General features: G+C 49.8%; 44 protein-coding genes and 1 pseudogene (2 of these 45 only partly in view). 8 read left to right on the plus strand and 37 right to left on the minus strand.

Annotation, left to right across the window (positions count from 1 at the left end; translation table 11 throughout):
* From KJW29_RS14390 to KJW29_RS14445, 12 genes are all read right to left on the minus strand, one after another.
* On the minus strand, positions 1-162 hold the start of the coding sequence (locus KJW29_RS14390; protein ID WP_214630294.1) for an extracellular solute-binding protein. It extends 1446 nt beyond the left edge of the window; 162 of the gene's 1608 nt are visible here — the first part of the coding sequence; its start codon is at positions 160-162; its stop codon lies off the left edge, out of view.
* A 40-nt stretch (positions 163-202) separates the two neighbouring features.
* Positions 203-1093, minus strand: a complete 891-nt coding sequence (locus tag KJW29_RS14395; RefSeq protein WP_214630295.1) for a carbohydrate ABC transporter permease — start codon at positions 1091-1093, stop codon at positions 203-205.
* Positions 1094-1105: 12 nt separating this feature from the next.
* On the minus strand, positions 1106-2047 hold the full coding sequence (locus tag KJW29_RS14400; protein ID WP_087567970.1) for an ABC transporter permease: 942 nt from the start codon (positions 2045-2047) through the stop codon (positions 1106-1108).
* A 238-nt stretch (positions 2048-2285) separates the two neighbouring features.
* Positions 2286-4520 carry an AraC family transcriptional regulator gene (locus KJW29_RS14405; protein WP_214630296.1) on the minus strand — a complete coding sequence of 745 codons (2235 nt, stop codon included), beginning with the start codon at positions 4518-4520 and terminating at the stop codon, positions 2286-2288.
* A 127-nt stretch (positions 4521-4647) separates the two neighbouring features.
* Positions 4648-6267, minus strand: a complete 1620-nt coding sequence (locus tag KJW29_RS14410; protein WP_214630297.1) for a response regulator transcription factor — start codon at positions 6265-6267, stop codon at positions 4648-4650.
* A gap of 28 nt (positions 6268-6295) precedes the next feature.
* The gene (locus KJW29_RS14415; protein ID WP_214630298.1) at positions 6296-7582 is read right to left on the minus strand and encodes an ABC transporter substrate-binding protein; all 1287 of its coding nucleotides are present in this window, start codon (positions 7580-7582) and stop codon (positions 6296-6298) included.
* Between the two features lie 117 nt (positions 7583-7699).
* Entirely contained in the window at positions 7700-9430 is a 1731-nt protein-coding gene (locus KJW29_RS14420; RefSeq protein ID WP_246608723.1) for a sensor histidine kinase, read from the minus strand.
* A gap of 67 nt (positions 9431-9497) precedes the next feature.
* Positions 9498-10337, minus strand: a complete 840-nt coding sequence (locus KJW29_RS14425) for a carbohydrate ABC transporter permease (protein ID WP_214630299.1) — start codon at positions 10335-10337, stop codon at positions 9498-9500.
* A complete protein-coding gene (locus tag KJW29_RS14430) occupies positions 10334-11302 on the minus strand; it encodes a carbohydrate ABC transporter permease (protein WP_214630300.1) in 969 nt (322 codons plus the stop codon). The genes KJW29_RS14425 and KJW29_RS14430 overlap by 4 nt, the downstream gene beginning before the upstream one ends.
* A 171-nt stretch (positions 11303-11473) precedes the next feature.
* Entirely contained in the window at positions 11474-14761 is a 3288-nt protein-coding gene (locus KJW29_RS14435) for an endo-1,4-beta-xylanase (RefSeq protein ID WP_214630301.1), read from the minus strand.
* 245 nt (positions 14762-15006) lie between these two features.
* Positions 15007-16035, minus strand: coding sequence for an S-layer homology domain-containing protein (locus KJW29_RS14440; protein WP_214630302.1), 1029 nt, complete (start codon positions 16033-16035; stop codon positions 15007-15009).
* A gap of 526 nt (positions 16036-16561) precedes the next feature.
* Positions 16562-16861, minus strand: coding sequence for a YciI family protein (locus tag KJW29_RS14445; protein WP_214630303.1), 300 nt, complete (start codon positions 16859-16861; stop codon positions 16562-16564).
* Between the two features lie 80 nt (positions 16862-16941).
* Here KJW29_RS14445 and KJW29_RS14450 point away from each other — a divergent pair, with 80 nt between their 5' ends.
* Positions 16942-17403, plus strand: coding sequence for a winged helix-turn-helix transcriptional regulator (locus KJW29_RS14450; protein ID WP_214630304.1), 462 nt, complete (start codon positions 16942-16944; stop codon positions 17401-17403).
* Between the two features lie 115 nt (positions 17404-17518).
* On the opposite strand, the gene KJW29_RS14455 is transcribed toward KJW29_RS14450, so the two are convergent.
* The 9 genes and pseudogenes from KJW29_RS14455 to KJW29_RS36775 all read right to left on the minus strand — a co-directional run.
* A complete protein-coding gene (locus tag KJW29_RS14455; RefSeq protein WP_214630305.1) occupies positions 17519-18844 on the minus strand; it encodes a glycoside hydrolase family 55 protein in 1326 nt (441 codons plus the stop codon).
* Positions 18845-21448, minus strand: coding sequence for a glycoside hydrolase family 2 protein (locus tag KJW29_RS14460; RefSeq protein ID WP_214630306.1), 2604 nt, complete (start codon positions 21446-21448; stop codon positions 18845-18847).
* Positions 21445-24201 (minus strand): alpha-mannosidase, encoded by a 2757-nt coding sequence (locus KJW29_RS14465; RefSeq protein ID WP_214630307.1) that lies wholly within the window; start codon positions 24199-24201, stop codon positions 21445-21447. Before KJW29_RS14465 ends, KJW29_RS14460 begins: the two co-directional genes overlap by 4 nt.
* A gap of 133 nt (positions 24202-24334) precedes the next feature.
* Complete coding sequence (locus KJW29_RS14470; protein ID WP_214630308.1) at positions 24335-25462, minus strand: GntR family transcriptional regulator; 1128 nt, start codon at positions 25460-25462, stop codon at positions 24335-24337.
* Positions 25463-25548: 86 nt separating this feature from the next.
* The gene (locus tag KJW29_RS14475; protein ID WP_179215526.1) at positions 25549-26379 is read right to left on the minus strand and encodes a carbohydrate ABC transporter permease; all 831 of its coding nucleotides are present in this window, start codon (positions 26377-26379) and stop codon (positions 25549-25551) included.
* Between the two features lie 42 nt (positions 26380-26421).
* On the minus strand, positions 26422-27315 hold the full coding sequence (locus tag KJW29_RS14480; RefSeq protein ID WP_179215525.1) for a carbohydrate ABC transporter permease: 894 nt from the start codon (positions 27313-27315) through the stop codon (positions 26422-26424).
* An 88-nt stretch (positions 27316-27403) separates the two neighbouring features.
* A complete protein-coding gene (locus tag KJW29_RS14485) occupies positions 27404-28957 on the minus strand; it encodes an ABC transporter substrate-binding protein (protein ID WP_214630309.1) in 1554 nt (517 codons plus the stop codon).
* A gap of 57 nt (positions 28958-29014) precedes the next feature.
* Positions 29015-29587 (minus strand): right-handed parallel beta-helix repeat-containing protein, encoded by a 573-nt coding sequence (locus tag KJW29_RS36770; protein ID WP_397374747.1) that lies wholly within the window; start codon positions 29585-29587, stop codon positions 29015-29017.
* Between the two features lie 201 nt (positions 29588-29788).
* Positions 29789-30328: pseudogene (locus KJW29_RS36775) on the minus strand (glycosyl hydrolase family 28-related protein); the annotation flags it as partial.
* Positions 30329-30674: 346 nt separating this feature from the next.
* Between KJW29_RS36775 and KJW29_RS14495 the strand changes: the two are divergent.
* Positions 30675-34790, plus strand: a complete 4116-nt coding sequence (locus tag KJW29_RS14495; protein WP_214630311.1) for a glycoside hydrolase family 2 protein — start codon at positions 30675-30677, stop codon at positions 34788-34790.
* 94 nt (positions 34791-34884) lie between these two features.
* On the opposite strand, the gene KJW29_RS14500 is transcribed toward KJW29_RS14495, so the two are convergent.
* The 3 genes from KJW29_RS14500 to KJW29_RS14510 are packed head-to-tail and all read right to left on the minus strand — an operon-like array spanning position 34885 to position 38409.
* The gene (locus tag KJW29_RS14500) at positions 34885-35721 is read right to left on the minus strand and encodes a sugar ABC transporter permease (RefSeq protein WP_108992791.1); all 837 of its coding nucleotides are present in this window, start codon (positions 35719-35721) and stop codon (positions 34885-34887) included.
* Entirely contained in the window at positions 35718-37025 is a 1308-nt protein-coding gene (locus KJW29_RS14505) for a carbohydrate ABC transporter permease (protein ID WP_214630312.1), read from the minus strand. Before KJW29_RS14505 ends, KJW29_RS14500 begins: the two co-directional genes overlap by 4 nt.
* Positions 37026-37044: 19 nt before the next feature.
* On the minus strand, positions 37045-38409 hold the full coding sequence (locus KJW29_RS14510) for a sugar ABC transporter substrate-binding protein (RefSeq protein WP_343222807.1): 1365 nt from the start codon (positions 38407-38409) through the stop codon (positions 37045-37047).
* Between the two features lie 406 nt (positions 38410-38815).
* Between KJW29_RS14510 and KJW29_RS14515 the strand changes: the two genes are divergently transcribed.
* Complete coding sequence (locus KJW29_RS14515; RefSeq protein ID WP_214630313.1) at positions 38816-39832, plus strand: LacI family DNA-binding transcriptional regulator; 1017 nt, start codon at positions 38816-38818, stop codon at positions 39830-39832.
* Between the two features lie 136 nt (positions 39833-39968).
* Complete coding sequence (locus tag KJW29_RS14520; protein WP_214631142.1) at positions 39969-41741, plus strand: alpha-glycosidase; 1773 nt, start codon at positions 39969-39971, stop codon at positions 41739-41741.
* A gap of 358 nt (positions 41742-42099) precedes the next feature.
* On the opposite strand, the gene KJW29_RS36780 is transcribed toward KJW29_RS14520, so the two are convergent.
* The 11 genes from KJW29_RS36780 to KJW29_RS14570 all read right to left on the minus strand — a co-directional run bounded on the left by KJW29_RS36780 (position 42100) and on the right by KJW29_RS14570 (position 49375).
* Positions 42100-42648, minus strand: coding sequence for an RNA-guided endonuclease TnpB family protein (locus tag KJW29_RS36780; RefSeq protein ID WP_425517536.1), 549 nt, complete (start codon positions 42646-42648; stop codon positions 42100-42102).
* Positions 42623-42934 carry a helix-turn-helix domain-containing protein gene (locus KJW29_RS36785; protein ID WP_425517537.1) on the minus strand — a complete coding sequence of 104 codons (312 nt, stop codon included), beginning with the start codon at positions 42932-42934 and terminating at the stop codon, positions 42623-42625. The genes KJW29_RS36780 and KJW29_RS36785 overlap by 26 nt, the downstream gene beginning before the upstream one ends.
* A 227-nt stretch (positions 42935-43161) precedes the next feature.
* On the minus strand, positions 43162-43980 hold the full coding sequence (locus KJW29_RS14530) for a sensor histidine kinase (RefSeq protein WP_246608724.1): 819 nt from the start codon (positions 43978-43980) through the stop codon (positions 43162-43164).
* 105 nt (positions 43981-44085) lie between these two features.
* On the minus strand, positions 44086-44847 hold the full coding sequence (locus tag KJW29_RS14535) for an ABC transporter permease (protein WP_214630315.1): 762 nt from the start codon (positions 44845-44847) through the stop codon (positions 44086-44088).
* Entirely contained in the window at positions 44840-45763 is a 924-nt protein-coding gene (locus KJW29_RS14540; protein ID WP_214630316.1) for an ATP-binding cassette domain-containing protein, read from the minus strand. Before KJW29_RS14540 ends, KJW29_RS14535 begins: the two co-directional genes overlap by 8 nt.
* Positions 45764-45843: 80 nt before the next feature.
* Positions 45844-46536: a response regulator transcription factor gene (locus KJW29_RS14545; protein ID WP_214630317.1), complete on the minus strand. Its 693-nt coding sequence runs from the start codon at positions 46534-46536 to the stop codon at positions 45844-45846.
* Between the two features lie 253 nt (positions 46537-46789).
* Positions 46790-47560, minus strand: coding sequence for an ABC transporter permease (locus KJW29_RS14550; protein WP_214630318.1), 771 nt, complete (start codon positions 47558-47560; stop codon positions 46790-46792).
* The gene (locus tag KJW29_RS14555) at positions 47561-48319 is read right to left on the minus strand and encodes an ABC transporter ATP-binding protein (protein WP_214630319.1); all 759 of its coding nucleotides are present in this window, start codon (positions 48317-48319) and stop codon (positions 47561-47563) included.
* Between the two features lie 13 nt (positions 48320-48332).
* Complete coding sequence (locus KJW29_RS14560) at positions 48333-48683, minus strand: DUF1048 domain-containing protein (protein WP_214630320.1); 351 nt, start codon at positions 48681-48683, stop codon at positions 48333-48335.
* A gap of 12 nt (positions 48684-48695) precedes the next feature.
* Positions 48696-49043, minus strand: a complete 348-nt coding sequence (locus tag KJW29_RS14565; protein ID WP_087567945.1) for a DUF1048 domain-containing protein — start codon at positions 49041-49043, stop codon at positions 48696-48698.
* Positions 49040-49375 carry a PadR family transcriptional regulator gene (locus KJW29_RS14570; RefSeq protein WP_108992778.1) on the minus strand — a complete coding sequence of 112 codons (336 nt, stop codon included), beginning with the start codon at positions 49373-49375 and terminating at the stop codon, positions 49040-49042. Before KJW29_RS14570 ends, KJW29_RS14565 begins: the two co-directional genes overlap by 4 nt.
* Before the next feature lie 246 nt (positions 49376-49621).
* On the opposite strand from KJW29_RS14570, the gene KJW29_RS14575 reads away from it, so the two are divergent.
* From KJW29_RS14575 to KJW29_RS14590, 4 genes are all read left to right on the plus strand, one after another.
* On the plus strand, positions 49622-51724 hold the full coding sequence (locus KJW29_RS14575; RefSeq protein WP_214630322.1) for a transglycosylase domain-containing protein: 2103 nt from the start codon (positions 49622-49624) through the stop codon (positions 51722-51724).
* A 174-nt stretch (positions 51725-51898) separates the two neighbouring features.
* Positions 51899-53494, plus strand: coding sequence for a spore germination protein (locus KJW29_RS14580; RefSeq protein ID WP_425517538.1), 1596 nt, complete (start codon positions 51899-51901; stop codon positions 53492-53494).
* 46 nt (positions 53495-53540) lie between these two features.
* Complete coding sequence (locus KJW29_RS14585) at positions 53541-54632, plus strand: GerAB/ArcD/ProY family transporter (protein WP_214630323.1); 1092 nt, start codon at positions 53541-53543, stop codon at positions 54630-54632.
* A gap of 7 nt (positions 54633-54639) precedes the next feature.
* Positions 54640-55827, plus strand: coding sequence for a Ger(x)C family spore germination protein (locus tag KJW29_RS14590; protein WP_214630324.1), 1188 nt, complete (start codon positions 54640-54642; stop codon positions 55825-55827).
* Positions 55828-55901: 74 nt separating this feature from the next.
* Here KJW29_RS14590 and KJW29_RS14595 read toward each other — a convergent pair whose 3' ends face one another.
* Together KJW29_RS14595 and KJW29_RS14600 are read right to left on the minus strand one after the other, a co-directional pair.
* Positions 55902-57653: a M56 family metallopeptidase gene (locus KJW29_RS14595; protein WP_214630325.1), complete on the minus strand. Its 1752-nt coding sequence runs from the start codon at positions 57651-57653 to the stop codon at positions 55902-55904.
* Positions 57650-57671: the 3' end of a BlaI/MecI/CopY family transcriptional regulator gene (locus KJW29_RS14600; RefSeq protein ID WP_214630326.1), read on the minus strand. It continues 338 nt past the right edge of the window; 22 of the gene's 360 nt are visible here — the last part of the coding sequence; its start codon lies off the right edge, out of view — the gene reads right to left on this strand; it ends in the stop codon at positions 57650-57652. The genes KJW29_RS14595 and KJW29_RS14600 overlap by 4 nt, the downstream gene beginning before the upstream one ends.

Consider the following 57671-nt stretch of genomic DNA (forward strand, 5'->3'; position numbering starts at 1 on the left):
GCTCTTAGGCGCTTCCGTTGCAGGATTGGAGGTTGGATTGGTTGTCGGCTTGCCGGAAGGCTCATTCCCTCCCGTATTGTTGCCGGAGCATCCGGCAAGTATGGATGTCGATACAGCCACCGCCATTAGCCCGGCTGACCACTTTTTGGACTTTGCATTCATTTGACCCGCTCCTTTGAATGATTGTAATCCTGCTTCAACACTATCCTTTGACTGCGCCGATCATCATCCCGGATACAAAGTATCGCTGCAGCCATGGATATACTAACAAAATCGGAATCGTGGCAAACATAATGGATGCCGCCTTAAGACTTTCGGGGACTGGCGCGATCGTGCCAATGCCCTCGAGCATGCTGTTTACCTGGCTATTCATGACCATTTCGTAAAGTCGGAGCTGCAAGGGGTACAAATTAGAGTTTGTAATGTAAAGCAAGGCATCCATAAAGCCGTTCCACCGTCCGACTGCATAAAACAAGCTGATGGTCGCCAATACGGGAAGTGATAATGGCAAAATAATGCTTAGCAACACTCGGAACTGGCTGGCGCCATCCATTCTGGCGGATTCCTCCAGCTCCGACGGGATGGAGCTGAAGAAGGTCTTGACGATGAGCAAATAAAAAGCGTTGATGGCGCCCGGAAGAACCAGAGCCCATACGGAATCGAGCAGGTCTAAATTTTTTACGTTCAGATACTCCGGAATCATGCCGCCGCTGAAAAACATCGTAACTACGATTACAAAGAGAAAGAAGTCCCGCCCTCTGAGATTCTTTTTGGTTAACGGATAGGCAGCCATAACGGTCATGGTCATGGCAATTACAGTGAATAACGACACCATGCCTATCGTAAATCCAAGCGATCGAATCATCTGAGCATTGCCGAATACGGCTTTATAAGCCGTCAAATCGATATCGAGCGGGATAAGCGTCACTTTGCCTGCCATAATGGCGCTGTTACCGCTCAGCGACAAGGCCAGAATATGAACCATGGGCGCCAAACAAAGCAAGCTTGCAATGGAGACGACGAAAATAAGCACGATATCCAGCCATTTGTCGCTCCGGTTCACTCGAACGCCGGAATAATTAGAGCTTGTCACGATTATCTCCTCCTACCATATGCCCTGATCGTTGACCTTGCGGGAAATCAAATCGGCAGACAGGAGGAAGATCAAACCGATGACCGCCTGAAATAGTCCAATAGCCGTAGCTATTGTATAACGGGCCGATTGGATTCCGGTCTTGTACACGTACGTACTGATGACCTCCGAAACATCGGTGACGAGCGGATTGCTTAATACGAACGGCCGGTCGAAGCCGATGCTGGCCATATGCCCGATATTGATGATGAGCAAAATAATAATGGTCGGCTTTATGCCCGGCAACGTGATATGCCATATCTTCCTCAATCGGCTGGCGCCGTCTACATCGGCCGCTTCATAAAGATCCTTGTTGATTCCCGTTAAAGCCGCAAGGTAGATAATGGTCCCCCATCCTGCATTTTGCCAAATTCCGATACCTAGATACGTAAATACCCAATACACCGGATCTGTCAAAAACGGGATGGTGCTCAGGTTAAAGGACTTTAATACATTGTTGACGATACCGGTATTGGTCGCGAGCAATTGGATCGCGATGCCTCCAATAATGACCCATGAGATGAAATGCGGCAGATACAGCACCATCTGCGCACCCCTCTTAAACCAATGGACCCGAAGCTCGTTAAGGATGATGGCCAGCAGGATGGGAAGAGGAAAGCTAACCAGCAGATCGAGCAAATTCAGCATGAACGTATTTCGCAACGCCAGGTAAAATCCTTGCATCTGGAAAATTTCCCTAAACGTCTCGAAGCCGATCCATGGACTATCCCAAATGCCTTTAAAAATGTTGTAATCCTTAAACGCGATGACGGCGCCTAACATCGGTACGTACTTGAATGTTACGAAAAACACCAAGGGTACCAGAATCAAGATGTATAGCTGCCAGTCTCGGAGCAAGGAGCGTAACGGCAGTCGTGGTGCCGTCCTGCGCACCGGCTTGGTTGTTATGGCCATCTACCTCCTTCTTAAGTTAGTCGTTGCCAACGGCCCATGCATGGTTAGGCGCTGCTTACAGGCACTAATGTATCATCGAGCCCGCTTGTTTGAACATTGACAATAATTAAGCTCCTAACCAGCTGCTTTCATGAAAAAATCGACTTGATTTTGAGCTGATTTGAATCGTCTTTACCTTTATTGCAAAGCTAACAGGCCCCTGTTTCGAACGCAAAACCCGCTATGCATCAGCCCTCTCCTAACCTTTTCGTTGCGTACGATAGATAGCTCTGTACTCGCCTGGCGGAAACCCGAATATTTTCTTGAACGCCCGGTGGAAGGAGAGCACATGCGCGTAACCTACCCGCTCGGCAATGATTTGTATGGCATCATCCGAATCCACGAGCAGCTTCCGCGCATGCTCGAGCCGAACCTTTAAGACGTAATCGATAAACTTCTCTCCGGTCTCCTTTTTAAACAAAATGCTTGCATTGGTTGAAGGCAAATCGAAGGTATCGCTCACGGCAACGAGAGACAAATCCGAATCCGCAAAATGATGATCGATATACGCCTTCATTCGCATCGCGATCGATTTGTTGCTGTTGCTTTCGCGCTGCTGCTTTAATTGCACGGCCAGTTCTCCTAAAACGTCTTCAGCTCCTTGGCAGAAATCCGACAACGTCTCCGCTAAATTGGCAAGCTTCTCGAAGCGGTTACGATAATTGCTCTCCCATACATTCACCATGTCCCGCGGCATGGATAATATTTCTTTGTCCAGATGCAGCATCAGACTCGTTATAAAGGCGACTAGCTCCGACCTTCCGAGTCTCTTGCCCCGCAGATCGCCGACCATCTGCTCGAACTTGTCACGCCAGCCGTCATCCCCCTTTCTAAGCAGGTGAATCATTTCCGGCATCATGCCCATTACAACGTAAGAATCCATGTCCGACTTCTGCTGGGCCATTAGTCGATCAATCACGCTATTGGTTCCAAATACAGCTTTCAGGCAAACATGGGAAACGGCAATGCGATAGGATGTCGCGACTTGAGTTACGCTTTCCACGCATGCGCCTATTCCGACGGATATGGTAAATTCCAGATTGTCTTGTATCCAATTCTTGTATACGTTGCATATTTCATAGATCTTGTCTTCATAGGGAAGATCGCATTCTTTAAGAAACAATACCACCGCCGCCTGATGCTGATCCGTCCAAGCGAAGTGCAGCATTATGTTCCTTTCGCTTGCCGATTCCTTGAGGGCGCTTTCCAGAATATACTTGAGCAAGTGTTGATCGCCGGGTTTGTAGTTTTCGGAAAACATATGGTATCGGTCTATCTCTACAGAAAGGGCGCATATTCGGTCGTAGTCGATTGGAAGTCCCAGCACGGAAGCCTCGTTGTCCCACTCCGAGGCGCTAATAACGCGTTGACCGGCAATAAGCTCCTGGATAAAAATTCTTTTGCGATGAATGGCCTCCGCCTGCTGCAAGGAGTTATAATCCATCGATTTTTGCAGCAAATTTTCGAATGCCGATTCAATGATGTTAAATTCGTTTGACCTTCTTTTCATGCCGTTGCCTGCGCCCTTTTTAATCCCGATCGACGAATTGATCTTCTCGACGAGATTATGGATCGGCTTGTAGTGGATATGCGTGATGATTGTAAACCAGATAAGGGCTAACACGATGATAACGAGGACAAGGATGAACCAGATGTTTGACAGCTGAGAGATTGCGGAGAAGCTTGCGGCATTGACGCTCTCGACCGAATAGGCCCACCCGGTATAATCCGATTTGGTTTGAAAGCTGGACACCGGAGTTTGACCGTCGGATACGTTGTGGAACTCTTTATTTTCGGAGTCGAGAATATGGATTTTCGACTGCTCTAGTTCGCCGAATTGATTAAGGTATTCCATCATGGGATTGACGTAGATATTAATGACAATAATTCCCGTTTGCTGCGATGGGTACTTATATTTTTTCATGAGAGAAACTACTTTTTGCCCATTGTTGTTGGTAAACAGCGTATACTCGCGGGGCTCCGTCCATTTGTTTGGTTCGGCTTGACTTATGTTATCGCGGAGAAATTTGCTATCGGCGAAAGAATCGAGCGAGTACGTATTGGAATCGGACAAAATCATTTGATTCGATTCCCGGTACATATAGATGGAGCTTTCGAAAGGAAATGAGGATTTGAGCTCGATTAATCTCTTTTGAATGACGTAATAATCATAAATATTTTTCGTTCGCTGAGAAAAATAATCCATAATATGCTGGTCGGTTATCAACGCGCTAACCGAATTTCGTTCAATCAGCTTCAGATTGACCTCGGTATTCTTCATCATCTGCGTGACGATCGATCGATTGGTCTCCATATATCTGCTCTCGGACTGATGGTTTAAGGTCGTAAAAAAGATGATGATTACCGAAGAAATCACCACAAAAAAAATAGGCGTGTAGGACAACATCAAACGATAATACCAGTTTAAGTTCATTGCAATCCGCCTCCGCTCTCGATAAATGGAATTGATAGCGCTTACAATTGATGACTGTCTCCCGCCGCTTATTCAGCACGGGAGTTTAGCGATTCTCGCGTAAGGTATAAATCGTTATAACGTTGCGTTATTTCGTTAATTCCGTTGGATTATTGCCGATATATTTTTTGAATAGCGTGCTGAAATACGGCACGTTCTTATACCCGACCTGGCTCGCCACTTCATAGACCAGCATTTTTCTCTCCAGCAGCAGCTCCTTTGCCTTCTCCATTCTTACGCGGGTCAAATAATTATTAAACGTGTCGCCTACACTGTTTTTAAAGATATCGGATAAGTAATTTCGGGACATATTGACTTTGTCCGCTAGATCTGCAAGAGTTACGTCTTCCGCATAGCTGTCGTGAATATACTGCAGCATGAAGTCCACCGCCTGCCGATGTTTACCATTGCCCTTCCATTCTCTGCTGGAGCATATCGCGCTTACCGTTTTCGTGATCCACTGCTCCAGCATATCGATTCTTGTCAGCATCACGATCTCTTGTTGAGGAAGCTTCAGCGGAGATCTCTCGTCCAACACGATTCCCGCCTCGTATAAGCTATAATTAAGAATGCCCCACATTTCGCCGGCGAGAAGCTGCACTTCAGATGGCGTATATCGGCCCCTGGACGATAGGAGCAGGAATTGATCGGCTATAATGCGGAGAGCGAGTCCCTCCTGATTTGCTTTTATCGCGCTTGTAAGCTCCTGATAAAATTTCACTGGACGAGTCAAGGGCCCAATGTCCCCAGACCATTCGGTTCTACCCGATTGATAGAGCTCGTATCCTTTCATGGACGGGGATTCTCTCAGCTCGATGGACCGGAAGGCTTCTTCCGTCGAATCCGAAATTTGCAGCCAACTGCCCTTAAGGCTGCCCAATCCGATTCTAAGATTAATATTCAAGTATCGACTTACGCTTTCGATGGCTTCGGTACCGAGTTGTCTTAGCTTCATGTGGAGGTCTTCTTGCGAAGGAGAGCGGGGGAGATGAATGACAATACCCGATCGTGTGCCGTGCAGCTCGGTATGCGAATACGAGTCGAATATGGGATTCGCGATTTCATTGATAATATTGCCGACAGCAAACCGAAACAGGTTTAAATCCGCGATAGGTACGGCGTTCAAGCGCGCATCCCGAACAATTTCGATGCCGATGACGAGATGACTGATTTTTCTCCAAAAGCTGTACGATTCCGGTAATTTCTCGTCTTTGCGATACGAAGGCTCCAATGTGCCCGAAATAACCGATTTGACCCATTCTTTCTCAATAAAGGGCTGGAATTTGTTCAGCCATTCGGACTGTTCCGCATGCTCCTTGTCCTTCATTCGTTCTTCCTGCAGCTGCGTTACGATTTTGTGCAGGATGGATTTTAAAGTAGATACGCTAACCGGCTTGCTCAAATAGTCGGCGACACTCAGCCTCATCGCTTGACGAGCATACTCAAAGTCCGAATATCCGCTTAAAATGACGATTTTTCCGTTGAAATCGTCGTTGCGCAATAATTCGATCATGTCCAAGCCGCCCATGACCGGCATATAAATATCCGTAATGACAAGATCGGGGTTCACCTTGCGGATCAGTTGCAGCCCTTCTTCTCCATCGGTTGCTTCGCCCGCCCATTCGGCTCCCAGATCGTTCCACGGAATGACCTGCTTCATTCCTTGCAGAACATTACGGTCATCGTCGATGATCACGATTTTCCACATGGCTCCGTCCCCTTCGTTCATCTCTTGATTATTCGTACTCCTTGGCCGTCTTCCGCAAGGCCTCGTAAGCTTGCTCCGGCGTCTTTTTGCCGAAGCTGAGTTCGTCTCGGACAAGCGCCCAGTCCTTATCCACCCAATTCGTCCAGCCGCTGGGGCCAGGCGACCATTGTTGACCGTTCTGTTGCGTGGCGTGATACAATTCCATCCCCGCCCTATCCGCATCGCTGAACGAGGCTTCTATCGCGGTAGCCACCTTGGTGTTGACCGGAACCCCCCGGGTGGTTCCGAGAATTTCGCCAGCCTCTTCGCTGTTAATGAACCAGTTGACAAACTTCTTGGCCTCTTCGACGTTATCGGAGAAAGGCGATATGCCAAAGAACAAGGAAGGTTTCAACCAGCCGCCCGCTTCTGCGGATTTGGGCATCGTCACCAAAGCATAGGCGCCTGGATTCATGCTGTCCCAGCCACCGTAGCTGGCGTTGAATGCAAGCCGGAGCAAAATGGCCCCCTTGACCAGAAGATCCGCGGAAGGATCAAATTCCTTATCCGACGCATTGACGTCAGCCGGCGGTACGGCCCCTGATTCGCGCAGCAGCTGCCATCGATTGGCCCACTCCAAAAACAGGTCCTTATCTATATTAAATTTACCATCGTCCGTTATCAGCTGACCTTTGCCGTTCGCGTACTGATAGGCGCTGTAGGCAAAATAATCTCCCGCGTAATCCTTTGATACGTATTGGTTGCCGGCCAGCTTAGCCTTCGCCTCTATCGCGAATTGAAAAAAATCGTCCCAGGTCCATCCCATGGAGGGAAGAGCGATGCCGAGCTTCTCCATGGCAGCCTTGTTATAAATCATCCCATGGGCTACCGACCCTAACGGAACGCCGTACAACTTGTTATCGATCAAGCTGATGCTTGTCAACTTGGAATCAATATCTGTAAGATCGATAGCTTCCGTCAGGTCGGCAAGCTGATTCCGGGAAGCCCAATCCGCTACCCAGCTGGGGTCAATCTGGAATATATCCGGAGCATTATGGGCGGCGGCTTGGGTAGACAGCTTGTCCAAATATCCATCCATGCCCGAATACTCCGGCTCGAATGTCACATGCGGATTGGCTTTCGAATAAGCCTCCAATGCCTTAAGCGTCACTTCATGCCTGGATTGAGCTCCCCACCACATCATGCGCAGCTTTACTTTCTCTCCGATTTGGGGTTTTGCCGGATTCGCGCCATCGTTGCCGGATACGCAAGCCGTTAACGTCATGGCCAATACAATTGCCGCAGCAATCCCGGCTATTTTTTTCCGAGCTGCCATTTTGCCCCCCCTTTGTTTCTGCGGTCCTGATCTATCCCCATCTTAACAAGCACAATTTTCTATTTATACAAGAAAGATGCACAATTTGATTTGATATTTTCCGATTACCGCTCAAGATTACGGGATCGTATACAGAACGGGGAGCATCACGCCGACATGGGTTCCCCCTTCTTCGCGCGACTTCAGCTCGACAACATAATCGCCGCCAAAATGAGCGAAAATACGTTCCCTCACATTGCGAATGCCATAACCGCCTGTTTTACGTTTCGGGGTCCTGGCGGGCTGATAACCTTGTCCGTCATCCTCGATCTCGATAACGAGCTTGCCTTCTGTTTGCTTGATGCGAATCCGGACCGTTCCGTTGCTGCGATTGTGGAAGCCATGAACGACCGCATTTTCTACGAAGGGCTGCAATATCATTTTTGGAATGTACAGCAACTGGATGGATTCCGGACTATCTATATAAAATTGCAAAGCGCCTTTGTAGCGAATCTGCTGAATCTCCAGGTAACAGCTTAAATGCTCAATCTCCTCTTTAACGGTAATAAACGTATTGCCATTGGACAACCCGATCCGAAACATTCGTCCCATAAGCTCCAGAATGCGGCTAATCTCTTCCTGATGATTGGTTATGGCTATCCAATTCAGCTGATCTAATGTGTTATATAAAAAATGCGGATTAATATTGGCCTGCAAAGCTTCCATTTCGGCCTTTTTTTGAAGCTCGTGCCTCTCGCGAAGCGACTGTACCAGCTGCTCGATACGTTCATTCTGCTTGCGATATCCCGAGAAAAGATACCCGAACTCATTCCTGTAGTCATCCGGCAGCTTCAAATTTTCGCCGTCGACGGAATAACGATTCATCGCGCCGACCAGCTTCTTGATCGGCTTCGTGAACTGCATGCTGAGCAGCATCGTTATGATTAACGTTAATAGAACGGATAAGGCCCCAATGGCGGCAATGACCTTCGCCAGCTTCACGCTTCCTTTGGTAATTTCGGACCAAGGGGTTATTTCCACCAAAGTCCAATTGGAGTTAATGTTCCGAGCGTATACGAACAGCGATGCCGAGGTCCCGTTGCCTGCCTCGATCCGGAATACCCCCGAGGGACCGTCCATTTTGGCCTTAAGGTCAGCCCATGTTTCCGCATCCGGGACATTGCCGATTTGGAGTATCGGTTGCCCCGACATATCCAGCATGATCCTGCTCACTTCTCTTGTGGAGTGGCCTATTAATACATGACCAAGCAGTTCCGACTTTAGATGGATAACCAGATACCCGATCCTTTTATTATTATAGAGGATGGTGCGTACAAAACTGATGACGGAGATTTCTCCTTTAAAAGAAGCGCGTTTATATTCGTCGCTCCATGCAAAATCGTTGCGTTTAATGCTTTCCGCCCAATATTGTCGCGAAGCCTCCTTTAAATCCAAAAACTGAATATAGCTTACCGAGTCCCCGTAACCGGGGTCATTCATAAACACATCGATTCCTTCGATTAGCGGCATCGAATTCGTCAAGCTCGCCAGAGATTGTTTAACTTCCTTAAACTGTTGGTACCTGATGAATTCATCCTCGTCATTGTCGCCCGCCAATAAAGAAAGCAACGAATCGTCCCGGGATTTGGACAATGAAATTTGTTCGATGGTGACCATTCGCGATGTAATTTCATTGTTCAGTTCATTAAGAAGTTTTTGTTGATTGGTAGATGCGGTAGTCGCCAGCTCCCTTGAAGTCAGACTATAACTTATCCATATAATCGTTATAATGACTAGGGTTACGAGCAAAGCAAAGCTGCCAAAAAATAATCGGTCGATTCTGTACCTCTTAAATGGATTTCCTATCATGCAGGCACTCCTCTACCCTGTTGATTATATCGAATAAGCAGCGGTTCTCGTCGTGGCCGGGGTCCTATTACTTAATGCCTGTTGTGGCGACCCCTTCAACTAATTGCTTCTGCGCAACGGCGAACACCAAAGTTGCCGGAACGACCGAAACAAGCGACATCGCAAGCAATTGTCCCCATCGATGATGGCCCTCCGAATCATTGAGCATCTTTAGGGCGAGCGCTACCGTATACTTGTCAACGGAATTAATATACAAGAGATGACCCAAAAAATCGTCCCAATTCCAAAGAAAACAAAAAATCAGCACCGTTGCGATCGCGGATTTCGTCAGCGGTATCACCATGCGCCAATATAAACCGAACCAGGTACAACCATCGATCTTCGCCGATTCGTCAAGCTCCTTGGGGATTCCCCTTATAAATTGCACGAGCAGAAAAACAAAAAAGGTACCGCCTGTCCCTCCAGCCAACATTTGCGGAACGATAAACGGCCAATACGTATTAATCCAGCCAAACTGATAAAACATCGCGTATTGCGGGACGATCAGCACTTGCGCCGGCAACATGAAGGTCAGCATAAGTATCGCGAACCAAAATTTTCTCAAAGGAAAATCAAGTCTTGCGAAGCCGAACGCGACCAAGGTGCAGGAAAATATAGCAGCTGCAAGAACGGCGATCTCAAGCAAAAACGTATTCAGGTAAAAGCGGGTGAAAGAATATCCGGGGATCGCCGTCCAGCCCTCGCGGAAATTGCTCCAAACGGGAACCGACGGAAATGCGTTAAGAAAGCTTATTTCCGCTGTCGATTCTAACGATGCGCCGATCCACCACGCAATGGGGTATAGCATGACGAAACTAAACAAAACAAGCATAATATGGCGAATCGCGTCGGATGTTTGCCGCCTCATGGCCTCCCTCCTCCGGATTCCGTTTCGTAGAACACCCAATACTTGGAGGTCAGGGCGATGATGCCCGCTACAACGGCAATCATCATCAACATCATCCAGGCAAGCGATGAGGCATATCCCATTTGATAACGGTTGAAAGCGCGTTCATAGAGATAAACGGCGTATACCATTGTAGCATTCATAGGCCCTCCTCTTGTAATGACATAGGCAGCCGTAAACATCTGGAAGGCTCCGATTATCGCCATGATCAGGTTAAAGTACAGGGTCGGCGTTAGCATGGGCAATGTAATGCACCAAGTCTGCTTCAGCCGGCTGGCGCCGTCCGCCGATGAAGCTTCGTATAGATCCCTCGGAATTTGCTTCAGGCCAGCCAAAAAGATGACCATGGCCGAGCCAAGCTGCCATGCCGTCAGCAACACTAGCGTCCATAACGCCGTATCGGGATCGCTAATCCATCCCCTCCCTTTAAATCCAAATAGCTCGAGAACTCGATTGACGAATCCGTCTATTCCGAATATATTCCCCCATAACATCGATACGGCGATACTCCCCCCGATCAAGGAAGGAAAGTAAATAGCAACGCGGTAAGCGGATAACCCTTTAACCGCTTGGTTTAACGCCAGAGCGACAAGCAATGCCGCCAACAAACGAACAGGGACAGAAACGATGACGAATTTGAACGTTACGGCCAAAGACTGAACAAATTTATCGTCCTCCAGCAATATCCGTTTGTAATTGCCGAGTCCAACCCAGTTCATGCCTTGCATTAATGTATAATCCGTAAACGAATAATAGAGCGAAAGCATCATGGGGTATAACGTCAGCCCCAAAAATCCGAGCAACCATGGCGAAATAAATAAATATCCCGCCAGCGGAGACTCCCACCTTCTGAAGGATGTTTTCTTGCGAAGCTTGTTCATGGCATGATGGCTGGGGCCTATGGATATGTTCTCGTTGCGGCTCATATTATCCTCCTAACTTGGATGTCTCTATCTTCCAAGTATAAGAGCAAGGACAGTCCAAACCTATAAGGGAATCTCACGATTCCTTTCAATATAATCAGAAAAAAAAGGAGAGAGGCAGCAATCTGCCTCTCTCCTATTCCCTAAATCAGTACTTGTTTAACGGTTAGCGCTTTACCATTCTAGAATCATGCGAGCCAAGATAGTCAGATCGAGAATGTCGATTCGTTTATCGTCGTTCAAGTCCAGGGCTTGCACTTGATCCCATCCTGCATCTTCATAGGTCATGCCATAAGCCTTAGCCATAATCGCCAAGTCGCCAACGCTGATCTTGCCGTCTTCATTGTGGTCGCTCGGGATCTTCACGATCACGGAAGACTGGAAGTGCAGTAATGCGGCGTTCAACAGAGCGGCAGCTTCATCGATCCGATCTTGAGTGGCGTTCGAGTTATCCGCTACGGTCTCCGCTGCATCGATGGCAGCCTGCAGCGTTGCCTTGGAGCCTGCCGGATATTGTCCGATCAGCTTGCCTTCCACTGCTTGATCATGCGCGCTTTGCGCCTCGGCAATCAGCGCGTTCAGCGCCGCTTTGTCGATGACGTCGATTCGAACGGTGTGTACCGTGCCGTCACGATCCGTTTCCGCGCCTGCGCCGTCTGCCGTCACCAATCGGGCGACCTCGACGTTCGTCAAGCCGGCTGGCGCATGTTCTTTGGCCCGGAACGACAATTGGATCAGATCCGCATTCGGATTGGTTTGACCGGCGCCAAGATGAACGCCCAGAATGCGGAGTGTTCCGGCAGGTTCTGTCTTGTAATCGGCGACGACGAATTTCGCTTCGTCTGCCGAGACTGGCGGTGCGGTCAGTTCCAGCTTTTCGGCATCGTAAGTAATCGTGACGTCTTGAGCCAGTACGTTGCCCTGCACATGGCTCAAACCGTAGACAAGGTCGAAGGAACCGCCGGCCGGTACACGATCGGCGCCGGTTAATGTTGCAGGCGCTTTAGAGCCGCCGACGGAATAGATGCCGAGATCGCCAAGGTCAATGGCATAGTCGTCCTGGATTTTCTCGTATTCGCCTGCAAAGAAATCATCCAGGTAGGAATGCCCCAGCATGAAGCGGTTCGGATTCATGGCGCCATAGTATCCGGCATTGGCATTGCTCTGACCGTCGAACAGCACATAACTTCCCTGCCATCCGGAACCGGTTACGCCCCAACTAATGATGTGATCGATGTACGGGGCGAACTTGGTGAACAGTTTATACATCAGCGCATACTGATAACCAAGGGCGTCAGATTGTCTGACATTGAGCGCCGCTGGAGCGATCGCGCCGCCGCCGGGAGCGTTTGTCGGCAACTTAAGGTCGAATTCCGAGAAAGTAATACCGGCAAGCAGGCCCTGGTCCACGAGAGATGCGTAGAGGGCCATGGCATATTGGTTATCGCTTGCAAGGGTCTTTTTAACCGAATCGTGTCCCTGGATCCCCATGTCCTCAATAAGGGGTCTTCCGTCATACAGCGGATCGGTAAGCCATGCAGTGTTCAATTCGCGGATCATGTTGTACGCGGTCCTCGCTTTGGTGCGGACGGAAATGTCGTAATCATTGTAGGTCAGCTTCGGAGGACTGTCCGTGATATAGGCGTCAATGCTGCCTTCGGCGTCGTGTCCATCGAGCTTCATGTATTCGGGAAGGTTGGCGTAGTTGGCTTTGTAAGCCGCCGCCATCTGAGCGTTCGGTGCCGCGATGTGCGCGTACTTGAAGAGCAGGTAAATGTAATGCTCTCTGATGTCGCCTTCAATTTGGTCATCCGACAAGGCAACCAGCCAGTTGGTGTGTTTGAGGCTTGTTCTCCAACTGTTCGGATCCGTCGGGATGTTCTCGCTATGACGGCTTTCGTGAACCTCTTCGTTGAGTACATCCCATGAATTGAAGGGGATGACTCCGCGGGATTCGCTTGAGCCATACTTCGTATCCGTGGTCAGGAAGTGGCGCATCACATACATGGTGTGATTAAACTGCACTCTTCTGGCACTTTCTTTGTCTACCGGAACCGTGGACGTAACGCCGTTGCCCAATCCGTAGAAATTGGCTGTGCCTTTATACCCGGATTCAAGATTCGCGGGAATGATCTGTCTCATCCATGCGGGTGCCTGGTTGTACCATGCCAACACATGGCCGTGAGACTTGTACTGCCCGGGAGTTCCCGAATCCCTGATCGCTTGATAAGAGCCGGTCGGGAAGTTGTACTCAGCTGTGCCGGGAGTGGTGGTTGCGCCGTTCAGTGGCGCGCCAGTCACGCTTTTTAGCCAATTGGGACCGCGGGGATGCGTTGGTTCGGCCTTAAGATTGTTGCCGTCGACAAAGATTTCATAGTGCCGGGCTCTGGTTCCGGTTACGGATCCGGTTCCGATCGAGCCGACCATGAACAGGTCGTTCTCCTTGTTGTATACACTCTTAAGAGGAGCTACGGCACTCTGGTTTTCCTTGTTGACTACATTGGGAAGCGCAATGCCGTCTGGATCGGGCGCAGTTATTTGGATATTGGCGACAAGCAGCATGCCGGTTTCTGCGGGACGGCCGTTCTCGCCATGGAGCTCAAGAATGAAATTCGACGAATTGCCTGTCGAGGCGTTAATGCTGTGATGGGCCATTAACCAGGATTCGCCGTTGTAGCTGCCAACCCAGTCGGGGTTAAGGTTATTGTACTGGTATTCCCTGAGGTAGCTGTCAAGATCGGAGTTGGCATTTCTGGTTCTCCACCGCATGAATTTGCCCTGCGCGCTCTTGGGATAGTACACATCAAACTCAATCGTCACTCCTGCAGGGACATTGACAGCCGGAGACAACGGAGATGCGAGAGTTATTCCGCCGAACGTGCTTGTTCCGTTATGGACGTAATTGATCTGGAGCACATCGGCTTTGCCTGCGGAATCCGCAAAAGGATAAGGAATCATTTTGAATGTGCTGCCGGCAAAGTCGGCAGGGACGCGGTTGTCCAGCGGAGTTCTCGTGGCCCAGGCACCGGTGGGCTCGGTAATTAATACAGGCATTTTACCAGGACCCGGATCAAGACGGAAGTAGGGATCCGAACCGTCCGCTTTGATCCTTCCGGTGAAAATCGCTATTGCCTCTTCAAGGCTGGCAATGGCTTCGTCGGCGGGAGTGGGCTCATGGCGAGCGAACTCGAGCGCTTTATCAAGATCCTCGAGCTCGTTGGCGTACACCCAAGGGAAAGCTTGGTTTACATCGGAGCCTTCGTCAGTACGGCTAACCTGGAGCGGGAATTCCTCGTTGCCTGCTTTTAAGGCTTCGGCTTGCGCAATGAGGTCGTTCAGTTCAAGCGACAACTCGCCTTCGGACGCGGCGGCCGGGGCGGAGACAAACGCGAATGTGGAAATCAGCATGAGGACTGCGAGGATGCGGGAGACGTTAATTAAGAGTTTTTCAACTTTCATCATAAGTTTTGCTCCTTTTCGTAAGGCAACCACTAAAATCTCGTTTTAGTGCCGCCCGTTTTGGAATTTTGGGATTTCGGAATCCCACATACAAGAAGAGTCGCGCTTTATCGCAATCACGGACACGTAAGCGCTTACCATAACCCCTAATAATTTGCCGAATAGATTCACCTCCTTCATTCGAAACATAGCTGCCTCATTTCCGGACGTAACGCCATCATTGTAGCGAATGGAATAATATTCGTCGGTTAAAATAACGCGTTCACGCTGCTCTGCAACGTCAAAATCAGAGTCACCGCCTCGGCCCGGGTAGCGTTAGCTTTCGGAACAAACCGATTATTGCCCCTCCCTTGCACAATGCCTGCTTCTACCGCATGCGCGATGAACGGACTCGCCCATGACGGAATTTCACTATCATCCGCGAAGCTTGTCGTCTTACCGGAATCAATAGGGACGCCTAAGGTCCTCGTAGCCATTACGGCCATCTCCGCGCGGTTAATGTGTTTAGAAGCGCGGAAAGTATGGTCCTCGTAACCTGTTACGATTCCCGCCGAGATGGCTTGACTAACAGCTGGAACGGCCCATGAAGGAATGTGAGGGGAATCGGTAAATTCAAGGGCAATATCTGTAGCTTGAGGCAGCGATAAGGCGCGAATTAACATGGCCGTAAACTCTGCGCGAGTAACGAATTGCTGAGGTCGAAACGTTCCATCGGGGTAGCCGTCCACAATGCCTATCGAAGCTGCTTTGTCAATGTTCACCTCAGCCCAATGCCCCGAAATATCCGTAAATGCCTGTAGTTGCCTTGTAATGTCAAAGTCGATCCGCACATCGGCCTTTGGCTCTTGAGCCATAATATCGCTGCTTACAAGCTTAACTTTTTTGAGCTCGACGGACGTCTTGCCTGCAGCAATCATTCTGAAGGTGATTTCGGCCATTTCAACCTTGCCGCTTTCGCCATTCGTACGCCCGACCTTGGTGTGGGCAAATAGAAGTCGGCCCTCTTCTTCATGAACAGGGACGGAGAAGCCGGAAACGGCACTTTTGGCTCCCTTATATTCCAACCTGCTCTTATCATAGGTTAGCTGAATTTCAAAACCATACATATCCTGCAGATGCTCGCCCGTCACGATCACCCTGATGTCCCGACCTGCTACAGCTCGGTCTTCCGATGCGGTTAAAGTAAAAACGGGGCCGCTTTCCGCTGAAGCGGCTGGCGCGAAATAGGATAGAAGCAGTACGAAGGTTAAAATACCGGCTATAGCTCTATTGATCATGTCGATCCGCTCCTTCATTTTTAGTCACCGGGTTGACGATCCCGCCGTCACCGATAATTACACGAACAATTTCCAGGCCAATGCCCTTCTCGTCGTCAGACCGAGACATAAACATATTATTCGACTTAGCTTCCTTTAAACAAATCAACCGCTCCCCTGCCATGGATTCAATTCGCTATTAGCGTAGCAAATCGATAGGAAAGCGTATATTGACATTAATCAATGCCCTAACATATTTCAAAGGCCATCATTTCAATCCTTTGTCTATTGACAAACATAATTAAGGTGCGGACATATTTCCTATTCGCGCTGTTCGCGAACGGCTAATCCTATTGGCTCCTCTGACAAATAGCCGGTTCAGATAGGATCTCATGTTGTCCTCGCTCGGCGGCCAACCTCCATCTACGCCGCTTGTCATAAATGAAAGATAGTCTGCGAGAAGGGATTCCCCTTCCGCAGACTACCATTTTTTTCTTGAAATTAGGATGCTCTGATGTTGGATACGGTCATTGCGCTATCCGCCACCTTAATTTTCCAGTGCTCCAATGATTTCGATCCTGCCGCCATATTGCAATTCAGGCCAATCGGAGGTTAACCTGGCAGCCTCCTCCAATGATTCTGCTTCAATCACAGACACACCGAATATATCGCCGGTGTATTCTTCGACCATGTGCTGAGAAACAACTTTACGGCCAGTGCCGGCAAAACGAACCTTTTCATAACCCGTTTCCTTTAAATTCTCCAGCCAACTCCACAACTCATGAATATTCTGAGATGCCATCTCGTCCGGAACTTCACCGCTTCGATATACATACAAGAACTTCATTTCATAATCCTCCTTTTTCAGTTGCAATTTGAAACTAAAATTAATATAATAAATCGTAATGATAAAGTCAAGGAGGCAATATGCAAAATAATCCTCGCAGAAGATCAAACTGTCCCATCTCTTTTTCGCTTGATATCCTAGGTGACTCATGGTCGCTTTTAATTATCAGAGACATCATATTTGCAGGAAAAAAAACATTCGGAGAGTTTATCGCTTCCGATGAGGGGATTGCCAGAAACATTTTGACGAATCGCCTGTCTCGACTTGAGGCAATGGGTTTGATCACTAAAAACCCCCATCTCGGCGACAAAAGAAAAGATTTATACGAACTCACAGAGGCCGGATTGGATTTAATACCGGTGTTGTTGGAGTTATCGGCTTGGGGAGCGAAACATGAGCCTGAAACCGCAGAAGCCGCAGCATGGTTGGACGATGTCCAAATGGATAGAAGCAGCCTCATTCAACAAATACGGAATACGGTTAAACAGGGAGGATCGGTGTTTGCAGGCACAATGAATCGACGGCTTCCTCCTGTCCGTTAGAATCTCCAACTGTTCATGCGGCCTTATCGCCGCCAGTGGAGAGATAGGGTTTTATGTTCGGGTGAAAGCGAAAGGAAGCCTTATGGGACAAGGCTTCCTGATGCTTCTAAAACGGTTATAAATTATTGGCAACCACTTTGCTTGCCCCTGTCGCTGCGTCATGAATGCCGCTTCCCGATTCGGAAGTGTCGTTGCCTGTTACGATGTAATAGTTTAATTTGCGAGCTCCATCGTCAAATAGCCCGATGCCGTTCCGGTCAAAGTCGCTGAACACGCGATTGCCGTTTACAATCACATGTTTCCCGCCTTCGATCTGCATGCTGTCGCAGGATAAACAATTGTTGGGATTGAGCCGGTTACGTACTACATTGCGTTCCAGCAGGTTTCCTGTAATCGTCACATTATCCCCTTTGGAGAAAATGCCTTGCAGCTGCTGGTCGCCAATACGGTTGTCTGCAATCGTGACCTTTTTGGCGCCCGACTCGATCAGGATGCCCAGTCGCGTAGTCGTGCCTTCCTCGTCTCCGGCACCGATCCAGGAATTCGCCACGGTGACGCGCTCCGATTCTCCGCCAATGTAGATTTGCTGATGATGGGCGTTCTCAAGAATACTGTTGACGATATAACGGGCAAATCCGTTGCCGACGCTCATGATGCCATAATTAAAAGGAGCGCCGTTAATAACGGTAGTCGTATCGATATTAATGCCATTTGAGTTGCCTTCCATCAGCACGCCTATATTCGTCGGCTCCAAAAATGTTTTCGACAATTTATAATCGGCACCGGACCAGAACACGATATTGGCGCCTGGAAAAACCGAGGTCGGCTGCATGCTTCCAGTCGTCATTACATTGCTGTTAAGGATGGTTACGAACTGCGTATTCAATTGTGCGTTGCCTTTTACACCGACGGAAATGCCATATGCGGCATTGTAGACCGTAACCCCATCCAACGTCGTGAATCTTGCTCCCTCCACGCGAATGCCGTATGAAGGTGAATGGACGATATCGGCATTCGGGGCTACAGAACGATCAATCGCCAAATTTTTTACCTTGTTGTGTGTCGTCTGACCGCTCCCTGTTCCGATATGAATGACAGCATCCGTTCCCTTGTTGAGGAAGAGGGACGACCCCTTTCCCGTTCCTTCCAGTTGTACGTTATGTTCGGTTATGTGGAGTGTCGAGCTTAATTTATAACTCCCTTTTGGAATAAACACGACGCCTCCGCCTGCGCTTTGCGCATCATTGATCGCGCTCTGAATCGCGGCTGTATCATCCGCTATGCCGTCACCGACCGCGTTATAAGGGGCGGCTTTTACATTGTAATCCGTCACGCTCGCCGCTACGGATAGGTCAGGTGCAGTTATGGTACTTCCCCCTAGTACAACCGTCGCCAAAATAGCAACCAGTATTCGCATACGAAATTTAAATTGATTCATCATCTACGATTCCTCCTTTAAATTATGCTGCCACTCGTTACAATCGGCCTCGACATTCAGCCCTTCTATAATAGGAATGAATTCGCTGCCTTCCTTAAGGTTCCGTTGAGCAAAGTTCATCTGCAAACGCTCTCCTGGCAACAGCACAACCATATTGCGGTCGAAACATACAAACTGCCCGGGATCACGTTCCATCACCATCAGTCCGATGGCGCATACAGGTGAAACATTAACCAGAATAAAAGCTGTATGAAGTACTTCCGGCTCCCTTTCTATGACAATTTGCGCCCGCGGAAGCTGCAGCAGCGGCTCCAGGGGGGCGGAACTCTCCACGGCGAAAGCGTACTCGTTACGCTCTACAGTCCATTCCCCGGCGACAGCCTCCAGCCGCAGTACAAATACACCATGCGCCGGGCGTTCCACTATCCAGGAAAAATCCCCCGCCAGCTGCGCTCCAACGCCCAAAGAACAGTCGTAAACGCACCGCTTTAGCAGATTCCCGTCCGCTCCATACAGCGATACATTCACTGTGGCTTCTAGCCCCTCAATCTCGGAATGTTCATTGTGGATAAAGATGCCGCATGCGAAAGTATCGCCCTCTTTGTACGCCAATTGGCTGTAGCGCGCGGAGAGATGCAGGCCCGCGTAGGCTTTCTTCAACACGTAGTAAGCCGGTTTCGGCATGCCGTCATATTCGATGACGGATGTATTCGCATTGTTCGGAAATGGTTCGTTGCCCATCCAGACGATAAACCCGGAAGCTTCCGGTTCCCTCCGGCGAGTTGCTTCCACGGCGTACCGCAGCGACTCTGCCTGCATATACCTGCTGACCCGGCAATACAATTCCAGCTCATCCGCATCCGCAGCCCACAATCCGAACAACGCGCCCAATTGCTCCCACTGGATCCACCAGGCTCCGCGATGAACCCAGTACGGATTGTCCCGGGTAGGCGGCCAGACAGGCAGCCCATCCGCCCACTTGCGTATCGTTGCCGCCCGAGACGTGCCCGGCGTCCCTGTTTCCGAGCGAAACAAGGCATCGTCGCTATTAAAGAAAGCATAATGCTCGCGGTCGCCCAAATACTGCCACGGACCATGGACATCATGATGGAGTCCCTGTCCAAATCGGCTGGCATCGGCCACGAAAGTCGGACCCGATGCACTTGCAGGCAAAAACCGCCGTCCTGGATCGAGCTCCGCAACCAATCGCTTCAACATGGCGATATTGAGATGTCGCTCATCAACAGGCACACCCCCTTCCCACATGAGCTCATTGCCTCCGCACCACACCGCCAGCGAGGGATGCGAGCGCCTCTCCCGGATTGCTTGGGCGGCTGCCCGCTCCAATGCCGCTAGCACAGCCGGATCATCAGGCGGCAGGTTGCTGATGCCGCTCGACGATTGGGGAAATTCCTGCCACACAAGCAAACCCAGGCGGTCGCATTCCTGATAAAAGGCTTCTTGCTCAATGATAGCGCCGCCCCATACACGCAGCAGGTTAACGTTCATATCGCAAAATCGGCCGACATATTGCTGGTAGTCCTGCTCCGTCACGGAACCGTAGAGAGGCTTAATCGGCACCCAATTGACGCCCTTAATGAATATGCGCTTGCCATTGACTACGAGCGTATAGGGCAAAGCGCCGACAGGCGCGTTCTCATTCGCAACCCATTCCAGCTTGCGAAAGCCAATCGTTTTAACCACGGCCTGGAGCTCCTCCCCCTGTTCGCCAAGCAGCTTGATTTCAGCCGTGTAGAGGGAAGGTTTGCCATAACCGTTCGGCCACCATGACTGTACTTCGCCCACTTCCGCCATATGCTCGAAGGAGTTAACCCCGCCCTTAAGCAGAAGTGTCTCTGACCATTCGTACTGGACGGTGTCATCCTCGTCCTTAAGCCGATATTCGGCCCTGTATGGCCCGGCTGCGAGCGTCTCCACGGAGGCGGCAAAACGAACCTGCCCCGTATGCAGATCATCGTTTAGAGTCGCATGGGGCCAAAAATCAGTCAGCTTCGCAGCCCGGTACGTATACAGGCAGACGTCTTGCCAGATGCCAACCGGCACGATGCGCGGGCACCAGTCCCAGACATAATTGAATCGCGGCTTCAGGGTGGTGACAAGGTGGGTGTATCCGTACTGGCCGTCGATCTCCGGCGATTGCCTGAACATGACGCGCAGGTGGTTCGAGCCCTCGGATACTGTACGAATATAAGGTGAAACATCAAAGGCATGAGGCCAAAAGAAACCCTCGAATTCGCCAAGCTTCACGCCATTGAGAGAGATCTCCCCGGCGTAATCAAGCCCTTCGAACACAATCTCGCACCGGTCCAAAGGCCAGCCGTCCGGAATATCGAACTTCTTTTCGTAGCACCATTCCCGGTTATTCACCCACTCGCCGCTCAAGCTGCGCAATCCGCTGTTGGGATCGTCCAACAATCCGGCTTGGAGCAAATCGGATTGCACGGCCCCGGGCACTGTCGCGGCAATCGACCCGACCGGAGGAGGAAACGTCTCCCCTAGCTCCATCGATACCGTAAACCGCCACTGATTACGGTACCAGCCGGTCAGCTGCCAATCGTCACCGCTCAGGTTCAAGCGGCCGTTCATACAGGCACGATCTCGATCGTGACGATTTTTTTGCCGCCCGCTTCAATAGCGATTTCCTGCTCATCCGTTACAACTAACGGAGCGAGTCGGTTTTCCGCCAAATCTACGGCATACGCTTCGCCGATACGCTGCCACCAGCGGAGCATCGTCCGTCCTGTAACGTCGGATGCATTAAAAAGGCGGATCAGGATGCTGTCGCGCGAATCCGCTTTTTTCAGCGCGGACAGGACGAACGAATGCCGCTCCCCGCCCAGCTGGAGAAACGATTGCGTCAGGGGCAGCGCTCCCGTTCCATCCCCCCCGTTCTGATCGGCAACCTTCGCCGAATGCCGCATTTGAACCGTTTGGACCGCCAAATGATGCTCATGCGCTCTCCGCCCTACTTCTCCTTCCAGCGGACGGCCTTGATGCGGCACTAGCGCGAAGCGGAACGTATGCGTTCCCTGGCATTGTCCGTCCGGCGTCGGGAAATTCGGCCCTGCGCCGCTCACGATTGTCAGCGGATCCGGCGAACCAAGATACCCGACCGCACGCAGCAGCGTCAAATACAACGTTCCGTCTGCGGTCGCTTCGCATTCCGGTAAGCCAAAAGGCGCAACGGCAAACCCCCGCTCGCCGCCGGCATCGGTCATACCGGCAAAACCATGATTGTGGAAGACGCCCACAGCATCCTCAATCCACGCGGCCTCATCTGGCTGAACGACCTGTACAGACCTTTCTACAAGATCGAAGGCGGCAGAAGACCAAGACGTATCGGCTTTCAGTCCCGTAGGAAGCGCCACCCGCAGCCGATGATCGGCAGCCTGATTGTCGAAAATGACCTTTACGCCCAGCCATTCGTCCTCCGCTCCCAGGCTGACCTCAGTGACGAGTCGGCAGATCCGTCTCTCCAAAGCCCTGCGTTTGCGATCGGACGCCAGACCCGCAGGCAGCTCCCAGCTGCGCTCGATGCGCAGTACGCCGAGTGCCTCGCCATCGGCCGCGACCGTAACGGAAGCCTGAATCCCTCTCGTAGTGAATACCTCATCGATTAGCGGGGCGGAGTACGTATAACCGTCCCCTCCATCGCCGCCGTCTTCGAATACGAGCAGCCCTTGATAACAATGGCCGTTCTTCTTGTCATAAAGCGTCACACTGCCGTTGAAATGCACGTCTGCTTTCAACCGCTCGTTTTCAAGCGAATTCCCTTTTGCGATAACCCCTCGTTCCGGTACCCGCTTCCGGTTCGGAACTGCTGTAAAGGTGGCATAACCTAGTGCGGGCAGCGTCTGCGGAACGAATGCAACTGTCGCCTTCAGCGAATATTCCAGCCCTGGCAATATGCCTCGCTCCTCGGGAGGAGCAGCGTTATGCAGCATCGCCATATCGCGCACGGCAGTCTCGTGATGGTGAACGCAGCGGAATTCAGGCCGCACATCCATCACCTGGCTCGGAAGCCGGCTCCCTTCGGAGTCGTAAATATCGATCGTCCGGAAGGCAGGGGCATCGGCAGGCAGGTACAACTCCGCCATGACAGTATTGCGGCGCGTATGCTCCAACGGATTAATGGCATGAAAGATGATGCGGTCATTCGGAAGCACCGAAGTGTCGACTTGCGCCAGTAATGAATAGAGGGCCTCGTCCTTCAGTTGCCCGGCAATCTCCGTCGACCATTCGAAACGCGTCATCATCTGCCGGTGAACCTCGTCCCGACTGCAGCCGCAAATGGAGTCATGCGGGTGGTTTTGCAACAGATAGATCCAGCTCTGCTCAAGCAAGCGATCCGGGTAGCGATTACCCGCCAAACCGCAAGCTATGGTTGAGAACGGCTCCGCCCATCGTTCCAGCAAATATTGGGCCTGTGCATTGGCCTGCTTCAGGTACATTCGCGAGGAAAGCACGTTTGCCAAAAGAAAGTTAAACCCGCCGCTAGTGACACGGTTCGTATCGCGAAGCTCTCCATGCGCTTTGAACAGATCCTTCCCGTACGTTTTCTCCTCTGCTTCGTTTAGAAAACCATCGATCGTGCCGAACACCAGCTCATATTCCGGCAGCAGCGGAGCTGCTTCGCGGATGATGCGGGATAGATCGCGCTGCGGCTCCATATGGTCGACGCCGACCATTAATAGCAGCGTGTCAATGCCCGATGCAGGAATAAGATGGCGCTCTACTGCGCCACGTAATTGTTCAGCTGCTTTATCCGGGTCGGAATAAAGGCGGAACAATTCCGAGTAGCCCATCTGATTGGATAACCTGTAAGTAAACAGCTCGCTGCCATCGGCCCCTTCCCACAGCAGTTCGGATTGGCTGCGGGCAGCAACGTCGCCAAGACCTCTCCAGACGACCGCTTGCGACATGCCGAATCCCCGCAGTAGTTGGGGCAATTGCGAGATGTGTCCGAACATATCCGGCAAGTAGCCAAACTTGAGACTGCCGCCCATCTCCTCCGTCTTGCGGATTCCCAGGGAGAAGTTGCGAATTAACGATTCTCCGCTCACAAGCGATTCGTCCGGCTGCACATACCAAGGTCCAACCTTGATCCGCCCCTCGGCAATGAAGGTGCTCAGCCGCTCCCGATCTTCCGGATGAATTTCCAAGTAATCGTCCAGTACGCTGGCCTGCCCGTCGAGATGATAGCTGACGTAGTCAGGATCATTGTCGAGGATATCCAGGAGCCCCTTGATCAGCCGGGTTAGACGGATGCGAAAATGTTGATAGGACAAATACCATTCCCGATCCCAATGGGTATGAGGCACAATATAAATACGTTTCATTAGCTGTACACAACCTTCCATTTGACATGTTGACATGACTTTTGAAATTACAATATAGCGCTTACATTATAATGCCGCTAGCCGAATCGCCGGCTGCACCGCATTGCAATTCATGCAATGCGGCACCGCCTCTTTATTTCGCCTTGCCCGTCGACTTGCGGACGACCAGCTTTGTGTTAAGCATCACATGCTCCAGCGGCAGCTCGTTATCCTCGATATGCCGAATGAGCATTTCGCCGGCCTGTTCGCCTAACCGCTTGCGGAACTGCTTGACCGAGCTGAGCGGAATCGACACATGATCCAGCATGGGAGAATCATCGAAGCCGATCAGACTGACATCTTCCGGTATTGCCACACCGCGCTTAGGCAGTTCCTTCATTACGTCAATCGCAATTTCGTCATTGATGGCAAACACGGCCGTTACATGGTCCGCAGGAGATTGGATCTGCTCCATGAGCCGTTTAGTGATCGACGCCATATTTGCCGGAATGTAGTCTTCCATAACCAGCTCCCGGCGCAGCGGAATCCGGTGATCGCTCAACGCTTCGCAGTAACCTCTATACCGTTCGTGCACCGATGAGGCGTAGTCGATTTTGAGCGACAAAAACGCGATATTGCGATGCCCTTGCTCGATCAGATAGGAAACCGCTTGGTAAGCCCCGTCAAAGTTGTCGGAAGTGACCAGATTCGTTCGCAGCGTCCGGATCGTGCGGTCGATAACGACGAACGGAAAACGCCGTTCGTTCAGCCGCTTCAACTCCTCTTGCTCATGATTGCTGGATAATGGCAAAAGGAGAAAACCGGCGAATTGGCCGCTCGAAGCCGCAGCGATCAGACTTTGCTCCTGCTCCTCGCTCTCATCGCTGAAAAAGATAGACACGTCGTATCCGTGCTCGGCAAGCACCCGCTGTGCTCCCAGCAATATTTCCATACAGGTGGTATACCCGTACTGATGGTGCTGGACATCTGCAAAAATCACGGCAACCCTGCGTGCCGCATCGGGTACGGTGTGCTCGGCGCCCGCGCCAGCCAGACGATCGTTAGGAGACGCCACGAAGCTGCCTTTGCCCCGCGTCCGATAAATATACCCTTCCATCTCCAGCTCGCGGATGGCGCGGTTGGACGTAATCCGGCTGACACCGAACTTTTCCGACAACATAAACTCTGTCGGTATCTGATCATGCGGCCTAAATTCGCCCTGATTAATTTTCTGAACGATGTACTGCTTAATTTGTGAATACTTAGGTGATTCCGATTCCATGTTTACTCCTTTGAAAACACATTTCGTATTTGACATTACAAATCGTGAGTTCAGTTTAACCAGAACGAATACGTTTGTCAATGGAATCAGCCTTTGACGGAACCGGAGCTAAGCCCTTCGATAAAGTATTTCATCGTAAACAAGAAGACTGCCATGAGCGGCAGCGAAGCGACCGTGTATGCGGCATACATCTGCGTTCGTTTGACGTCGTATCCGCTGCTGATATTGGCAATGCCCAGCGGCAGCGTCCAGTAGGTTTGGTCGCTAATGGTTACAAGCGGCCAAATATAGGAATTCCATGAGCCGAGCAGCGTCAGAATAGAGATGGTCATGACCATCGGAATCGCCAACGGCAGCACGATTCGCAGCAAAATGCTTCCTTCGGTCGCTCCGTCAATTCTTGCCGCCTCTAGCAGCTCCTTCGATATTTGCTCGAAGAAGGCGCGCAGAAGAAAGATGGCCATGACCTGTCCGCCGGCGATTCCGGGGATAATCAGCGCTAGCGGAGAATTCAGCAGACCGAGCTTCTGCACGATAATGAATGAAGGAATGAAGGTCAGAATGCCCGGAATCATCATAAGAGAGATGACGCCGATATACAGCATTTCTTTCCCTGGAAAGCGGAACCGGGCGAAAATATAGGCAGAAATGACGCCGACAAGCAGCGTACCCGCCACGGTAAACAGGCCAATATAGATACTGTTCCAAATGTAGGGCGAGACAGCCTTCCACCCGAATTCGTAATTTTCCCAGGCAAGATTTTTCCACTCCGGCAGCCAGTAATTGATCGTCATCTGCGCTTCTGTCTTGAACGAATTCATGACCATGAAAAAGAGACCGTAAAGCGAGAAAGCCATCATCGCGCTCAACGCAATATAGCGGAGCGCTTCAAACACGAGCCATCTGCGGTTCTGCACCGCATTCCCTCCCCTGCATGTTCGGTTGTTGTCGTTCGGCATTTATGCGTCTACACGATTATAGCGATTATTAATGTAGGTAAAGCCAATAATGAGCAAGAACAGCACGATGCCGATTGCAGAAGCGTAGCCGACGCGCCCATAGCTAAAGGCATTGTTGTACAGCATAAGCCCCGGCACATTCGTAATGCCGTACGGACCGCCTTGCGTAATGATCAGGATGCTCTCATACGATTGGATGCTGCCGATGATGGTCAAAATGATCAGCAGCCTAAGCTGTGGCAGAATTAAGGGAATTTCGATATTCCACATTCGCCGCCAGGCTGATACGCCATCGACGCGCCCCGCGTCATATAATTCCTTGGAGATATTGATCAGGCCTGCTAACAAGATTAATGTACCGACGCCGTTTACCCACGGAAATCCGATAAAAATGAGAGCTCCAATGACCGTATCCTCATTTCCCAGCCAGCTTGTCGCAAATTGTCCCATTCCGATTACTTTTAACAGCTCGTTGATCATCCCCGTTTCGCTCAAAAAGCTTTTCCACAAAAGCAGCCCGACCATGCTCGGGACAACCGCCGGAACGACGAGCAGGACGCGAAAAATGTACTTCGCCCGCTCGCTGCGCAGGTGGTGGATCATGAGCGCCACAAACAAAGGGACGCTGACCGCCTTGACTACGTCAGCCACTGCAAAAACCGCCATCACCTTTAGCGCGGGGTAAAACTCGGCATCGTTTGTCAGCAGTTCAACGAAATTGGCGAGCCAGACGAACTTGCTGTGATTGACGCCGTTCGAATCGAGCAGCGAAGTGTAAAACGAATTAAAAAACGGATAATACGAGAATATGGCGAGCAGGCCGAATGATGGAAGCAAGCCGGCATAAAGCCATTTGTTCTTGAACAACGCGCGAAAATTGATTTTCGAAGCCAAAATTCCACCCATCTCCTCCGGCATTTGGAGTGAACAGCAGGACCAGCCCCGCAGACATGCAAGGGCTAGCCCGCTCTCCCCTTGTTCCTTATTTCAACTCGCTATCGATCAGAGCCTGGTCCACCTCGCTTTGGAGCAGCTTTAATTGACGCTCAATACCCGCTCCAAACGATTTGCTGCGCTGGGCCGCAAATTCGTCCAGCGTTATTTTGTCAGTCAAATATTTTTGCCATTGCCCCCAGAACTCATCCTGATCCTTCTGATCGGCGAAAAACGTCAGGTTGAGATCGGCATATTTGCGTTCAGGCGAAAGCATCTCCGCACCTTCCATTGGAGGGACGCCTGCAATCGCGGCTATATCTGCTACGAAGCGTTTGCCGCTGTCCGGATTTTTTAATTGGAACAGCTCGGACGCCATTTTCGGGCTCGTCAGAAAACGTAGGAAATCAATCGCAATGTTGGTCGTGTTTGCATCGTCCGACTTCTTGACCATGAATCCGTTACGTAGTCCCGACAGTTCATTTGACTCGCCTTTGTCAAAAAAAGCACCGTTCTCAGCTCCAACCTTAGGGAACGGAATGACGCCCCAGCGGAAAGTTTGATCCTCCTTGCCATCGGCCTTGAGCGATTCCATATGCATGTTGATATTGCCGACGAACCAGGTTCCGTTATAGAACTGGGCATTTTTGGCGGTCAGGAACCGCTGCGGCACTTCCGAGCCCCCGATGGCCATAAAGTCTTTGTTCATATAGGGGGTCATCTCTTTGAACAGCTGGAAGAGGGAACGCAGCTTCTCCGATTTGGCCGGGTCGAGAATGCCCTTCTTGTAGCCGATCCACAGCTCGTCGATTGTAATCGCTTCGCCGACCGTCGAAGCCGGGTCGTTCGGATCGTAGCTCCACCCTTCCTTATGCTTGAGATTAAGCACCTCGTAATCCGAGCGGAAAGCGGCGTTCATCCAGTTGCCGATGGCCCACAAGCTTTGAGCGTCGTCCGGTTTAATCGCCAAGCCCCAAGGCAAGAAATCCGCGTCCGCCAACTGCTGGTTCACCTGCTTCCATTCGTTCCATGTCGCTGGAGGCTGCGCAACTCCGGCCTTTTCATACATTTCCTGGTTATAGAACAGCCCCAGGCTAAATATGGACCATGGCACCATGTTCGATCGTCCCGCCCCATCTCGCGTCATATCGATGTAGGGGGCGACAAAATCGTCCTTCCACGGTTTCTCCGTATCCGAGTACGGATTCGGAGTATTTAGATAGTCGTCGAGCGAAATGATCGAGTCCTGCGCCCGGAACGTATTCGCCTCCTCCGTAAACATGACGTCCGGTGCGCTGCCTCCAACCAGAGTCGTTTTCAGAAACGTTTCGTAACCTTCCCAAGGCTTGATCTGATAATCGACCGTCACATCGGGCTGTACCTTCTTGTATTCTTCGATTGCCTTTTCCAGCAGCGCCGTTTGCTCAGCCATTTTGTTAGAAAGGACGATCCTGCCCTTAAGCTTGCCCGAAGCATCGGGATTGTCCGTAGGCGTGTTGATTGTCGGACTGTTGCCTTCGTTGCTGCAAGCAGATAAACCGACCATAGCCGCCAAAAGGCTGATCATAATCGTGCTTTTCGTTTTCGAAGCGATAAATTTCATTTACTCTTCCCCCTTAAACAAATATACCACTAAGTATTAAGCGCTTACATTATGCGTTTACAAATTATCTTTAACGATCGCATTTTTACCAGCGGCGGCCGCATGCACGCCAGCTTCCGGCGACACGTTGCCGGTAATGGTGTAATAATCGGTATTGCCGCTGACATGAATGCCATATCGATCGAGACTGCCAAACACCCGATTGTCCGAGACGATGACATAATCTCCTCCTGTAATCTCCACGCTATCGCAAGCACAGCCGGAATTGACGTTTTCTTCGATTGTATTGCCTTGAATAATGACGTTGAATCCAGCAGAGAGTATGGCCTGCTTGCGCTGATCGCCAATTCTGTTGTTGGCGATCGTCACTTTTTGCGTTGTGTCCTCGATGACAATCCCGGCGCGGTCGTTCTTGTCGTTGCGATTGCCCGCTCCGATCCACGAATCGGATACGGTGACCCGCTGCGAGCCTTCACCGATATAGATTTGTTCTTCGAGCGCATTTTCAATGATCGAATTGCTGATGTAACGGGCGAAGCCTTTGCCAATGCTGACAATGCCCTTCTTGTAAGGCGCGCCGTTAATGACGGTCGTTTCGTTGATGTTGATACCGTTCGCATTGCCCGTCATCAAGATACCGACATGGGTCGGCTCTACGAATGTCGTATTGACTTTATAGTCCGCGCCTGACCAAAAAACGATATTTGCCCCGGGAAACGTCGATACCGGCTGCATGCTTCCGGAATACATGACATACGAATTCACAATATTCGTAAATTGGTTCGGAAACCCGTCCCCGCCCTTCTCGCCCACTCCGATGCCGTAGGCTGCATTATAGACGATGACGCCATCCAAAGTAGTGAAACGCGCACGCTCAACATGAATACCGTACGAGATCCGTCCCTCGATATCCGGATCAGGCGGCACGGCTCGGTCAATCGTCAGATTCGTTACTTTGTTATGCGTCGTATGCATCATTTCATTATCGTTGCCGATTTTAATGACCGTACCCTCGCTCTTATCCATAAAAATGACCGAAGCCTTGCCAGCCCCCCGCAGCTCTACATTATTGCCTGATAGAAGCAGCGTTGACGAGACTTTGTATTTGCCGGCAGGGAAAAAGACGATTCCCCCTCCCGCGCTCTGCACATAGTCGATGACGCTGCGAATCGCCTCTGTGTCGTCCGTCGTTCCGTCGCCCTTGGCGCCATGCATCTGAACGTTGTAGACCCCCTCCTTCTCCATGAAGCCCGAAGAAACGTTCTGTCCGCCCCACTGACTCCACAGAACAAAAAAAGCGATTGCTGCAGCTGACAACAACAACAAGGGCAAAAAAATGAGCTTCGCTCTATTTGTCTTTACAAATGGCATATAACCCCCCTCTTGCCTGTATATTTCAGCCAGTAAGTTTAAAGTTTTGGCCAGAAATCAATAACTTCACTGTCCGATATGATTAAAATTAGCACGGTCTATTTGTAATGTCAACAATAATTTGTCATGATATTTATGATTGACTCCTCCTAATTTAACATGATATATTCCACACGTAACCAGTTGTATTTTTTAAAAACGGGAGGTGAGGGAGCACCGTTCTCGCATTCAGTCATAATGGGCCTGACATGATCTATCTATCCTAAAGGAGGAACACAGTGTGAGGAGTTTACGGCTTGTCCTGCCAATCCTTTGTTTTACGATCATAGTAATGGGAGCGCTTGCAATGAAAAAAGCTGAAGCTTTTACCGACAAGGTCAGTCTAAACGGGACCTGGCAGATCTACCCGGATATAGAAAATGATATTCGCATCATCAAGTACGATTCTGGCGTTCGCGACACATCAACGGTAATTGGACAATATTCGCCGAATGGAAAAACTTATATCGAACGCATGGTATTGAATATTCCCGACAAAAACGATGTCCAATACGCTAAAATCATGGCTCAAATTCATGTGGGCAGCAATCTTACCCGTAAAACAGGCGAAACCTGTTACTGCTTAAAGGTGAATGTTAATGATGGCCAATGGCAGCATGTAGATCTTCGCAAGTATATGGACAACAAGACACATTGGATCGAAATTCCCGTAAATCATACCGATCTGCTCGATGGCGATAACGCCGTCACTTTCGATTCTAGCATTGTTAGCGGCAGTAATATGGGAGATGATTCGCTGGACTTATTGGCAACAATCCCTGGCGGCACAACCCATTTTGCATGGTACAGCCATGACGGCGTCAACTTTATGCAAAACAGCGATCGACATTGGAATGTCCGCCTGCAATATTCGAAGCTTGATCATGCAGTCTGGCAAAATATTGCCGTTCCTTCGGCATGGGAAACAAGTCTGTCCTTTTCCGGTGTCAAAAAAAATTTTGTAAAAGTAAAACTAAATGACAACGAGTGGGTATCCGCCGATATATCCAATCTGCAGGATAACGGCAACCATTGGATCGAAATCCCCGTTCCGATCAGTTATCTAAAGGCGGGCAATAACTCGATCATTCTTGATTCGACAATCGACAACCCCGGAAACATGCAAACGAATACGCTAGATTTATTCGCCAGCGGCAACGCTCCATCGGGAAACAGCTACTGGTCGAATGATTTAACGAATTGGACAGCCGCAACGGATCGCAACTTTAATATTCGGCTCATGACCTACAATACCTCGCTGGGAGCTTGGGAAGAGTCCAAATACGATAATGGAGGAACGGACCATACGGTCGTTATCGGCCATTATAATCCAAACGGATTAAACTATTACGAACGTACGGATCATCATATCGGAAGCCTGTCCAACCTGTCCGCCGCGAAAGTCCGAATTTACGCTCACGTAGGCAGTACAATCGATTCCGTTTACCAAGACCCCAAACGATTCGACGGAGTAGGCTGGTACAAGACGAATATTTCGATCCCTTCGCTTGCATCCGATGAAATCAAGTGGCTGCAGTTCGATGCTGCCGACTATAAGCTGGAGGCATGGTTGAACGGCAAGTTCATCGGTTCTCACGAAGGCGGTTATGTGCCGTTTAAATTCGACATCAGCTCGATGAACAACATCGTTAATGCAGGCGGAACAAACACGCTGATCGTTCGAGTAACCGATCAATTTGATTCGCGATTAAACTCCGGTACCGGGACAATTCCCGTTAAAGAGACGAATGCCGGCTTTCTTCAGGATACAATTGCTATTAATTACGGCGGAATTTGGCAAGACGTCAACTTAAGCACCTCCAAAAACATCTATATAGAAAATGTATTTATGAATCCCGATATCGATAATAATCGTGCAGAAGTGCGACTGAGCGTGCACAACAAGAGCAACATCTCAAGATCATTAACGTTTCATTCTGATATTGCGCCCCGCGTTGGGGGTGGCACTTCCTATTCAGGTTCGAGCTCCGTAACGCTGGACGCGCACGGGATGGCCGACATCAGCTTTTATGTAAATATGCCGTCCTTCGAGCTTTGGTCAACATCCACCCCCCATCTCTATACTTCCACCGTATCGGTGAAAGAAGGGACGTCCGTGCTCGATGCCGAAACCGTAGACTTTGGGATGCGAAAAATAAGCGTATCAGGCAAAAAAATTCAACTGAATAATGAAAACATCTTCCTTACCGGCATGCTTCACTGGGGACTTTATTGGGACACGCTTGCAGAGGCGCCTTCTGTCTCGCAAGTACAAAAAGAAATCACCGATCTAAAGAACGCAGGATTCAATACCATCAAATACACCCTGACGGTGCCGCCAAAGTATGTTCTTGATGAAATGGACCGGCAAGGCATGCTTGTCTACATTGAATATCCAATCTGGCATCCAGTCGAGTCGGATGACTTCTTCTCCCGATCACGCAGCAATATAACCGAAATGGTGATAAAAGATCGTAACCATCCGAGCGTCATCATGAGCGACTTCAATTGCGAAATGATAACCTTCTCGCCAGAGATGGACTCGTTAATGTTCGATTTATACAACATGGGCAAGTCGCTGGCTCCTAACCGGCTATTTCTGGACAACAGTTCGGGAGGGATGACGAAATACGGCGATTTCTACGCGACCCACCCCTACTATCAACTAAACAAATTCAAAGAAATTATCGATGTTTGGGCAAATGCCAGGGCTAGCGGCGGCGTTGATAAACCCCTTATTCTGGGCGAATATGCCGATACCGATACCATTCGTAATACGACCGCGATCAAGAACGCCAACGGCGGGACATTGCCTTGGTGGTGGACGATGTTCGGAACGAATGATCCCGAGACGATTTTGCAAAACCAAGGCTTCAGTCTCGCGCAAATCAATGCGTTTAGATCGTCTTCCATCGCAAATGCGCAAATGTCCAAGAAGCATTATATCGAAGCATCAAAAATGAATAGCAGAGTAGCCGGATTGTTCGTTACACACATTCGCGATATCGCGCAAACCCAAGCCGGTTTTTATGACGATAACGGTGATCTCAAGTTCGACTCGGCTGAATTAACAAAATCGACAAACCCGACGGCGTTGCTGCTTGATCGGCAGACACTCAACGTGTGGGGAGGTTCTTCATTTACCGTTGCCCCGAAGCTGTCGCATTACGACGGAACCGCAATTACGAATGGCTCAGTCACTTGGAAGCTGAAAGCAGACGGGACGATCATTTCGTCCGGAACGAGCCAGAACGGTGTAACGCTTGCAAACGGCGATGTATACGACTTGAATGCTATTACATTTACCACACCGGACGACGCAAGCTCGTATAAATATTCGCTTCAAGTGACGCTAACCGCCAATGGCGGAGATTATATCGTTACGAACGACTGGCCGGTCTGGGTATATTCGAATACACCTTTATCTAACCCGAATAAATCGGTTCAGGTTTACGACCCTGCCAATAAGTTAGATCTGATCACTCGTTATCCCTGGATGACGGCTTGGGCTAACGACAATCCGGATCTACTCATTACGACAGATTGGAGCGCGACTATCGACAGCTATTTGAACAACGGCGGGAAAGTGCTTTATGTCGGTCACGGCGCCGGACCAGTCGCATCACAATCAGGCACATTTAACATCGGTGCGTATGCCTTTGTTCCGAATGAGCATCCAATACTGGGACAATTCCCTCATGAAGGCTTCGGCAACCAGCAGTTTCTCGATTTGGCAACCGACTATTCGTTAGATTACAAAGGTTTTTATGGCGGGACGAATCTTGCAGCTCATCAACCTATCATTGCGAGAATGGATTTACGCGGCTATTCCGTAAGCTCCTACTTATCAAAATTCAATGTTGGCAGCGGCACGCTGCTTCAGACGACACTGCGCCTCGACAGCCTTGCGGCAGGCGGCGACCTGACCGGCGATCTCATTACGGATCATGACGCTAGGGAAAACGTGGCAGGAAAATATCTGCTGGATCAATTGCTGAAATATGAGTTAGGTTTAGTCGTAAGCGGCAACAAAGCGCCTGCAGCCAACAAATTGGAAACCTCTTCGGCCGATCCGACGTTAAATGGCGCCCTTGCAATCGACGGCGTCAAACATATTTGGGGAGCCGGAGAATGGGCATCTAATGGCGAGGAGCGTCCATGGATTAAATTGACTTGGAACTCTGGCATTACAATTGGATCCGTCAAATTATATGATCGTTCTAATCCGTATGATAACATCCAGTCCGGTACGCTGACCTTCAGTGATGGATCGAGCATCGCTGTCGGAGCGCTCGATAACGCCGGGGCTCCGATTACAGTGTCCTTTCCCGCAAAAAGCGGCATTACATGGATGAAGTTCCAAGTCGATTCGTCCAACCCCGGCTGGCTTAACAACGGCTTGTCTGAAATCGAAGTTTTTTAGAGAATCGCCAGGAGGAATCTTCTCGCACAAGAAGAATCCGCCAAACACCAATAAACACGCCGGATTCGGCGTGTTTATCTCTTTAAGACGTTTTTTATCCCTTGGACGCCCCGGCCGTCAGCCCTTCCACCAGGAAGCGCTGCAAGAACATGAACAACATGGTGACCGGAATGGCCACCAGCACGGCTCCGGCTGCAAACAATGTGAATTCCGTTGAATTGCGTTGGCTTACCATCCGATAGAGACCGACGGCCAGCGTCCGCTGCTCCTCCGTGCGGAGCACGAGATCCGCGAATATGAAATCCACGAAGCTGCCGTTAAAGATCATGAGGCTCGCATACGTCAGCATCGGCCTGGACAGCGGAATCATAATGGAGAAAAACAATCGCATATGGCTGGCGCCGTCTATCCGCGCCGCATCCTCCAGGCTTCTGGGAATCGTGTCGAAGAAGCCCTTGGCCACGAACACGTTCGTGATGATCGCCCCGCTGCTGTAGACAAGCACCAAAGCCCAATGGGAGTTCAACAAGCCCACGGTATTAAGCAGCACATAGATGGCAATCATCGCCATAAATCCCGGGAACATCTGCAGAACGAGCAGCGTGGTGAGCGTTGTCTTCCTGCCCGCGAACCGATAACGCGAGATCGCGTAAGAGGATAGCAACAGCAGAAATGTGCCGAGCACCGTCGATAGCGCCGCTACTTTAAGGGTATTCAGAAACCACAGCGGATAACTGGTATTTTGGAATAAATTTATATAATGTTCGAAGGTAAAACTTTTAGGTATGAAGGTGTCGCTGAACAAGCTGTTGCCGACCTTAAGCGAGGACATGACAATCCAGAGCGCCGGGAACAGGCTGATGCAGCTGAGAATAATCAGAATCACATAGCTTAACGATAATTTGGCGACAGCGGCCGGTCCTCTGTTCATGCGATCATGTCCTCCTCTTTGTAGGATCGCGTCCGCCTATAGCTCCAGATGGAGAAGGAAGCCACCAGCAGGAAAATAACAATGCCGATTACCGAGGCGAAGCTGTATTGCGACTGGTTGAGCGCCAGCTTATAAAGCCAAGTGACGAGCAGATCGGTATGGCCGGCATACTGATAATTGGAATTGACCGGATCGCCGCTAGTCAGCAGGTAAATGACGTTGAAGCTGTTGATATTGCCCGCGAACTGCATAATTACGATCGGCGCCGTCGCAAACAGCACCATCGGCAACGTAATCATACGGAATTTCTGCACGGAACCCGCGCCATCCACCTCGGCTGCTTCGTACATATCCTTGGGAATCGTAGTCAGCACGCCAATCGCCAGGATCATCGTGACCGGAATGCCCAGCCACATATTGGCGAGTATCACCGTAACCTTGGCCCAAAACGGGTCCGTCAGCCACGGGATCCCCTCCAAACCGATCGCCCGCAGATAACCGTTAATGGGACCGAACTGATTGTTGAACATATTGCGCATGACCAGCAGCGAGATCATGCTCGGAATCGCGAACGGCACAATAAGAACGGTACGCCACAGCTTCTTGAAGCGGATGCCCGGCTGTTGAATAAGGACGGCAACCAGCACGCCGCCGACATAGGTCGTGAACGTAGCGATTACGGCCCATGTCAATGTCCAGGTGAGCACGCCGCCGAAGGTCGAGCTCCATACCTTGAGATTCACCATTTTCACGAAATTGTCAAAGCCCACCCAATCAACAAGATTGGCAGGCGGGAGAATAGGATCCGCATAGTTGGTAAAGGCAAGCAGAACGGAAAAAATAATCGGCAGGATCGTCAGGAACAAGATGGCAACGGCCGGCAAGGCAAGCACCATATAGGCAAAGTGCTTGCGATTAATCTCTCTAAGGGATTCTATGAAGTGATGGGGCCGCTCGCCTTGGTCGCGCGACCGCCCGACCAGCCAGGCGTCCCTGATATTCAGTCCATACAGGAACAGATACAAGATCAGCGCAAGCAAGGCGACCAATCCGTCGATCATCATGAAGATGGAGTGATCCCCCTCCACCATTTTGGTCAGCTTGCCTACCTTGACCATCGCGCTCGGCTGAACGCCGAGCGTGATGAGGCCGCGCAGATAATCTTGCAGGTATTGAAGCATGCTGTATATGCCCGCTGCATGGATGAACAGAAACAGCAGCCCTTTTAAATATTGGCGGTTATACAGCTGCCCCGCACCCATAAACAGGATGGATAGAAGGACTGCGATTGTTTTTTTCTGCATGCCACAACCCACCTGTCATTTATTTCGAGGCGATATCCGCCTTAATCGTCGTTACCATCTGATCCAAAGTCTGCTTTGCATCCAGCCCGGCATCGTCCCATAGGGAGATAAACGCCGCCTTCAGCGGATCCCACACCGAGTTGATTTGGGAGATTGACGGCATGGGAACGGAATTCTGGAACTGTTGGAAGAAGCCGCTTGTAATGGGATCATTTTTGATTGCCGGGTCTTCGCCCGCTTCGATATTCGCCGGAATGGCGCCTGTCATCTCGAAATTTTTGAGCTGGTTTTCCTTGCTGCTGGCGAAGTTCGCGAACAGCCGGGCAGCGATTGGATAATTCGAATACGAATTGACGTAATAGGATTTCACGCCCGAGAATGACAGGGATGGCTGACCGTCAGGAGTTTGAGGCAGCGGGGCCACGCCGAAGTTCACCTTGTCCTTGAAGGCCGCCACAGACCACGGACCATCAATATTCAGGGCCAGCTTGCCTTCCTGGAACAGCTGGGTCTTTACGTCATACGTTACGTCGCCGGCATTCATCGGCAAAATGTCGCGAAGGCTCTGCAGGTAAGTGAAGCCCTTGACTGCTCCTTCGTTGTTCAGCCCGATATCATTGGGGTTCATATTGTCATCCCCGAAAATATAGCCGCCGAAGCTGCCGATGAACGGGTAAGAGTAGTAACCTACGAACTCCCACATAATCGCGTACTTGTTCTGCTTCGGATCATTATGGGTATTGGCGAAAGCGATCACGTCATCCCAGGACTGCGGAGCCTCGGGCAGCAGATCCTTATTATAGAACATGCCGTAAGTCTCCACCGACTTGGGATAGCCGTATAAGATGCCATCATAGGTGGATGCGGTAACGGCAGCCTCTACCATGTTGGCGCGCGTCTCTTCTTCGAACAGATCATTGGGCAGCAGCAGCCCCGCCGTAACCGCCAAACCGATCTGGTCATGAGGGAGCGTCAGTACATCGGCTGCCAGCTTGGATGGCCCGTCTGTCGCCAGACGTCCGCCCTGATCGCCGCCTGCAACCTCTTCTACCGTAACCGGAACACCGAATTGCTCTTCGAAGGCGGCACCGACTTGCTGCATGTACGCCAGCTGTTCCTTGGCTTCCCATACGACCAGCTTCGCTCCCTCCTCCGGCGCAATCTCCTCTTCTTCGTTGCCGCCTGTTTCCTCCGGCGTCCCGCTATTTACGCCGGTATTGCCCGGCGAAGCCGTTCCAGCCCCATTGCCGCCTCCGTTGTTGCTGCAGGCCGCCATCATCACCGCCAATGCCAGGCCCATCAGAAGCATTCCCCATGATGTTTTCCTTGCTCTCTTCGCTCCGTTCATTGCAATCGCCCCTTCTTCCGTCAGAATAAATAGCATGGTTCATTGCTTCATCCTGCTTGCCCACCGTTGTCATTCGATCATTTGCGCAAACGCTATACCACCTGTCCATATAAGGCCATGCATGCAAAAAAAGAGTACAAACCCGCTGCACAAGGTGCCGAGGTTGTACCCTTCCAGGTAACATTGCCTTTAAATTATGGTGAATCAGTTGGTAAATCGTTGGCTCGCATTCATCATACAGCAATCGTAAAAGCGTTTGCAATTCGCTTATTCCCTTAAATTCGCTCATAAAATGGAAGAAACCTTCCAAATCCTTTTTATTCCTCTTCTATACTTGCTCTATCGGCCGTTTTCATCTTTCCGTTGCTGTTTTTCTTCTCCTAAGCTATGATTAGGAATCAACAGGTGAGCAAGCGCTTGCACAAAGGGACGGGAGGCTCTCATGAGGGTTACAATCAAAGATGTTGCCAATAAAGCGCAGGTATCCCCTTCGACTGTTTCGCGCGTCATTGCGGGCAATGGAAGGATCGGAAAAGATACCATTCAACGGGTCAGGCAGGTACTCGACGAGCTCGGCTATCATCCCCACCATGCCGCCCAAGGGCTGGCCAAGCGCACAACCTGCACGCTTGGCATCATTCTGCCGCGGACACCGGATGATGTATTCAGCAATTTCTTTTTTCCCGAGCTGATCCGCGGCATCTCCACGCGCGCCTCCCGCTCCGGCTTCGATATTCTGATGGCCACCGGTTCCCTGGCGCAGGAAGAACGGGAGAGCCTTACCCGAATGGTTCGAGGAGGCCGGGTGGATGGCGTCGTGCTGCTCAGCTCGCGACTGGAGGATCCCCTGATCAGGCTGCTGGAAGAGGAGCAATTCCCCTATGTTCTTATTGGACGAAATGACTATTCCGCAAGCACGCTCTCCGTGGATACGGATAATATCCGGGCCGCCTATGAACTGACACAGCATCTGATCGCCCAAGGCAACCAGCGCATCGGATTCGTTGCCGGACCAGCCAATATGATCGTCAACCGGGACAGGCTGGAAGGTTACCGCAAGGCGATGGAGGAGGCCCGTTATCCTGTGCAGGACGAGTGGATCATCGACGGCGAGCTGCTTCAGCAGAGCGGATTCCGCGCGATTTCCATGCTGATGGAGCTGGAGGACCGGCCGACGGCGCTTGTCGTGATCGACGATGGGGTCTGCTTCGGCGTGCTGCGCGGGCTGGGCGAGCTGGGTTACCATGTTCCGCGGGATATCAGCCTGGCTGCCTTCAACAACATCGCTTTATCCGAGCTCTCCACCCCTTCCCTGACCAGCATTGATATCGGCACCTATCAGCTCGGCTATACGGCCGCACATCAGCTGTTGCTGCTGCTCGCGGGAGAGGAAAAGGCCAAATCGCGCTTCATCATCCCCCACCGCCTGGTGGTTCGGGAATCTTCGCTTCGCAAATGAAAATGTTATTGTGTTGGCAAAGACGTTATGGTATGATTTAGAAAATTTAAAGGCAATGAAACTTTCGGGTTCAACCTCGTTTTTAACAGAGGTTGGCCCTTTTTTGTGTTTTCATGCCTAAGGAGGCCTGGTAATGATGATTATGCTGGAAGCCGTTTACCACAGGATGGGACAAAACTGGTCCTATGCCTACAATGATTCGACCCTGCACATCCGCATCCGCACCAAACGGAACAATGTCCCGCGCATCGACCTGCACTGCGGCGACAAATACAATTCGGAGAAGTACAAGGAAACGATATCGATGGAGCGTCTGGCATCCGACGGGCTGTTCGACTATTGGCAAGCCGCCGTGCAGCCCAGATACCGCAGACTTGTTTATTACTTCGCGCTGCACTCGGACAATGGCGAGATCCTTTATTTTTTGGAGAAGGGATTTTTTGACCAGCCGCCCAAGGTCATGTATGAGGGATTATTTGACTTCCCGTATCTTAATCCGCAGGATGTTCACATGCCCCCGGCATGGGTCAAAGATGCGGTATTCTATCAGATCTTTCCGGAGCGTTTCGCTAACGGCGATCCATCCAATGACCCTGAGGGCGTGCAGGAATGGGGCGGTACGCCCAGCGCCGGCAATTTCTTCGGCGGGGATCTGCAGGGAGCGATCGACCACCTGGATCACCTGAGCGAATTGGGGATTAATGCTTTGTATTTCAACCCGCTGTTCGCCGCAACCACCAACCATAAGTACGACACTGCGGACTATATGCGGATCGATCCCCATTTCGGCACAAACGAAAAGCTCAAAGAGCTGGTCGATGCCTGTCATGCCCGGGGCATACGCGTGCTGTTGGACGCCGTGTTCAATCATTGCGGCCATACGTTTCCGCCGTTCGTGGATGTGTTGAACAACGGTCCGGATTCGCGTTATGCGGATTGGTTCCATATTCGAGAATGGCCGCTGCGAGTCGTTGACGGGATTCCGACCTACGAGACGTTTGCATTCGAGCCTATCATGCCCAAGCTCAATACCGCTAATGAAGAAGTAAAGGCTTATCTGCTCAATGTTGGTCGCTTCTGGCTGGAGGAGATGGGGCTGGACGGCTGGCGTCTCGATGTCGCCAATGAGGTGGATCATCAATTCTGGCGGGAATTCCGGAGCGAGATCAAACGGATCAATCCTTCGGCTTATATCCTGGGCGAGATTATGCATGATTCCATGCCGTGGCTGCAAGGCGACCAATTCGACGCGGTCATGAACTATCCCTTCACGAACATCCTGCTCAATTTCTTCGCCCGTAGGCTAACGAATGCGGCCGAGTTCGCCCAGGCGATTGGCACGCAGCTCGCCGGTTATCCGCAGCAAGTTACGGAAGTATCATTTAATCTGCTCGGCAGCCATGACACGACGAGGCTGTTGACGCTCTGCGGCGGCAATGTGGAGCGCATGAAGCTGGCGACATTATTCCAGCTGACCTATCAGGGGGCGCCATGCATCTATTACGGCGACGAGATTGGCATGGACGGAGAGCATGACCCCCTCAACCGCAAGTGTATGGAATGGGACAAGAGCAAGCAGAATACGGAGCTGCTTTCGTTCTTCCGCAGCATGATCAGCCTTCGCAAGGCTCACCCTGCGCTGTGCGGCAGCGGCCTGCGCTTCCTGCCAGTACCGGAACATCCGCAGTTGCTGGTCTATGAGCGCTGGGACGGGAATGAGCGGTTCCTCTTTGTGCTGAATAATGAGGATGCTCCTGTGGTCGCTGCAATACCGGCAGTACAGTCGGGTGCGTCATGGCGCACCGTGAACGATGAACCGTACGCAGTGGTTGAGGAGAGCGCGATACAGGTGACTCTCCCTCCATACGGATACACCATCCTGCATGCGCCGGCAGGAACGGCTGGGTAGGAGCGCTCCGGGAGCGCAGCGATCAGGGAGCCCTTATCCTAGAAGGATAGATGGGGGGGCTCCCCGGTTTCCAAGTCTGGCCTTCAAGTTAAACTTCTATCATTCGTTCTGACAGCTTCTAATTACACGTTAGTGGCGAGCTTTCGCGAGATTGTCGGGTATGTTGTGGGTGAAATGCCTTTTTTGGCTGTAAATTGCTTGTTGAACACTCCCGCCACCTTGAAGAGGTGGGGGATTCTTGGGTTATTGCTCCTTATGGAGCAAAATCGCATCGATATTTTCTTGCGAAAAAATCGTACGCCAAGCGATCCCTGCGGTTCCCGCAGTTCCTGTTTCTTTCGTTACAACGCCATTGCCTTTATATTCTGCGCCGCATTCCTGTCTCGGTCATGTACCGTGAACAGACCGGGCAAGTCCACATGCGAATGCTCAAATTTTTCACCTCTGCATGCTTGTTTCCGCATACATGACAAGTTTGGCTCGATGGGGCAAATGTGGGCGCCTCCTTGATTGTTCGGCCATACCACTTCGCTTTGTAATGCAGTTGACGACTCATTTCACCCCATGAGGCATCTGCAATATGTTTCGCGAGATGTCTATTCTTCATCATATTGGTGATGCGCAAGTCTTCGATACAGATCGTTTGGTTTTCACGTATCCATTTCGTGGTCTGCTTGTGCATCACATCGATTCGACTATTTCGAATTTTTTCGTGAATTTGGGCCACTTTTCGTTTCGCTCTATGCCAGTTGCTCCCGCCATACGTTCTTCTCGCCATGATCCGTTGCCATTTCGCTAGTAAGCGTTCATACTGCAGCGTATATCTCGGATTATCCATGGCCATACCTTCTGAGGGCACGGCAAGTTGTTTAATACCGACATCAATGCCCAGCGTATGGAAGATCATTCTGCTTCTTGAAAAAACGCTGAAACCCGTCAGCTAAGTGGCGAACGGCTGATTGCAAGGCAATGCTATCCACTTCTTTCAGCCAAGGCCATTCACGCTTCAAAGCAGGAAGCCCTACGGCGCAGGTGTTGTAAGATAATCCTTTACCTGTAGTATGATAGGTTTGATTCCATTTCTCTAGGAAATGGTTAAACACGAAGCGGCTGCAGCCCAATGTTTTGCGCATGAGCACACTCTGCTCTTGAGTCGGATAGATACGAAATTTGAATGCCTTATGATGAAGCATCGCCTGTTTCACCACCTATCTACAAGAAAGACATATGTTAACACCCCCCCAATAATAGCACATACGTTCGCTTAAATCCACCAACAAAATTCCCGATTCATCCCCGCCTTCGCTCTCACTTCGTGAGTAAGGTGATATAGAGGCAGGGGGATTCTCGGTGATTGTGATAAAATGTTGAGTCATAAATGCGATACCTGAATTCCGATTCATGCTCCTTTATGAATAAACTATATTGCTTTTTCCCAGCGGCAGCGAAGGATTAACTTTTCACCGCACAGCTCGGCTGTTAGTGTCCCGCCCATGTTGTTCATCAGACTTTTGGCGATAGGAAGACCGAGGCCGGAGGTTTGGGCAGATCGTGCGCGGTCAGCCGTATAGAACCGATCAAATAAGAGATTAACGTCGCTCCCTTCAAGTTCCTTCGCTTCATTCATAATCATTAATTCTACTGTTTCTTGTTGTTCTTGTAGCCGGATTTCCACTTGGCCAGTTGCATATTTTAATGTATTGCCAAGCAAGTTTTCAACCACTCTCCGCACAGCCGATTGGTCGGCGTATACAGATACAAGTTGCTCGGGAAGCTCTATGTCGGGTATGATACCGTGTTCGTTGAACGGATCATAGAATTGCACCAAAATATCGGAGATCAAGTCCTTCAATCTAAGCTTTTCGGTTTTCATCGGAAAATCCGGCGATTCTATTATGGACAGCTCAAAAAAATCGTTCAACAACGCCTGTAGGCGTTTTGTTCGATTTTTAACGATAGTAACGTATTCATTTTTCTCTTCGGGCGTGATGTTCTCGGCCTCCAGCAGTTGTACATAACCGATAATAGAAGTTAGCGGAGTGCGGATATCATGAGAAATGCTCACAACCGCCTGCCGAAACTCATGTTCGACCCGTTTTCTACGCGCGTCCGCCTCAACGATTAAACAGGATTGGCGGTTGATCTGACTGGCAAGCGCTTCAAGCTTCCGATCAAATAAAGCGATGTCGATTTTTTTGCCCGTTATTCCTGCATTGTAGCTTCGCAATTGCTCTGTCATCCGATCTAGCTCCCGCCTTAGCAAGAATAGACGGGCTAGCAGGAGAGACGCTGCCGCCATCGATATGATTCCGAGTACAAGCCACATGCTCCCCACTCCCCTGCATTATTTAATATCCTTGCGGCGGAACACCGAAATACCCACTAAAGCACATAAGACGATTGTCAGCAAAGGCACAAGCAAGAGCGGGAGCATATCTCCGCTATCTATGCTAGGTTTGCCGATATCCCCCATCAGCTTGAAGATCGAATAATCGTACAGCTGACCAATAATTTCTATCTTCGAACCGATGCCAGCCAAAACGATATCGATCATCAGAAAAAAAATCAATGACCCTCCGATCGTTTTGCCGCTGTCCGTCATAATCACGGCAATCAGCGCCCCAATGGCCGCATATGCCGCCGTATAAAGCAGAGTCAACCCAAGCAATCTAGGCAAGAAAAACGGGGTACTTTCATCTGGCAATTGACCAAATCCGGACAGCAGCGAAACTTCCACCGTACTGACGATTGGAAAAACGAGAGAGAGCAGCATGGCTCCGCCTGTAAATCCGATAAGCTTCGCCGCGTATAGTCTATCTCTTGTGTGACCTGTTGATGCGATCGTCTTCATGATCCCGGACGCATACTCGTTAGAAATGAAGAACCCTGCCAGCATGGCTACGCCCAATTTGATAATGTAAGCATTGCTTGAAATAAAGCTGACCAGAAATTCGGCTCCCGTGAATTGGGGCTGCCCACTGGATCTATGATCAAAATAATACAGCAAAGGGTAAGCTAGCGAGAGTACGGCGAACGCAATCAGCATCGTCCAGAACGACCTATTCTTGCGAAGTTTGAACAACTCGGCTCTAATCAAATTATACATACGGATTGCCTCCAATCCGCTTCGTGAAATAACTCTCCAAATCTTCGCCCATCGCTGTAAACGACTCAATCTCCAAGCCTGCAGAAAATAGTGCAGAGGAAACTTTACTTGGCTGCTCAATAAAGCTATATAATTTGATAGCTCCATTCTGCATCACTTCGAAATCCGATGTTCCCAGTACGTTCTCGATAGTGGCTGTGCCCATGCCCGGATCATTCACTTTTATATACACATACTGCCTGCATTTGCTTCCCAGCTCTTCAGCAGTAAGCTGCTCCAGCAGTTGGCCGCGATGGATAATGCCATAATGGCTTGCCATCAAATGCAGCTCGCTAAGGATATGGCTTGAGATTAGAATCGTAATGCCTAGTTCCCGATTTAATGTCTTGAGCAGTTCCCGCATTTCAATAACACCCATCGGATCTAACCCATTGGTCGGCTCGTCCAGAATCAGGAATTCCGGATCGCCCAGCAATGCAATTGCAAGACCTAGCCGCTGCTTCATACCAAGTGAGAAGTTTTTTGCTTTTTTCTTGCCGGTTTCATGCAGCCCAACTTGCTTCAGCATTCTTGGCACACAATCTTTGCCTGGAATTCCACGTAGAATCCGGTTTACCTCCAAATTCTCGCTGGCGGTCATATGAGGGAACAAGGCAGGACTTTCGATACTAGACCCGATTCGTTTGCGATTCTGAATCAACGCCTTCTCTTCACTGACACCGAATAGTTCAATGGAACCTTCGGTCGGAAAAGCAAGCCCCGTCACAAGACGGATCAACGTTGATTTCCCCGCTCCATTTTGTCCAATGAACCCATAAATCGCTCCTCTTCGGATGGACAAATTAACTTTGTCCAGCGCTCTATGTCCTTTGAATTGTTTGGATAGCTGATTTGTCTTCAACACATATTCATGCATATTCTTGGCCTCCTTTATGTGATAGACCAAATATAGAAGCCAAAACATAAGTAGAACTAAAGTCAAATCTTAAGAATATCTTAAGGCTTTAGCCGATAGCCCATGCCCCATACTGTCTCAATAAAGTCGATTCCCGGAGCAGCCTTTGCCAGCTTGCTTCGCAAATTGCTCATATGGACATTTATAATGTTGTCGTCTCCGTAGAAGGCTTCCTGCCAAACTCTTTCGTAAAGATTGGATTTGGTGAATACTTTCTTTGGTGCCGACAGCAGCAAGGAAAGAATCTCAAACTCTCGTGCGGTCAGAGTCAGTTCAGCTCCGTCAGCAGTAACCGACTTCGTATCTCGATCTAGCACAAGCCCCTTATGCTGCAGCACATTAGGCAAATTCGGTTGACCGATTCGCGCATATGTGCGGAGCCTGGCATCGATTCGTGCAGATACTTCCTCCACATCAAATGGCTTCGTAATGAAATCATCCGCTCCCCCGCGAAGGACAGATACCTTGGTCTTCGGCTCGCCTTTGGCCGAAATAATAATAACCGGCATATCGTCACGATTGTCGATCCGGTTAAGAAGCTCTTCACCTGTCATTCCCGGCAGCATCAGATCGAGAAGCAGCATGTTCCATTTGCGCTGCTCCAGATAGAGGAGTGCCTCTGTTCCGGAATAAGCAGGCTGGGGAATATAACCGCTTTTCTTAATAATGCTGCACAGCAGCCGACTGATGTCATTATCATCTTCGGCAACAAGAATATGTATCGGATTATTCATTATTTCTCCTTTGTTAACGATAAAATATCGGATAGTCACATACCATATGTTACCACCAAAAGAAAAGAAAAACGACATCTCTGCGAGCAAGGCAAGTAATGAAAGCCGAAGAAATACCCAGCTATACGAAAGACGGTTCAAAATGGGATCAAATAAAAAACGCAACCTTTATCAGGTTGCGTTCAGTATATACGCGGCTTCCAATGCCCCATATCTTCAAAACCTCTGAAGTACTTGAACTTGCCGGCATCCATTAAACGGCTTTGCGTTTATACGCTCGCATCGCAAAGAGATAGGCGACGATCAGTATCCCTAAGCACCATGCTAACGCAATCCAAATATCATGCCCGACAGGCTGTTCGGCAAGCAATGCGCGGATGGCTGACACGATTGAGGTTACCGGCTGGTTTTCGGCAAAGACTCGGACGGCCATCGGCATCGACTCCGTCGGCACAAAAGCCGAGCTGATAAATGGCAGGAAGATTAGGGGGTAAGAAAACGCGCTTGCACCTTCCACCGTTTTTGCGGACAGTCCGGCAAGCGCCGCGATCCAGGTTAAAGCCAACGTAAACAGTGCGAGTATTCCAGCTACGGCAAGCCATGACAGTATACCCGCCGATGAACGGAAGCCCATCATGATCGCTACGAGAATAATGACGACTACGGAAATGGCGTTGGATACCACCGAGGTCAGTACATGCCCCCACAACACAGTGGAACGCGCGATCGGCATGGAGTGAAAGCGCTCGATGATGCCCCGTTGCTTATCCAGGAACAGGCGGTAAGCCGTATAGGATATTCCGCTCGCAATCGCAATCAGCAGAATGCCGGGCAACAGGTAGTTCACGTAGTTATCCGTACCGGTCTGGATTGCGCCTCCTAACACATAGACGAACAGCAGCATCATCGCAATCGGAGTGATACAGACCGTGATGATGGTGTCCATGCTACGGAATACATGGCGCATGGAACGCCCCAGCATAACGCGCATATCGCTAAAAAAGTAGTTTTTTGAGGTCTCCATTTATTTCCCCTCCTTTTTGCCGACAATGGCGAGGAATATCTCCTCTAATGTCGGCTGTTTTTCCACATACTCCGTCTTTGCGGGCGGGAACAGCTTTTTCAGTTCTTCAAGCGTGCCGCCTGCAATAATCCTGCCCTCATGCAAAATGGCAATTCGATCGGCAAGCTGTTCAGCTTCCTCCAGATACTGAGTGGTTAAGAATATCGTCGTCCCATTATTAGCAAGCTCTTTGACCGTCTTCCACACCTCGATGCGCGCCTCGGGGTCAAGCCCGGTCGTCGGCTCGTCGAGAAATATGATCGGCGGATTTCCTACAAGGCTTAAAGCGATGTCGAGCCTGCGGCGCATACCACCCGAATAAGTTGACGGCTTGCGGTCGGCAGCGTCTGTCAGCCCAAAGCGTTGCAGCATGCCATCCGCCACCTGACGCGGATTATTGAGGTGACGCAGCTTCGCAATCATGATGAGATTCTCCCTCCCGGTCAAAATCTCGTCCACGGCAGCAAACTGGCCCGTCAGGCTGATCGACTGCCTTACATGATCGGGCTTTGTCGCGACGTCAAATCCGTTAATGACAGCGGCGCCTCCGTCCTGCGCAAGCAGCGTGGTAAGGATTTTAACAATCGTCGTCTTTCCAGCGCCGTTGGAGCCGAGCAAGGCGAATATCTCACCTTGTTTCACTTCAAGATCGACGCCCGTTAGGACTTCTTTGTCCTTGAACGACTTTCGCAGACCTCTCGCTTCAATTGCTTTTCCCATCCCGATCCCCCCTTTACTTTGATTGATCCGTCACCTTTTTCATAGCCTTATTTACTTTTTGGTCAACCGTTTCTTGGTAGAGGTCGGCGTATGTTTTGGAATCTTTGATGAGTTCGTCGCAGAAAGCCGCTACGTCACTGCCCGTCACTTCGAGCACGCCTTTCCTCGAGGCTGCGCCTTCTTCAAAAAGATCAACAATTCCCGAGAGCAATCCCGTCCCGTCGGTTAACTCAACTGGGCCGACCTTAAAGAGATATTTTTGAATCTCTTTGTACACAATCCGATAATCTTGCGGCAGCGCTTTGACACGCGTCACATGCGCGCGCCACTCTTTTTTACCTTGGATGATATCTTGTATGCTCATTATATTTCCCTCCTATTTGCCTAATTTTTTGGCGATATTATGATTCAGCTGAGCACGCCACTTGTCGCGGTAAGTCTTTGCCCCTTCTTCGCCGGCCAGCGCTGCACAGAAGCCTTTGATATCGTCACCCAATACCTCTTGGACACTCTGGCCGTCCGCCGCCGTTTCTTCGAGCAGGCCAAGCACACCGTCAAGAATGGGCATGAGGTTGCGCCCCGTGAAATCGGAGTGCGGCCAAAGATGGGTTTTAATGTTTTCCCATGCCGCTTGATAATCAGCCGGTAGCATTTTGGCTCGCGATTCAAAAGCTTTAAATTCTTTAGTCATGTCGCTTCCCGTGATTTTTTCCCAAAAGTTCATTGTTTTTTCTCCTTTAACTCATTCATTTTTGATGATACGAACTCCCATCTTTCCCAGAACTTCTGTAGTTCCTTGCGTCCCGCGTCGTTGAGCGTGAAGAACTTTCTCGGCGGCCCCATATCGGAGGGCTTCTTGGCGATCTCTACAAGTTTGTTTTTTTCAAGCCGGATCAGGATCGTATACACCGTTCCCTCCACAACATCCTGGAAGCCGAGAGCGTTCAGCTGCCGCGTGATTTCGTAGCCGTACGTTTCGTTGCGGCTAATAATTTCAAGGACGCAGCCCTCTAGCACGCCTTTTAGCAGTTCTGTTAAGTTTTCCAACCTCATCATTCCTTTGCTATTCTGTATGACTGGTATCAAGTATCACTTACTACTTCTACATAGTATTACGTAGTAGCCGGTTTTGTCAATAGCGGCGGTTATAAAAATTTGGAAGCAAGTCCCTAAACAAAAAAGCCGCAGGATGTTTGGAATTCATCGTGGCTGGTTAAGGTATGACGTACCCAAATCGTCAAGTCGCTACGAATATTATTATTTATATGTAGTAACCGTTTAGGCAACAACAGGAGGATAGCAATGGAACCCAAAATCAAAAAATCGAGAAAGGCCAAGAAAAAGTTTAGCATATGGAAAAAGCCATCCTGGCGTACGGTACTGTTCCTATCAATCCTCGTAGTCACCGTGGCAACAATCGTCTGCTGGAGCGGATTCCGCCTGCTGGTGGCCGCCCAAGATATCAGCGAACTAGATAAGCCGTTTCCGGCGGCAACCATACTGTACGACCGCAACGGCAAGGAAGTGGAGCGGCTGTCACGCAGTGAAATCGTCCCCATCGAATACAGCATGCTGCCGAAGCCGCTAATCGATGCAGTGACGGCCGTTGAGGATAAGCGTTATTTCGATCATAAAGGGATGGATATGCGGGCAATCGGCCGGGCGTTTTATGCGAATATAAGGGCAGGCGGCACCACGCAAGGCGGGAGTACAATCACACAGCAGCTTGCCAAAAACGTCTTTTTGTCCCACGAGCGCACTTGGATGCGCAAATGGAACGAGGTACTGTTAGCAAAAAAAATCGAAGAAAACTACGACAAGCAGAAAATTTTGGAAATGTACCTCAATCAAATCTATTTTGGCGAAGGAGCCTGGGGAATAAAACGGGCTGCCGAGACCTATTTCGGCAAGACGGTTGATAAGCTGACGCTCTCGGAATCGGCTGTACTGGCAGGTCTTATTCGAGCTCCATCCGCTCTTACGCCTTACAAGCATCCGGAGAAAGCGAAGGAGCGGCGAAATCTGGTGCTTCGTCTAATGGAGGAACAAGAAAAAATCACAACCGCCGATTACAAAATCGCTATTAGCGAGCCGATAACGCTGTCCGTAGCCAAATCAGACAAAGCGTCAGCGATGAAATATCCGTATTACGTCGATCAAATGATTCGCGAAGCGGTCGTCAAATACGGATTGACGGAAAACGAGGTTTTACACGGCGGGCTGCATATTTATACCGCGCTGGATACGGGCATGCAGCAAGCGGCGGAAAGTGTGTATGCCGACGAGTCGTTGTTCCCGGAAAGCAAATCGGATCAGCTCATTCAGAGCGGCGCAGTGTTGGTCGATCCAAGGGACGGGGGGATTCGGGCGTTAATCGGCGGGCGCGGCAATCAACCGTTCCGTGGCTTCAACCGCGCATCGCAGTTGAAAAGGCAGCCGGGCTCCGCAATGAAACCGATCGCCGTTTATGCGCCGGCACTAGAGCGAGGCTACAAGCCAAGCGATACGGTTGTCGATGAACCGGTAGACTTCGGCGGCTACCGTCCCAAAAATGTCACCGGACGTTACTACGGCGAAGTATCCTTATACGAATCGCTGGTACATTCGTACAATATTCCGGCGGTCAAGCTGCTCCATGAGATCGGAATCGACGCAGGTATGGACGCCTCCGCACGATTCGGATTGGAACTGACGGATGGAGACCGTACGCTAGGTCTTGCGCTCGGCGGCCTGCAGGAGGGCGTTTCGCCGCTTGAAATGGCAGAAGCGTTCGGAGCGTTTGCAAGCGACGGCTCCCGCATGCCGGCCCATACAATCGTGCGCATCGAGTCCGCTGACGGTATTGTTCTTGCAGACGCCAGCCAACAAACACCTGTGAAGGTGATTGAACCGGAAGTCGCCCGTACCATAACCGCGATGATGGAGGGCGTCGTGCGTGAAGGCTCTGGCCAGGCAGCATCGCTTCCCGGAAGGCCTGTCGCTGGCAAGACAGGAACGACCGGGATGCCCGGAACAAATGGCGGAATCAAGGATAATTGGTTCGTCGGCTTTACGCCGCAGCTTGTCGGAGCCGTCTGGCTCGGTTATGACAAAACGGACAGCGACCATTACTTGACGACCACTTCCAAAGCGGCTGCATCCGTCTTCCAGACGTTGATGGCCAAAGCGCTCGAAGGTGAGCCGGTCATCGCATTTCATACTGTGAAGGGCCTTAAGCAAAAAGATGTGAAAATTCGAAACGACGACAATGAAAAACAGGGCGATAAAAATAAAGATAAAGGAAAAGGCAAGGATAAGAAAAAAGATAAGGATCGCGACGATAAGAAGAAGGAAAAGGAACGCAGAAAAGCAGAAAAGAAAAACAGGGAACAAAATAAAAAAGATCACGATAGTGCTGACGATTGACCCTATCACTCCTTAGTCGGTTGCGCTGCCAAGCGCAAAAGAAGCTGTCCATGAACCATAACGGTCATGTGCAGCTTCTTTTCTTTTGAAAGCTTCTCCTTTTGGTCACTTGCATAAATACCTATCGATAGGGAATGAATACTTGTAGAAAATCCGTACTTCGGAGGCTTATCCGTGACTCAATTCCGTAAACGATTCTCGAAATCGTCTCTACAAAAACAGGCTCGGCGGGAAGTTTTGCTGCAAGAGAATCATGGCCATCCAAGCCAACAATTTGTTGCGGATTTAAATCAAAATGAACAAGTTATGAAAGAACTATTTCGAAACTGTTCCGATGTTGTATACCGCCCTATTCAAATTCATGAAAAAAAGATAGCGTTACTGATCTATATAGATGGAATCGTGGATACGAAAAGCTTAGAACAAACCTTACTTATGCCCTTAATCCTCAAAGGAATGCCGGAAAGATCGAGTAACCTGGAGACTTTTGATAAACTTATCCGTGATCAAGCTATCGCTACCCGGCAAACAAAGCTGGCAAGCAGTGTAATTGAAACGGTGCAGGATGTTTTAAAGGGTCAAGTCGCGATTTTTGCGGAGGGAGAGAATCAAGCTTTACTCGCCGACCTCCATGATTATGAAACGCGGCAAATTACAGAACCGGTAGTCGAATCCGTCATACGCGGTCCCCGAGAAGGGTTTACCGAATCGTTACAAACGAATACGAGCTTATTAAGGCGAAGATTGCGGAGTGCCAGATTGAAAATCGAATCTTTAACGATTGGTACATTGTCTCAGACGGATGTGGCCATTGTATATATTGAAGGTATCGCTCAAGATTCGATCTTGGAGGAAGTTCGAAAGAGAGTTGGCCGTATTCAGATAGATGCTGTATTGGATTCGGGATATATTGAAGAATTTATCGAAGACAACCCCTTTTCTCCGTTCCCGCTGGTACAAAATTCGGAACGGCCGGACGTAGTGCTCTCTAGTCTGTTGGAAGGCAAAATCGCTATTATAGTGAACGGCACACCGTTTGTGCTTATTGTCCCTCTAACGTTTTGGTCGGTCATCCAAGCTGCGGAAGATTACTATGAGCATTTCATCTATACAACGGCGATTCGATGGCTCCGGTTCATGTTGCTGGGTATTTCGTTCCTGCTCCCGTCGCTATATGTTGCAGCCACCACATTCCATCCGCAGTTAATTCCAGCTGATTTACTACTTAGTATAGCTGCCGCTCGAGAAGGCGTTCCTTTCCCGGCCGTTGTGGAAGCGTTAGTGATGGAAGTCATGTTCGAGGCGCTTAGGGAAGCCGGCATCCGTTTGCCCAAACCGGTCGGTTCGACGGTAAGCATGGTCGGGGCATTGGTGATAGGGGAATCCGCGGTGCGTGCCGGCATCGTTTCGGCGCCCATGGTCATTGTCGTTGCGTTTACAGGTATAGCTTCGTTTACTATTCCCCGATACAATTTGGGGCTAGCTTTTCGAATTCTGCGCTTCCCGCTATTAATCTTGGCGGGCACGTTAGGTATTTACGGGATTGGCTTCGGAATAATCGCGCTCCTTATTCATCTGGTCGATCTTCGTTCGTTTGGAGTGCCTTTTCTAGCCCCGGTTTCTCCTCAGATTCCCGGGAATTTAAAGGATGTTCTGATCCGTTCACCGCGATGGGTTATGAATGCTCGTCCGACATACCTTGCAGGAAGGAATAAAAAGCGCATTCCAGAAGGGCAAAAGCCCGATGAAAAACGAGGGAGAAGCGAATAGGCATTGAAAATCGTTTCCGATTAGCCATAGATAGGAGCGCTTACGAATGAAAATATCCGGACTGCAGCTTTTTTGGCTGATCGTAAATACGATAACCGGCCTTGGTATTTTGTTTACTCTGTCTCCAGCCATTGCCGAGGCTAAGCAAGATGCCTGGATTTCCATCACATTGGCTGGAATAATCGGGCTCTGCATGATGATCCTCGCTGTAAAGGTAAGCCTTCTTTACCCCAAGCAAACATTTATACAATATAGCCAGACGATATTAGGGAAATGGTTAGGTAAAATACTCGTCGTTCCTTTCTTTATGATGTGGTATTCGGTAAGCGGGATTATTTTACGCAATTCCACCGAATTTATATATGTTGCGCTGTTTAACGAAACTCCCTTAATCGTGTTATCGATCGTCATGTTAATTTTGGCGATTTATGTTGTTTATACGGGAGGCCTTGAAGGAATCGCGCGTTGCAGTGAATTGATAGGCCCAATTATTATACTTATGCTTTTGGGCACTTTCATTCTTAGCTTGAATCAGCTGGATTGGCAGCAATTAACACCCGTCTATGCTGATTCCGGTTGGAAATCCATTTTGAAAGGGGCGACCCCCCTCGTTGCTTTTTATGGCGATATCATCTTGTTTGTCATGGTGTTCTATTTTCTAACAGATTTCCGTCAAATATTCACACGGTCCATGTGGGGAATGGCTGTTTCCTCTATTTTGACTATTATAGCAACGGCGATGATCATTATGACATTTGGGCCGACGATCCCCTCGCGAATGTGGTTTCCTTTTTTAAGTATGACGCGATTTATTTCCGTCTTGGGATTTATCGAAAATGTCGACATCTTTGTCGTGATCATCTGGATGTTTTCTGTTTTTATCAAATTGTCTTTATACTTGTTTGTCACCATTTACGGAACCGCACAATGGCTCAATATGAAAGATTGGAAAAAGTTAATTTGGATTGTTGTTCCAATTGTATTTCTTTACTCGCTGTTGCCAAGGAACATTGCGGAGGTCGCGGTCAATTTCCAACAATCTTTGATCCCTCGTGCCCTGCTCGTCTACGCATGTGTTTTTCTCCTATTATTATGGATTGTTGGGTTGATCCGCCAAAGTGATCCAACAAGAAGGTGAGGTCGCAATGAAACCCATACGCTTTAGTATTCCTATCCTATTACTCTTGCTCCTGCTGTTGACGACAGGTTGCTGGGATCGCAAAGAACTCGACGACCAAGCCATTATCACCGCCTGGGGATTTGACTTGATCGAAGATGACATGTATACGGGGACTGCGCAGTTTGCAATTCCTTCGAAACTAGGGGTCGGTGAAGGAAAAAGCCAGGACAAGGCTTTTTTTACCATATCGGGAAATGGGAAAAATATGTACGATGCCTCCAAGAATATGCGGTTAAAACTATCAAGGCCGTGGTTTGAAGGGCATAGCGGGGTCGTCATAATTGGGGAAAGATTAGCGAAACATGGCCTTGCCAACATTTTGGATGAATTAGGTCGGGATCCCACTGTTCGGCTGCGAAGAGACATATTAGTCTTACGGGGAGGCTCGGTACAGGATTTTCTCGAATTGACGTATCCGCTTGAGAGTCTATCCGCGCATGCTATTGTCAATATGCACGATACAGCTGGGTTAAAGGCCAATCATACGTTACGAAACTTTTATATGGCTGCTGAGGGCGAGGAGAGCAGCCCTTTCTTGCCTGTGATCGAGATGACTGACCGTCCTTCCGAGGAAAGCTCTAAACTAACAGATCCAACGATGAAGCTATGGGGTTTCGCTATTTTTAACAAAGACTCCCGGCTCGCCGGATATTTGCCGATGAATAAGGGCTACTACCAGCAATGGGTCAAAGGGCTATTGAAATCAATAATCGTCACGGTGGATATTCCTGGGGAGAAGGGAAACGTCGTTGTGGAGGCAAACCATTTGAAAAGCAAAATCGTGGCATCCCTGCGCGGCACGAAAGTACATTTTCTCGTTACGCTTAGCGGGAAGGGGAAAATTCGGGAAAACAACACTCGCTTAGACTTGGCTGTTTCTAAAAACATAGCTCTGGTCCAGAACGAAATACATACACAAGTCGGTACATATGTCCATCAGATCATACAGAAAGTGCAACCTCTCGGCACGGACATTTTCGGTTTTGGCGAAGCTTTTCACCGACAACATCCATATAAGTGGAAAATGTTAAAGAGGGAATGGCCAGAGAAATTTGCAGAGGCGGAAGTTTCCGTTTCACTGAATCTGCAGATTCAAGAAACAGGATTAAGTGGCGCACCGTATATTTTGAAAAATAGGGAGATCAAAAAATAAATGGGGAGACAAGCAACAAGGCTATGGGATCTGCAAAAACGGTTGCCCGCACACCGCGCGGACAACCGTTTTCTTCACTTCTCTTCAATTTGATCTATTTTCCACTTTCCATCTTCCAGCTTCAGGTGAATCGCAACGGCATCTTTGCCGACAATCTCGCCGCCAGCCATTCCAATGATATGCCCTTGCACTTCACTGGCCGCATCATTAGTAAAAATCACGGATTGGACTTCTATCCGCTCTGGCCATGGACTGGATAACTCTCTTCCAGGCGTCGATTCGATGTGTTCCTTCCATGCCGTAATTAATTCTTTTGCAACATACGGCGTATAAAATTGATCAATCAGCTCTTTCGTTTTTTCTTCCGGCACTGTAACGATTCTTACATGCTTTAGATTTTGCCCGAAGCCTTCTACTGTCTGAATCACTTGATCCTTCAGAGCTAATTCATCAACTGTTTTCAAGAAAGCAAGAAAACCCTCCTTCTTCTCCGTTAATGAGAAGACCGGCTTTTCCACTCTCGCTTGTGCCCATTCTCTAGTATAGAACAAGCTATTTTCCTCAGACTCACCTATTATTTGGAACGCAATTTCATCCACATTTCCAATTAAGCCATACAACAATAAAGCATTTTTGTGAAAATAAGGCTTGGCAGCTGCAAGCTGTTCAGCAGTGGGCAGTTGTTGCTCTGTTACAGCTTCATCCATCGCTATATACACAGTCAAACCATAAGGTATATTTTTTGTTTGCAGCTCAATATGATCATATTTGAATGGTGCCGGATAATCCAAATGGCCGCTAATGCTGCTTACTTTCCCCGAATTGCCGACGTATTCCGTCCGATACTTCCACAACTGCTCATATTGTCCTTCCGGCTCTAAGGCTTTGAGAGGATTAGACAAAAGACCCACTGAAAACATAATAACGATCGCAATCATTACACAACCCGTCCAAAAAACAGGTTTTTTGTAATTCATAATATTGCGCACTCTCTCCTTCACATTGCTCTCCCCGAACGATAATGGCCCAAGGAAACCTCCTTGCTTGGATGCCAGCGATAACAGCGTATAAGAATAAGCCGCTCGCGTATCGCCTTCGGACCGTTTCATAACACTTTCATCGCAAGACATTTCCATATCCTTAATCATTAAATAGTAAGACAACCAAATAATCGGATTAAACCAATGTACAGCCAGCACTAAAAAGGCCGCGGGCTTAATCAAATAATCATAGCGTCTAATATGAGTCTGTTCATGCTTTACAATATAATTAAAATCCTCATTCGCTAATCCTAACGGCAAAAAAATACGCGGCCGCAGCATTCCCATTACAAAGGGGGCTTTAATTTGATCCGATTCATAAATATTGTCGCGGACTCTGGTGGCTATAGACAGCTTACGATGCAATCTAGCATAGGAAATGATCGCGTAGCCGACTAGAGCTAACATGCAAACGATCCATACTGCTGCCAAAGCATCCATAATTATACCCATCGGGTTAACGGAGTTCGCTGGATTAGGAGCAGGCACTGCCGCAATCGCATTGTTAACAGAATCATCTGCCGCATTAATTCCTGAATCTATTTTAGGCGTTAGTTCCGAAGTGATTTGCCCGGGAATCATATTCGCTTTTCCCGGAACTAAACTTAACGGGCTTTCGAACGATATGGGCAGTACCAAACGAATGAATACAACCGCCCACAGCATATACGCAAATATGATTGGCAGCTTCAGCCTCTTTAGCCCCCACCTGGCAATAAAAACAAGCCCTGCCACATAGCTCGCCGTGAGACTCATATTAAGAATAGAGATAAATAGATCCTTCATTTCGTTGCACCTTCGATC

Source organism: Paenibacillus agaridevorans (assembly GCF_018604145.1).
In the GTDB taxonomy this organism is placed as follows: Bacteria; Bacillota; Bacilli; order Paenibacillales; family Paenibacillaceae; genus Pristimantibacillus; species Pristimantibacillus agaridevorans.

What these genes read in the sequence shown, in the direction of transcription:
- KJW29_RS14595 (WP_214630325.1), bottom strand. Translation starts at nt 57,653, where the DNA reads ATGAAGGATCTATTTATCTCTATTCTTAATATGAGTCTCACGGCGAGC.
- KJW29_RS14400 (WP_087567970.1), bottom strand. Translation starts at nt 2,047, where the DNA reads ATGGCCATAACAACCAAGCCGGTGCGCAGGACGGCACCACGACTGCCG.
- KJW29_RS14510 (WP_343222807.1), bottom strand. Translation starts at nt 38,409, where the DNA reads ATGCTATTTATTCTGACGGAAGAAGGGGCGATTGCAATGAACGGAGCG.
- KJW29_RS14535 (WP_214630315.1), bottom strand. Translation starts at nt 44,847, where the DNA reads ATGTATAATTTGATTAGAGCCGAGTTGTTCAAACTTCGCAAGAATAGG.
- KJW29_RS14575 (WP_214630322.1), top strand. Translation starts at nt 49,622, where the DNA reads ATGGAACCCAAAATCAAAAAATCGAGAAAGGCCAAGAAAAAGTTTAGC.
- KJW29_RS14435 (WP_214630301.1), bottom strand. Translation starts at nt 14,761, where the DNA reads ATGATGAAAGTTGAAAAACTCTTAATTAACGTCTCCCGCATCCTCGCA.
- KJW29_RS14410 (WP_214630297.1), bottom strand. Translation starts at nt 6,267, where the DNA reads ATGTGGAAAATCGTGATCATCGACGATGACCGTAATGTTCTGCAAGGA.
- KJW29_RS14530 (WP_246608724.1), bottom strand. Translation starts at nt 43,980, where the DNA reads ATGACAGAGCAATTGCGAAGCTACAATGCAGGAATAACGGGCAAAAAA.
- KJW29_RS14460 (WP_214630306.1), bottom strand. Translation starts at nt 21,448, where the DNA reads ATGAACGGCCGCTTGAACCTGAGCGGTGACGATTGGCAGCTGACCGGC.
- KJW29_RS14415 (WP_214630298.1), bottom strand. Translation starts at nt 7,582, where the DNA reads ATGGCAGCTCGGAAAAAAATAGCCGGGATTGCTGCGGCAATTGTATTG.
- KJW29_RS14420 (WP_246608723.1), bottom strand. Translation starts at nt 9,430, where the DNA reads ATGATAGGAAATCCATTTAAGAGGTACAGAATCGACCGATTATTTTTT.
- KJW29_RS36785 (WP_425517537.1), bottom strand. Translation starts at nt 42,934, where the DNA reads ATGCTTCATCATAAGGCATTCAAATTTCGTATCTATCCGACTCAAGAG.
- KJW29_RS14465 (WP_214630307.1), bottom strand. Translation starts at nt 24,201, where the DNA reads ATGAAACGTATTTATATTGTGCCTCATACCCATTGGGATCGGGAATGG.
- KJW29_RS14565 (WP_087567945.1), bottom strand. Translation starts at nt 49,043, where the DNA reads ATGAACTTTTGGGAAAAAATCACGGGAAGCGACATGACTAAAGAATTT.
- KJW29_RS14545 (WP_214630317.1), bottom strand. Translation starts at nt 46,536, where the DNA reads ATGAATAATCCGATACATATTCTTGTTGCCGAAGATGATAATGACATC.
- KJW29_RS36780 (WP_425517536.1), bottom strand. Translation starts at nt 42,648, where the DNA reads ATGATCTTCCATACGCTGGGCATTGATGTCGGTATTAAACAACTTGCC.
- KJW29_RS14425 (WP_214630299.1), bottom strand. Translation starts at nt 10,337, where the DNA reads ATGAGGCGGCAAACATCCGACGCGATTCGCCATATTATGCTTGTTTTG.
- KJW29_RS14540 (WP_214630316.1), bottom strand. Translation starts at nt 45,763, where the DNA reads ATGCATGAATATGTGTTGAAGACAAATCAGCTATCCAAACAATTCAAA.
- KJW29_RS14500 (WP_108992791.1), bottom strand. Translation starts at nt 35,721, where the DNA reads ATGAACAGAGGACCGGCCGCTGTCGCCAAATTATCGTTAAGCTATGTG.
- KJW29_RS14570 (WP_108992778.1), bottom strand. Translation starts at nt 49,375, where the DNA reads ATGATGAGGTTGGAAAACTTAACAGAACTGCTAAAAGGCGTGCTAGAG.
- KJW29_RS14550 (WP_214630318.1), bottom strand. Translation starts at nt 47,560, where the DNA reads ATGGAGACCTCAAAAAACTACTTTTTTAGCGATATGCGCGTTATGCTG.
- KJW29_RS14470 (WP_214630308.1), bottom strand. Translation starts at nt 25,462, where the DNA reads ATGGAATCGGAATCACCTAAGTATTCACAAATTAAGCAGTACATCGTT.
- KJW29_RS14430 (WP_214630300.1), bottom strand. Translation starts at nt 11,302, where the DNA reads ATGAGCCGCAACGAGAACATATCCATAGGCCCCAGCCATCATGCCATG.
- KJW29_RS14515 (WP_214630313.1), top strand. Translation starts at nt 38,816, where the DNA reads ATGAGGGTTACAATCAAAGATGTTGCCAATAAAGCGCAGGTATCCCCT.
- KJW29_RS14440 (WP_214630302.1), bottom strand. Translation starts at nt 16,035, where the DNA reads ATGATCAATAGAGCTATAGCCGGTATTTTAACCTTCGTACTGCTTCTA.
- KJW29_RS14450 (WP_214630304.1), top strand. Translation starts at nt 16,942, where the DNA reads ATGCAAAATAATCCTCGCAGAAGATCAAACTGTCCCATCTCTTTTTCG.
- KJW29_RS14405 (WP_214630296.1), bottom strand. Translation starts at nt 4,520, where the DNA reads ATGAACTTAAACTGGTATTATCGTTTGATGTTGTCCTACACGCCTATT.
- KJW29_RS14495 (WP_214630311.1), top strand. Translation starts at nt 30,675, where the DNA reads ATGAAAAAAGCTGAAGCTTTTACCGACAAGGTCAGTCTAAACGGGACC.
- KJW29_RS14505 (WP_214630312.1), bottom strand. Translation starts at nt 37,025, where the DNA reads ATGCAGAAAAAAACAATCGCAGTCCTTCTATCCATCCTGTTTATGGGT.
- KJW29_RS14485 (WP_214630309.1), bottom strand. Translation starts at nt 28,957, where the DNA reads ATGAAATTTATCGCTTCGAAAACGAAAAGCACGATTATGATCAGCCTT.
- KJW29_RS14455 (WP_214630305.1), bottom strand. Translation starts at nt 18,844, where the DNA reads ATGATGAATCAATTTAAATTTCGTATGCGAATACTGGTTGCTATTTTG.
- KJW29_RS14585 (WP_214630323.1), top strand. Translation starts at nt 53,541, where the DNA reads ATGAAAATATCCGGACTGCAGCTTTTTTGGCTGATCGTAAATACGATA.
- KJW29_RS14445 (WP_214630303.1), bottom strand. Translation starts at nt 16,861, where the DNA reads ATGAAGTTCTTGTATGTATATCGAAGCGGTGAAGTTCCGGACGAGATG.
- KJW29_RS36770 (WP_397374747.1), bottom strand. Translation starts at nt 29,587, where the DNA reads ATGACGGGCAATGCGAACGGTATCAACATCAACGAAACGACCGTCATT.
- KJW29_RS14555 (WP_214630319.1), bottom strand. Translation starts at nt 48,319, where the DNA reads ATGGGAAAAGCAATTGAAGCGAGAGGTCTGCGAAAGTCGTTCAAGGAC.
- KJW29_RS14520 (WP_214631142.1), top strand. Translation starts at nt 39,969, where the DNA reads ATGATTATGCTGGAAGCCGTTTACCACAGGATGGGACAAAACTGGTCC.
- KJW29_RS14590 (WP_214630324.1), top strand. Translation starts at nt 54,640, where the DNA reads ATGAAACCCATACGCTTTAGTATTCCTATCCTATTACTCTTGCTCCTG.
- KJW29_RS14560 (WP_214630320.1), bottom strand. Translation starts at nt 48,683, where the DNA reads ATGAGCATACAAGATATCATCCAAGGTAAAAAAGAGTGGCGCGCGCAT.